Below are 50,997 nucleotides of genomic sequence, written 5' to 3' on the forward strand. Positions count from 1 at the left end.
TTGCTGCTGCTTCTTTTAGCAGGCGCTTTTGCCGGTTTAATGCACTACGCCGGCCAGCTCACAGGCGGTACAGCGCCGCACAGTCACCACTCCGTGTCTTTAAATCATTTAACTCGCTTCATTCTGATCGGCTCTTTGCTGCTGGTGGCCATTGGCGGGCTCTTCCTGCCGGATATGCTGGTCCAACTGCTGAATGACGCCACTTTGATTGCCCTGGGAGGTGCCCCTTATGCAAAGCCATGATGTATTGCCCGTAAATTGGCAGGCGCAAATCGCGCAGCTTCACGGACGCAATTATCAACTGTCCGCCTTATTCGCAAATGACGAGAGAGCGTTGCACGGCGTGTATGCCATTTATGCCGTGTTTTTCCAGGTCCAAGAGCAGGATTTGCAACTGCTGCGTCTGCCCCTCTCCGCCTCCTCGTCCTCTTTCCCCAGTATTACTGCTATCTTCCCCGGCGCCGCCTGGTATGAGCGGGAAATTCACGATTTATTCGGCCTGTCTCCGGCTGGTCATCCTGACTTGCGTCCACTGGTGCTGCATCATGCGCGCGGCGTCTTTCCGCTGCGTAAAGATGCGGGAGCCGCACTACCTCCAGAAGGAGAAGCCTTTCCAGTGCCTCGCGCCAGCGGCGACAGTCTTTTTGAAACGCCAGTCGGCCCCATTCACGCCGGCATTATTGAGCCGGGTCATTTTCGCTTCACCCAAGCCGGTGAAAACGTACTGCATTTAGAAGCGCGTCTTTTCTACACGCACCGCGGCGTAGAAAAAGCCATGGAAGGCCGCACCGTCAGCCAGGCTCTTCATGGCGTAGAACGCGTGTGCGGCGCTTGCAGCGTCACCCATGCCATGGCCTTCTGTCAGGCGGTTGAAACGCTTTGCCGCCAGGAAATTCCGCCTCGCGCCGCTATGCTGCGCCTTATCGCCTGCGAGCTGGAGCGCCTTTACAATCATTTGGGCGATATGGGAAATCTTTGCGCCGGCGTCGGTTTTCACGCAGGCGTCAGCATCGGCAGCCGCTTGAAAGAAGATTGCCAGCGTTGGAATGAACGCCTTACCGGGCACCGTTTCTTGCGCAGCTGGATCACGCCGGGCGGCGTATCCCGTGATATCAATGACAAAGACCAGCAAGAACTGCTGCAGTTTTTAGGACAGCTTGAAGAAAAGGTAAAAAACTTCATTGACCTTTTAGCCGGACATGACGCTTTAAGCCAACGCACGGAAACCACGGGCATTCTGCCCCATAAAGCCGCCTTGGATCTTGGCGTAGTCGGTCCTGCGGCGCGCGCTTCCGGCGTAAATATCGATTTACGCCGGGATCTTCCCTACGGCGCTTACCAATCCTTGCAGCCGCACATCCCGGTTCGTAAAGAAGGCGATGTCGCCGCCCGGCTTTTTTTGCGCGCCGACGAAGCCCAGGAAAGTCTGCTGCTTTTAGGCAAAGCGCTGCGCCAATTGCCGCCCGGCCCCATACAAACGCCGATTCCGCCCTTGCCGCCGCCAGGCAGCGCTTTAGGTTGGGCGGAATCTCCCCGCGGCGGCGAATTCATCTGGCTGCAAATTGACAGCAGCGGTCATCTGTCCCGTCTCTTCTTACGTTCTGCGTCCTACCCCAACTGGATGGCCGTACCGCTCACCGTACCGGGAAACATCATCCCTGACTTCCCTTTAATTAACAAAAGCTTCGAGCTGTGTTACGCTTGTCTCGACCGTTAGGAGTACGATCATGTGGAAATTGCTAAATACTATTTTGCAAACCGGTTGTGTCACTGAAAGCACAGCCGCTCCCGCGCCGCTCACACTGCGCGGTCGGCTGCAGCAAACAGAATGCTGCAGTCAATGCCACCATTGCGTAGCCGCCTGTCCGACAGGCGCCCTTACCACGCAGCCTGAGTGGCAATGGAATCCGGAACGCTGTACATTTTGCGGCCTTTGTCTGGAGTCTTGCGAACGCCATTTGCTGCAGCATGTCCCGGAAAGCTATCACGCTTTTCATACGACTTTAGGAAAAACGCTTGCTGAGGAAACGCATCGTATGTTCGGCCGTTCTCTGGCAGTCCGCCACCTCGACGCAGGCTCCTGCAATGCTTGCGATTTTGAAATGGCCGCCTTAGGAAATCCTTATTACGATTTGGCGCGTTATGGCATTTCATTTGTCGCCTCGCCCCGTCACGCCGACCTATTAATGGTCACTGGCGGTGTTACGCATCACCTAAAAGACGCTGTTTTGCGCACTTACGAAGCCATGCCGGAACCCAAGCTCGTTCTAACCGTGGGCACCTGCTCCTCCGGAGGCTGCGTTAACGGCGCTCCTTACGCGTTAGCCGGAAAAGTAGAAGATTTTATCCCGGTGCACATGAAGCTTCCCGGCTGTCCGCCTCGCCCGCAAGCCTTACTGTACGCTCTTTTGCTGCTCATTGGCCGCAAGCCTTAAAACACGTTAGAAGCAGAGAAGCGATCCGAGGAAGCAAATCACGAATTTATAAATTTCAGTGTCATAAAAAAGCGACTATGCCCCAGGGGCATAGTCGCTTTTACTATAGGTTTCACTCTACGGCAGAAGCCGATAATCTTCGCGGCTGTGCTGCAGCAGCGGCAATTCCGCGCGCACCTTTTCTTGCACCGCGCGATCTATTTCTACTTTCACCAGTTGCTCCGTTTCATCGGCTTGAAACAAAATTCGGCCCCAAGGATCCGCCACCAGTGAATGTCCATATGCTTCATAAACAGCCCCTTCGAGCTTCGCCGGCGCAGCCCCGACAACAAAAATCTGGTGATCTACCGCTCTGGCCCGCAACGTCAGTTCCCAGTGAGCCGGCCCAGTCGTCCAGCCAAAGGCAGCCGGATAAATCAACAAATCGGCCCCTCGCCGCACCAATTCCGCGGCCATAGCGCCGAAGCGCATGTCATAGCAGATTCCGACCCCCACCACGCCTACGGAAGTATCACACAAAGTCAACTCATTTCCAGCTGTTAATGTATCCGATTCCCGAAAACAAGTCCCCCCTGCAATTTCCACGTCAAACAGATGCATTTTTCGATGTCGCCCCAACAAAACTCCCTGTTCGTCAAAAACAAAGGACGTATTATAGACGCGCCCCGCTTCATCAATCTCTGGAATGGATCCGCCTACTAAAATGACACCGTTCTCCCTGGCCCAGTCGCTCATACGCCGTACGGTTTCTCCCGAAGCCGGTTCTGCATACTTCGGGAACAGCGCCGCCTGATAGGGACAACTGAACATTTCCGGCAAGACCACCACGCGACAGCCTTCGCGGGCCGCCTGTTGCACCATCTGCTCTGCCTGGCGCAGATTTTCCTCCTTAGCAACGCGTGTAGCCATCTGACAAAGTCCCAATAAAAAATTTTTAGCTGTTTTCATAACTTCCTCCTGCGAACACTCTTCTTGTTTTCTCTTGATTCTACTTGTTTACTCCAGTTCCTGCCCTTTTCCACCTTCTCCCGGAACAAATCAAAAGGGTGTCCCGTCGCAAAATATCTTTTTAACTAACATTCTCTTCAGAATAGACATGTATACCTTGCTGTTTCTTCCATTTTTTCCCCCATGCTTGTTTTTCTGTTTTTCGCAATGTATTTGTTTTATGGTATACTGAATTCATTGGTAGATTTCAAATTATTTGAAAAAGGGAGTTGAGTGAATGAATCGGAAAGTTCTTGTCACCTTAGCTGTCCTGGTAGTCTTCCTCTGCAGCTTGCAAGTAGCCTTTGCTGCAGAACCCAGTAACAATCATCTGCCCAACATCAAAATTCTTGCCACAGGCGGCACTATCGCCGGATCTGGAGCCACCAGCACTACCACTGTTGGCTACACCGCGGCTGTAGTTCCCGTGGACGCGCTCATCAACAACGTACCGGAACTTAAGAAAGTAGCCAATGTAAGCGGCGAGCAGATTGCGCAAATCGCCAGCGAAAATATGACCAACAAAGTTTGGTTGAAATTGGCTAAACGCATCAACGAACTGCTGGCTTCCGATGATGTGGATGGAATTGTCGTTACCCATGGTACCGACACCATCGAAGAAACGGCCTATTTCTTAAATCTAGTCGTTAAAAGTGAAAAACCGGTTGTCATCGTTGGCGCTATGCGTCCGCCGACAGCCATGAGCGCTGACGGCCCGATGAACCTGTACAATGCAGTCGTCATCGCCGGCACCAAAGAAGCTCACAATAAAGGCGTGCTGGTCTGCTTGAACGACGCCATTAACGGCGCTCGCGAAGTAACCAAAACCAACACTTCTCTCTTGGACACCTTCCGGGCTCCTGAGCTTGGCTACCTCGGCTATATGCAAGGCGGCAAAGCTTACTTCTATCGTGAATCCACCCGCAAACATACGACCCACAGCGAATTCGACATCACCGGCCTGACCGATCTGCCTCGCGTAGATATCGTCTATGGCTATGCTAACAATTCCCGCGATGGCCTGGACGCTTTTGTCGCTCATGGCGCTAAAGGGATTGTCCATGCCGGCGTTGGCGACGGCAGCCTCTTTACCGAAGTAAAACAAGGTTTGATTGACGCCCGCAAACAAGGCGTCGTTATTGTCCGCAGCTCTCGCGTAGGCAATGGCATTTTGGCCCGCAACGGCGAAGCTAATGATGATGAACTGGACTTTGTCGCTTCGGACACCCTCAATCCTCAAAAAGCGCGCATTTTATTAATGCTGGCTTTGACCAAAACCAAAGACACCAAAGAAATTCAACGTATGTTCTGGGAATACTAATTCCCATTGGCAAAAATCCTGTCCGGCCTAGCTGGGCAGGATTTTTGTATTTTTTCTTTTTCCCCATTTTACAAGCAGGTTTTCCTCTCCTAACGTCTAACCCTTTATTTAATATATATTATACCCCCAAGGAGGTCTCGAACATGGTTCTACACAGCCCATCCATTCTTATCAGTTTTCTCGACAGCCGAGACCCCGGACCGGAAAGCCCGTTGCAAGCCTTATGCCGTCAAATCGCTCCGCAAGTAGTATATTTGCTGCCCTGCGCGCCTACGGAAGCTCCCGGGTCCTCCCTGTCCCAAGAAGCGGCAGAAGCCATGCGTGAATGGCTGCATACCGCCTACAGTCCCTCCTTGCCTGTATATATTCGGCCCATAAGCACAGCCGATCCAACTAGCTTTACTGATATGCTCGCTGCCAGCAAGCATACTTTGCTGACCATTATCCAACATTGGCAGCAACACCCGCCGCAATTCCATCTTAATACTTCTTCCGGCACGGAAGCGATGAAGGGCGTTCTCCTTCTCTTATGCGAAGCCGGCCTTATTCCCAATGCCACCCTTTGGCAGGCGCAGCCGGTTGTCAATCACGCCTCCCACCTGAAGCTCTCTCGTCTGCAGCCTACCTTGCTGAGTGAAGAAATGAGCCTAGAGCAAATCCGGCCCTTAGCCGAAGAAATGCGGTTTGCTGAATTGGCTCGCGAATGCCAGCAAATTAAATCGGTAACCCTTTGCGCCGACTGCAGCCGCGCCGCTGGCTTGATGACGGAAATTTTTCAAGCCTATCACTATTGGGACGCCATGCAATACGCGGAAGCCTCCCGCCTATTGCGCAGCCTTTGCTATAAGCTATCCGACATTCCCGATGCGGAACTTCCTGCAGAAATACTATCCAAGCAATTTTTATTTCTTGTTCGCCTGCTTACTAACGAAGAAATGTACAATCTTGATTACTTGACAGAGCTGGCCTTTGGCTGCGAACGCTGTTTTCTGCGCGGCGATTATCAAGGAGTCTTCCTGCGTTTCCGCCGCTTTTACCAAGGTCTTTGCACCTATTTACTTCAACAGGCTCAACAAGAAATTCCAGCATCCCTTCACGAGCTGGAACAAGCGACGCTCGCCTTGACCGAAATGCCTGGACGCGACTTCTCGCTTTTTTGGAACGTCCACTTGGAATCTCGCCTTCTAGACGACCGAGTTCCCGCAGGTCATATTGTCGCCGCTCTCCACGAGCTATACCAGCGTTCTTTTTTGGGCCAAGGCATGCAGCCTCTCTTAGAGACGGAGAGCGCCGACGCCCTGCTGGTAGTACAAGAACTAGCTCGCTATTTTCTACCCGCTTCCGACTATCCCTTGCAACGCGATACACTTGATAAACTTCTCCCCTTCCTGCAACAACAGGGCGTCACCGCCGCCCTTAGCTTTTGAGGATTTAACTCATAAAACACTTTCGCGTCTTTCGTGTATTTCGCGGTTCGATGATAATTTCCGGCATAAAAAACGGTTCCAGGCTTCGTATCAGCCTGGAACCGTTTTTTATGCCAAAGGAATTTCTTTTTGAGGATGTTCCCGCAGCTCATCCACTAAAAGCCGCGCTTGAAAGATCTGTCGCTGCAGGACAACCCCGTATATCGGCGTTACGGCTGGACAACCGTCCGCCAGCCATTGTTCAGCCACACAGCCTACTGCATAGGTCACGCCGATACTGACGGGTATGCGCAAAGGAGGAAAGGGAATGCGCTCATTCAAGTCTGCTTGCAATATGCCTCCCGGCAGTTGCTGCAAGAATTGCTGCGCTTGCTCCGACGTCAACTTCCGGTCATAAATAGTAGCTAAGCTGCAAATCAAAGCTACCTCGTTTTCCAGGAGATTGTCGCCGTCGGAAACCGCCAGCCAACCTGCATGCGCTGCCGCCCAGCGGCGCAATTCCTCGGCTTTGCCAGCCACAGCCTGCTTTCCCATACCCTCTCCTCCTTTACGAACCTATCTTTTACTGACGATCTTCGCTGCCAGCTACTAAAATCCTGCCTAGATAGTTGGTGGTTCTTTAAATATAGGTTAAAGGTTTTTAGCCCATACACCTCACCTCCCTTTTATTGCTCCCGTTCCAGCAAGATAGTGGATGCGTAATAACAGTCCGGGCTGGTTCCTGTTGCAGCTATGCCCATGGGCGCCATGGTCACAACTCTCCAGCCGGTCGCAAGCAAGGAGTTTAATTTATCAAGATTGCTCTTATTCCCGTAGCCGTGTTCTAAAATAAAAACCATCTGCGCTTTATTCATAACCAGCTATCTCTCCTTCCACTCAAAATTCCAATAGCACTTCCAGCTCTTTTACTCTTCTTTTTCTAAAGAATATACCGCCGAAAAGTAAATGTACAAAATCGCCAACGTCGGCACAATAACCAGCATGCCAAAGACGCCGCTAATATGCCCCGCGAATAACACGCCAATCATAATAAACGCCGGATGCAGTTTTGTCGCCTTACCGACCAACGTCGGATAAATCAGGTTGTGATTCAATTTAAACATAATAACGTAAAATATCAGCAGCTTCGTGGCCATCAGCGGATCTTGTATCAAAACCGTCGTAATCGCCAACAGCGAAGCGACGATCGGCCCTACGACCGGAATCCACTCGCCCACGGCCGATAAGAAAGCAAACAGCACAATATGATTAACTCCCAACAGCCACCCCACCGCCAGCACCGACAGCCCTGAAATAAGAGATACCGCCATTTGTCCTTGAATATACTTGCCCAGCATAAATGTCGCTTGATCGCAAAATTGCTGGATAACATTACCCGCCTTAGGAAACAATTTTTTCACTCCATTGCGCCCCTTGCTGGCATCCTTCAAGAAATAGAACGTAATAATCGGGATCCCAATCATTTCCGCCAAATTGGAGCTGGTCTGCAAAATGGGTCCGATGGAAGCCTTGGCAAAGGAAACAGACCAAGCCGTTGCGGCCTGTAAAACCTGATTGGCCTGCTCCTGAACAAATTCAGCCGACCCAAGCCAAGGATGCTGCGCTGCCAACACCGTGGCAAAAGAGGCCATATTTTCGGCTATATTGGGCATATCTTTTACAAAATTGGTCAACGCCGGCAAAATACTCCCCGTAATAAAGGCCAAAATCAAAACAAATAAAAGAAAGAATCCCCCTAACGCCAAGGCGATCGCCAATGATTCCGGCAGCTTCTTGCGCAAAAACTGTACCAGCGGCTTCAACAGCACCGCCAGCAATGTAGCAACAAACAAAACAATAAACAGAGGCCGGGCCAATAACGAGATCGTTAAAATCAAAACAAGCAACAATACCCCAAATACAAGAAATTCTTTGGTTTTATTTAAAGAAAACATTTCCTCTCTCCTTCTGCCACGTTCCAAGTTCTACATAGTTATTTGTTCTAAATCAGTCTTTTTCCTGTCTCCTATGGATATTTTTTTGCGAGCTTCACTGCGGCGACTTTTTTGTTCTGTAAATTACACACCAAATGCCAATAAGGGCCTTGAGCTAAAGCCCAAGACCCTTATTGGCTGGCACAAACACGATGTTCTCCTCTATGAGATTTCCAAAACCCCAATTACCCTAAATTTTCAGTTTTTCTTCTTAGCGCCATGTGGGCAAACCGCCACACAGACGCCGCAAACCAGTCCGTCAAATTGCGGATAGTTTTTAATTTTCCAGGCATCGCATTTTTTTACATCGACCAAGCTTTCTCGCAAAACTCCTATAGACCAGGCATTACCCACAATGGCCTGGGCCGGACAAGCTTCTACGCATCGCCGGCAACTGCCGCAAAAATTAGTTTTGGAAAAATCCTGCACAGGCAAGGGCAAGTCGGTAACCACCGTGGAAATACGAACTCTAGGGCCGAACCTTCTAGTAATCAAAAGCGAGCTCCTTCCTAGCCAGCCCAGACCGCTTTTGACGGCAGCCGTTTTATGAGGAAAATCGCCAGCCACATTCACAAAATCCGTTCGTTCGGAAGAAGCAAATGCATGGGCACGATATCCCGTTTGCTCGATTGCCTGTTGAATTTGAAAAGTCAACGCATCTAGCCTCTCATTAACGCTACGATAGGCGTCATAATATACCTGGCCAGGTCCGTCCACAACTGGATCCATAATCGCATCGGAAAGGGGTATGCCGATGGAAACTGCGAAAGGCAGCTCCTGCAAATCCTTGGGCAAGTCCTCTCCGACGTCAGCAAATCTATATAGCAAATCCGGTATTCCTTCCAGCATCGCTATAACGCTTCGTTGTTTTTCCAGCTCTCCTTGCATGAAACCAGCCCCCCTTATTGCTTTATTTCTAAATTATAACCGGAAGGCCTTTCGCTTTTGAAATTCAAATTCCCCATAAGATCATAGAAATCTTTTATATCAAGACTATGGTTCCTGAAGCAATTGAAGCAGGGAGTTTACGAAAGAAGAAAGACGCTTATCCTGCCGAGTAATCGCCCAAAGAGTAATTTGAACCTCCGCCGCCTGCTTCAAAACAACTATTTCTCTTTCATCTTTGACAATAACGCGCGGCAATAAAGCGATTCCTAATCCCTCTGCCATGGCGCTCGTTACAGCGTCAAAATCGCTGTATTCAAACGCATAGGACAAGCCATGCTTTTGCAGCAAGCCGTCACAGAGCTTGCGAAACGTACAGCCCGGCCGAAAATTGATAATCGGATACTCCGTAAGCTTAGAACGCTCTCCTTGGGCTAAAATACTTTTATGACCGCACCAAACAAGCTCATCCGAACGAAGAGTTACAGTCTCAAGATTCTTTTCCTCAATATAGTCATGCACAAGGCCGATGTCGTATTGATTGCTCTTTAAGCCGTGCAACACCGCTTTAGAATTGGCGCAAATTACAACGCTTACGGTTCCCGCTGCCTTGGCTGCTTGCAACTTCAATAAAGCGGGCGATAGGATGTGGTTAATATAATTAGTGGATAAGGCAATGCGAGTAGGCGCCCCTGCGGCGATGCTACCAAGATAATGGAAGGTTTCACGATAAAGCGCCAGCATCTTTTCCGCCGGTTCTACTAAATAACTGCCCGCTTCGGTTATATAAAGTTTTTTCCCAATTCGTTCAAATAAGGGTACGCCAAAATGATCTTCCAGCGTCCGAATTTGCGCCGATACGGCGGGCTGTGTAAAATTGAGCTGCTCCGCTGCTTGCGTAATATTCCCCAGCCGAGCGACCAAGCAAAACGTTTTTAATAATTGAATATCCATATGCACCTCAAGGACGCTAAATTAAATACTCACTAGAACTTGCTTTGTCCTACTCTCTACACAATAACACGAACATACTCTGGAAGCAAAAGCTCTCTTTGCTAGGAAAGCCCCCCTTTGAGCGCTCCTTGGTTAAATGCAAAACATATATTTTCAGATATACAAAAAGAGCCTTGAGCCAAAGCCCAAGACCCTTATAATTACTGGTGCTCCCGAGACGATTCGAACGTCCGACCAACGGTTTAGGAAACCGCTGCTCTATCCCCTGAGCTACGGAAGCCAACACTACGTTACGTATTGTATCATTACGCAATTGCTAGTGTCAAATAAACGACGTCTTAGTGGCCGCCACAACCGCAGCTGCCGCCATGCGAGCCATGTCCGCCGCAAGCGTGGCGAGCGCCCTCTTGAAGCTTGAATTTTTCCATGCCGCCGCATTGCGGGCAAGCTAGCTCATACCCGTGTTTACCGCCCTCCGTGCATGGCGGTTCTTCCCAAACATGACCACAAGCTTTGCATTCGAATTGTCGATTTTTCATTTGATATGCTCCTCCTTCTACATGAACATGTTTTCCTCCAGCCAGCGCTTCTGCAACCTTTCGGCGCGCCTGGGCTAAGAGGCGTTGAAACGTTGGCCTAGAGAGCCCCATTTGGCTGGCGCAGGCTTCTTGATCTAACCCAACGGCGTCTTTCAGGCGGATGGCTTCTAGTTCATCCACCCCTAGTACCACCGTTTCCTCTCCGCCTTCCGCTCGGAAGCGTCGACAAAGAGGCTCTTCTTCTACCAAACCGCAACATCGTTGACGCGCCATAGGCCCTCCTTTTGAGCATATGCTCATTTGATTTCTATTATATTCGCTTTTGCACGCTTTGACAATAAAAAAATGGATAAGCAAATAGTTTGTGTTACTTTTGCTTACCCGCTTTAGGTTCGAAGAAATGTTTTCATCCGATAACTATACATTTCCAAGTTAAACGAAACGACTTTTCAAAACTTCATCACTTCGGCAACATTCACATGTGCCGAAATACAGTTATCGCGATAAATACAGCCATACCAATGCCAAATACCATCACAAAGCGAATTGTCTTTTCTTTCGCCGTTTGCGGTACGTTTTTATCTTTACTCACAGATCTCACCTTCTTTCTGATTATACAATTGCACTTTCATTGTTACACTGGGTCGCTTTATGCATCCCAATTCATTGTTTTGCCTTTTTGTAGTTTTTCCACTCGTCTCTAACCAGCAGAGAACCGAAGAGAAAAAATACGACGCCCATTCCGATCATTGCTTCAGAAACTCCGTTTTCCCCCAAATACTGATAGGCCCAACCGGTTTTTTCAATATCCGTCGGTTTCTGCCCATATACAAAAATGCCGTTTACAGCTGACCCCAATGAAACCATCATTAATAAAATCGCCCTCATCATAACATGTTCCTCTTCCCCGTGAGCTTCATTCCATTACTATATCACCACTATTAATTATAATTAAATAGAAAGAATGTCACCATTAAGTAAAAAAAAGGTCACTATCCCAAAAGTTGCAGGCTATGAACATAAAATGGGCTGACGGTAGACGCGCCAAACCAAGAGACTGTGTTAAAACAATTGTTTCAACACAGTCTCTTGCTTCATTCCTTTAAACCGACGAGCTGCTTTCCGCTGTTCTACGCACCGCCGTCCCTGCATGGGGTTGAATTAGGCGAACCAAGCGGGTTGCAAACCAGTAATCCAAACCCCAGTTAAAAAATACCGCCAGCCGATTGCGGGTTCCTTCCAGGCGCAACAAGTGAACCAACAGCCAAAACACCCAGGTCAAAAAGCCTTTGCTTTGCAGCGGTCCGATTTTCGCGACGGCAAAATGACGGCCAACTGTCGCCATAGCGCCTTTATCTTGATACGAAAAAGTCTGCAAGGGTTCCCCGCGAAGCAAGCGCATAATATTCTCGACAGCCAAGTTAGCCTGCTGCACGGCTACTGGCGCAACCATGGGCAGCAATACGCCCTCTTGTTGCAATCCGGCGGCATCGCCTATGCAAAAGACACCTTCTGCTCCCGGAACCTGCAAGGTCGGCGTTATCAGCACTCTATTCTGACGTCCTCGTTCCACCTGCAGCTGTTCCACTAGGGAAGAAGCTTTAACTCCAGAGGCCCAAATCATGGTATGCGCTGCCATCGCGCTGCCGTCGCGAAAAGTCAGGCAAGCGCCGTCATACCCGGCAACAGCCGTTTGCAAACGCACTTCTACGCCTTTGCGACTCAATGCTTGCCGCGCCGCTTCCGATAAGGCTTCCGGCACCATAGGCAGCAGCCGTTCTCCCGCTTCCACTAAGACCACTTTAATTTCGTCACGCAATAATGCCGGATAATCAGGCAACAGCGTCCGTTCGATCAATTCCGTCAAGGCGCCGGCGCACTCTACGCCGGTAGCGCCGCCGCCGCTGACGGCAAACGTCAGCAACGCCTTGCGACGCTGCACATGCGCTTCTTGTAACGCTTCTTCAAACTTCAACAAAATATGATTACGAATCGCAATCGCCTCGTCAATGTCTTTTAAGCCAAAGGCATGGGCTTGCACATCTTCCATGCCGAAGAAATTAGTTTCTCCGCCTACCGCTAAAATCAAGTAGTCATAGGTGACTTCGCCGCTGTTGGTTTTCACCGTCTTTTGGACAAAATCCACACCGGTAACCTCCGCCATGCGAAACTCCAAATTCTCCTGTTTTCGCAAAAGCGAGCGAGTGGAGCTTGCAATATCAGCCGGCGCCAATGAGGCGGTGGCTACTTGATACAGTAAGGGCTGAAACAGATGATAATGACGCCGATCAATCAACACCACGTCGACATCCTTATCCGCCAATTGACGAACCGCTTGTAATCCCCCAAAACCTCCTCCGACAACAACAACTTTAGGTCTTTGCTGCAATGCTTGCATAATTCCACCTCATCTTCTAGTTTATAACTAAAATAAATCCTTACCAAAATTCCAAAGGCTTTTTCATCTTTTTAGTGATTTTTTTCACTTTCTTGTGTAAAAAAATATATTTGTATACACAATACAGTACCCTTGTTTGTGATTATTTTACCATAGTCGTTTTTTACTGTAAATATATGCAGTGCTTTAATTAATATCTTTTATTCTTTAATAAATATCTCTTTTAAGCAGCCAACACTTTACTTTTTAATTACTATTTTTTGCATTATTCTGTTAACATTAGGGAGAATGTGTACATTTTTATCTTGACTTCATTTTTCCGTTATTGACTCTCTTTTTCTGCTTGTTATTTCCTCTGTATTGATATACAATTTGCTTCTGTCTGCATACAAGCGTATTCCTAAAATATAAGTCAAGCGCAAATCCATAAATTAGGACTATTTCGTCCCGAAAAACCCATTTAAGCAGGACTTCTTATTATTTCAGGCCAGGACGCCAATGCACAATATATAGTGCTAAACATTATTGACCAACACTATATATTCATGTAAAATTAAAATCGGCTTTAAAGAAACCATCTAATTTCACATCTACATAAGGAGGTGACTGGCGCAGCATTCTATGCTGCCGCCTTGCCCATGCTGACTACCATTGTTAAACGTGACGGACGCCAAGTTCCCTTTAATTTAGAAAAGATCGCCAACGCTATTGCTAAGTCTCTGCAGACTGCAGGCATTAACGACAACACAAAAGCTTTGCAACTGGCTACAGAAGTGGTCCATCAAGCTACCTTGATTTATACCAACCAAAACACGCCGCCCAGTGTAGAAGATATTCAAGATATTGTAGAAAAGGTACTAATCAACGCGGATCTAGCTCAAGCCGCAAAAGCTTATATTTTGTATCGCGCCGAGCGTACGAGAATGCGGGAAATGAACACCCGCTTGATGAAAACCTACGAGGAAATTACCCACAGCGCTTCTAAAGAAAGTAATTTAAAACGCGACAATGCCAATATTGACGGCGATTCTTCCATGGGCGCCATGCTGAAATACGGTTCGGAAGGCGCAAAAATCTTCAATGAAATGTATATTTTGAAGCCAGACCATGCCAAAGCGCACAAAGACGGAGACATCCATATTCACGATTTTGATTTTTACACCCTAACCACCACTTGCTGCCAGATTGATATTCAACGCTTGTTCCAGGGCGGTTTTTCTACCGGCCATGGACAATTGCGGGAACCCAATGACATTTCCAGCTACTCCGCGCTTGCTTGTATCGCCATTCAATCGAACCAAAACGACCAGCATGGCGGTCAGAGCATTCCTAATTTCGACTACGGTTTGGCCGAAGGAGTTCGCAAGACCTTTGTCAAGCGTTACCAAGACAATCTGAGCAAAGCCCTGTTTTTTGAAAGCGCCCAAGAAAATGTTAAGGATCTCGTCGTTGAAGCGGCTCAAACACTTTACGAGCAAGAGCAGTTGCAAATTACCTTAGCCAATGACTGCGGCTATCAAGAAAAAGAGTTTTCCTTGCTGAAAAACGCATTCAACACGGCTTTACTAACTAAAGCGCAGCAGTTCGCTTTTTCGCAGGCTGTCACTGAGACGGACAAAGCTACCTACCAGGCCATGGAAGCCCTGATTCACAACCTTAACACCATGCACAGCCGAGCCGGAGCGCAGGTCCCTTTTAGCTCTATTAACTACGGTACCGATACGTCTCTGGAAGGACGCATGGTAGTCAAAAACATTCTATTAGCTACAGAATCCGGTTTAGGCTGCGGCGAAACACCGATCTTCCCGATCCAGATTTTCAAGATCAAAGAAGGCGTCAGCTATAACCCGGAAGATCCTAATTACGACTTATTTAAATTAGCCTGCCGCGTCAGCGCTAAGCGCCTCTTCCCTAACTTCTCCTTTATCGACGCGCCTTTTAACTCTCAATATTATCAAGAAGGCCGTCCGGAAACAGAGATCGCTTATATGGGCTGCCGCACCCGCGTTATTGGCAACCCCGCCGTTCCTTCTCAGGAAATCGTTTACGGCCGCGGCAATCTCAGCTTTACTTCGATCAATCTGCCTCGTTTAGGCATTCTCAGCCATGGCGACAAAGATCAATTCTACAAACGCTTGGATGAACTCATTGATCTTTGTATCGACCAGCTTTTAGAGCGCTTTGAGATTCAATGCCGCAAAAAAGTGCGCAATTATCCTTTCCTTATGGGCAATGGCATCTGGCTGGATTCGGATAAGCTTTCCGCCGACGATGAAGTACGTGAAGTACTTAAACACGGCACGCTGACCGTAGGCTTTATCGGCCTAGCGGAATGCTTGAAAGCGCTCATCGGTCAGCACCACGGAGAAACGGATGCAGCGCAAGAGGCGGGGCTGCGCATTGTTAGGCATATGCGTCAGCGCATGGACGATGCTTCTAAAAAATATGGCCTGAATTTTTCTCTGATCGCTACGCCTGCCGAAGGACTTTCCGGCCGCTTTGTAGATATGGACCGCAAGCGCTTTGGCAGCGTTCCCGGGGTCACAGACCGCGCCTATTACACCAACTCTTTCCATGTACCGGTCTACTGCCCTATTGGCTCCTATAAAAAAGTTCAGTTGGAAGCGCCGTACCATGAGCTTACCAATGGCGGTCATATTACCTATGTGGAAGTGGACGGCGATCCCCTTAAAAACCTTGACGCCTTTGAATCCATTGTCCGCTGCATGAAAGAAAGCGGCATTGGCTATGGCGCCATCAACCACCCGGTGGATCACGATCCGCTTTGCGGCTATAACGGGATTATCGACGAAGTCTGCCCGCAGTGCGGCCGTTCCGAAGGCGAGTCCGGGTCTTTTGAGCGCATTCGCCGCATTACCGGTTACCTTGTTGGCACCCTGGACCGGTTCAATAACGCCAAACGCGCCGAAGAAAAAGATCGCTATAAGCACCTAGCCATTAGCGAGCAACGTTAACTTCAAGACAATATCTTCCGCCTCTCCGTTATAGGATAATGCCTATGACGGGGAGGCTTTTTTTATAAAAAGTTACCCATTTTCGACGAAAAAAAGGAAAACTTTAACAAGACGCTGAATTATAAAAAAGTTCGTTAAAATCAGACTTCACTTGCAGCAGTCAGCATACATGTTAGAACCTAAGGAGGAGTCCGTTTATGATGCAAAGCAATAGTACTTGCAAGCACGACAACTCTTGCTTCTTAAATAACATTGCCTACGAAGCGCTTCTTAATAAAATAAACGATATCGTTCTTCTCACCCGCCTGGACGGTTCCATCTATTATGCAAACCAAGCAGCCGCTGACGCTTATCAATATTCACCAGAGGAAATGCTAGAGCTGTCGTTGCAACAGCTTTGCGCATCAAACTCTGCTACCTATCTCCAGCATCATCTTGCCGAAGCGAAGGCTTCTGACAAAACGATCCATGTCACACATATACGCAGTGATCGTTCTTGTTTTCTTGCTGAAATTCAGACATCTTGTTTCCCGCTGTTGGAAAAACCCTATTACTTGCATATTGTTCAAGATCTTTCCCACGTTAAGGAACTTGATCAGTCCTTAACTTCCTTCACGATCGAAAATCAGGCCCTTCAGAATGACTTATCCGCCGCCTACGAAGAACTATTAGCTTCTGAGGAAGAATTACGTCAACAACTGGATGAGCTGCTCACACGCGACTATACCATCCAGCAGCAGCAATTTTTGCTGCAATCGCTGCAAAAAAGCATGTTCCAAGTACTGCACCATTTGCAGGAAGAAGACATTTTACAGTACATCCTGAAAGCGGCTGCCTCACTGGTGCAAACAAAGCATGGTTTTATACATAAAACAGATGCCGCAGCCCAAGTACATTTCCAGGCCCACGGCTTAGGCGTCCATGCTTGCTGTGTCGGTGTTTCATTTCCCTGGCAGGAAGGGTTAGCCGGGGAATTAATGCGCCAGAGATGCACCATTGTTGAAAATGACTATACCGCATATCAACTGCGTAATGAGCCGCCCACTGCACTGCGTGCGCGTTTCAATAAGCATCACCTCTCCTATCCTGACATGCATGCTGTGGTGCTAACCCCCTTATGGAACAAGGAAGAAATTATCGGGATCATCGGCCTAAGTCGCTACGAAAGCGAGGGGAGTTTCACGCCCGCCGAAGCGGAAGCGTTGGAACAATTTGCCAGCATGGCATCCCTGGCGCTAAATAATTCTAAACTAATTCACTCTTTAAAAAGAGAAAATTTAGTGCGCCGTCAAGCTGAACAACGCTTGCTGAAAAGCACCCATGAAAACCAAGCTCTTTTTGAAGCTATTCCAGACGCGATCTTCACCGTCGACAAAGACGGGCGGTTTTTACAATATAAAGCCAGCTCTATGGCTTTAGCTCTCCCCTCTGAAACATTTTTAGGAAAAACAGCCCATGAAATTCTCTCACCATCTTTGGCAAAAAAAGCAATGCGCTTTTTACAACAAGCTCTTGCCGTTAAGCGTCTCCAAACTTTTGATTTTGAATGGAATACACAGCATTATGAAGCTCGGCTTGTCCCCATGGAAGCAGATAAAGCGATCGCTATTGTCCGCAACATCACAGAACGCTACGAGTGGGAAAAAAAGCTTCGCCACCAAAGCTTACACGATAGTTTAACTGGGCTTTATAACCGTACTTCCTTTGAAGAAAAAATGCAGCAAATAAGTCAAATTCAGCAAACCGCCGGTTTGCTTGTCTGTGATGTAGACGGTCTAAAACTTTTAAACGATACCTTTGGCCACGCCACCGGCGATCAAGCCTTGCGCCAAGTAGCCGAACTATTGCAAGACGCCTTTCCTGCCGACTCCTTTCTCGCCCGCATTGGCGGCGATGAGTTTGCCGCCGTTTTCAACCAGCCTTCGCAAGATTTTTTCCCTACGGTTTGTACCAAAATCCGCAGCGCCTTAGAAAAACACAATCAGTCTCAGCACCGCTTTCCGGTCAGTCTTTCTTTGGGCTACGCCATCTCCTCCGAAAATCCCCCGGACATGTGCTCTCTCTTCAAGGAAGCGGATACCAATATGTACCGCGAAAAATTGCTCCAAAAGCAAAGCGCTAAAAACGCCATAGTCCAGACTCTGGAGCGCGCCTTAGAAGCAAGGGACTACTTAACTGAAGGCCATGGCAAACGTCTGCATGATTTGATGGAGCAGTTTATTGAGTTTCTAGGCTTGCCGGCTTCCCAACTAGCCGATTTGCGCCTGCTAGCCCATTTTCACGACATCGGCAAGGTAGGCATCCCCGATCATATTCTATTTAAACCCGGTCCTCTCACCGAAGAAGAATGGGCGATTATGAAGCAGCATACGGAAATAGGCTATCGCATGGCCAAGTCCATTCCCGATTTTGAACCGATCGCCGATTGGATCATCAGCCATCATGAGCGCTGGGACGGACACGGTTATCCGCAGGGACTCAAAAAGACAGCCATCCCGCTGCCTTGCCGCATTCTCGCGTTGGTTGACACCTATGACGCCATGACGCATGACCGACCTTATCGCAAGGCGGCTTCCGAGAAGGAAGCCGTGGAAGAACTGCTTCGCTGTTCCGGCAGCCAGTTCGATCCCGAACTGACCCTGCAATTTATTAAAATGCTTAAAAACGAGACGCCTTTTTAGTTCTATTCGCAACAAAAAATAAGGAATAGCAGTCATATAGTGGCTGCCATTCCTTATTTTTCATTTCTTGATGCGTTACGCTAGCCTTGCAATTTTTGCAACAGCCACGCCATATTTTCTCCCAGGTTAGTCATATTCGCTATGCCTTCTTGATCGTCCGCCACTTCCCCAGCCGCATTTCCATACCCCATATTCCAATAGGTCGAGCCCACTAAAAACATTTCCTTACTATGTAAAAAGTGATTCAACGTATCGAAAGCGCTTATAGCGCCACCGCGTCGCGCCGCCACAATGGCAGCGCCCGCTTTGTGCCGCAAAAGCCCCCGATTCGCGGCCAGCACGATACTGGCGCGGTCAATAAAGGCCTTCATTTGCGAGGTAACCCCTGCCGAATAAACTGGCGAGGCCAAAATCAATCCATCTGCCGCTATGATTTTCTCCAAACATGCATTAAATGCGTCATCCTCCATAATACACCGTTTGTTTTGACGCGCAATGCAAGCGCGACAAGCAATACAGCCTTTTACTGGATACTGCGCCAAAGAAATCGTTTCGGTTGCAATACCACGGCGGTTTAGTTCTTTATAGACCGTCTGCAAAAGCAGCTCCGTATTTCCTTGCAGCCGCGGACTGCCGTTTATGCCAATTACCTTCATCAAAGTACCTCCTCTTGCAAACTCATCGCTCTTTTATAGTTCATGAAAGGGTACATTCAGTAACGGATAGCTGCGCCACGATGCATAATCAAAATGCCACCATTCTTCCGGATATACCGTAAACCCTTCGCCTGCCATTAAGAGCCGCAAAAGTTCCCGACGTTCGCGCTGCACAGAGGTTCCTCCAGGATACCACGAATAAGCGCGCAGTGAAAACTCATCATAGCCGCTGCCCATAGCCACGCTCTGTCCGGTCTTTCTGGAATACAATCCAATATCGACAGCGCCGCCTCGATTATGCCTCGAGCCTTTTGCCGGATCCGCCACAAAGATTTTTTGCGCTTCCGGCGTTGCGTCCCAAAACATCTTCGTCACATACCACGGGCGATAGGCGTCATAAACAATCAGACCATAGCCGTATTTTTCAAGCGCCTGATTCACCCTTACCAACGCTTCTGCCGCCGGACGCTGCAGAAAGGCTCTTCCCTCTTCATATAAAGGCATCCCCATAAAATTATTGTCCGTAGCATAACGAATGTCTAATTGCAACGAAGCATCCAAATTTTTCAGTTCCACTAGATCAGGTTCTAAAAATACGCCCTCTTCTATAGGCATCTTCGCTTGCAACGCCTTCTGGCGCAGGCCTGCTAGCGGCAACTGAGGCTGAATCCGAAAGGTTTTTCCTTCGTCCTGCGCAAAACTCTGCTTAGCATATCGTTTCTCGCCTAGTATCACGCTCGCTACCCGCTGCTTATCATCATAAAGAAAGCTCACTTTTGTCTGCGTTTGTTGCTTGGGACTTATCATCAGCAATTCATAGCTTCCATCCGCTTCTTTCTTCAACGGATAGCTGCAATAGCTGGCAAATTCTTGGTCTTCTTGATTTTCCACCTTATACAACAGTTCCAATTCTCCACTCCGCTCGCGGATTAAAAGCTGATCCTTCTCTTGCCCGTAAACCCCTAGAAGATTTTCCTCCGCTGCTAAAGCACAGCTAGAGCCGACCAGCAAAAAAAGAAACAGGATGGCAGCGCAAGTCCGGTTAACAAATTTACTCATGCTGATCCTCCTTTCGTCTACATGATGGTCCGCCTTTATATCTCATTTTAGTTTTCATTCCTTCTTTCTTCGAAAAAACCTGCTTAACGTGCCCATCCTTCCTAATTTTCCAATAACAATTTTAGAAATAAACAATTGTAACTATTCTACAATAACAAGGACTTAGTTCTCTTCCTACAGAATATATAATAAAATTATATCCTCATTTCGGAAAACGGAAGGAGCTCTATCCTATGAAAAAAGCAAAAATCGCCGCCTTTGCTGCCATGCTCTGCTTAACGCTAGCTCTCCCACAGTTCGGCAGCGCCAGCCCGCAGACCGATTCCCCTGAAAAAACGCAACGCTTCGAGTTTTCCAATGCCCTCACAGGCATGGACTATATTCAGCAATATTTAAGCAGCTTCAAAAAACTGACAAAGCGAACTGTCGGTCAGCTTTCCGCGGAGGAGCAGCAGCAAATCGGTAATTTAGGCTGGGAAATGCAAAATCTCGGCTTCCGCAACTGGACCCAAACGGTAGAAGGCGCTTTGCGCAAACAAAATTATGAGATTCAACGATTAGAATATGAATTAGCTAAAGAACGCTTTCTGAATGAGAAAATAACGAAAAATGAGTTTTCCGCAAAAGAACGTCAATTCCTGCTCGCTCGTCAGGAATGGGATCAATTCATCAGCAATGCTCATATTGCCGACTAACCTAAAAAATGCCGTTCAGGAACGCTTCCTGAACGGCATTTTTGTATTTTATTACATAGACTCCGTACGCTTTATCGGCGCTGCTTCCGCCATAGGCACCACTCGCTTATGAATGCCAAAAGCGTAATAACATCCTGTCACTACTGCACAAAAGCCGGCGCCAACCATCAAGGACGCCTGCGTATCTTCATTAAACCACATACCTACCAATACAAGACAGAGAAAAACAATCATCACGTAATTGCTGACCGGGTACAAAGGAGACTTAAAGGGATGGCTCCCCATCTCTTTCTCCCAGCGCTTACGAAATTTAATCTGGCTAATCCCCAGTACAAACCAGGGTATCATTCCCGGCAAAATGCTAGCGCTGTAAATATATACAAACAATTTCGAGTTCGGATACAAGTAGTTAAGCAGCACGCCAAGCAGCAAGCAGGCAATTGTCACTTTAATGCTGTTGCTTGGCACGCCGCTAGCGGATACTTTGCCGAAATATTTAGGAGCTTGACCATTCTCCGCTAACGTATACAGCATGCGGCCAGCACTGTAAATACCGCTGTTGCAGCCGGACATAGCTGCAGTTAAGACAACAAAGTTGATAATGCCGGCAGCCGCCGCAATACCCACCTTAGCAAAGGTCATCACAAAAGGACTGCCAATGCTGCCGATTTGATTCCATGGATATACCGCAAGAATAACGAAAATAGCGCCAATATAGAAAATCAAGATACGCCAGATAATATTTTTCGTAGCTTTACGCAAGGTCTGCTGCGGATTTTCCGCTTCCCCCGCGGTAATGCCCACAAGTTCTACGCCTTGATATGCTGCCGTTACCAGGCAAAGAGCAAATAGAAATCCTTCTAAACCGCCCGTAAAGAAACCGCCATTGCTATATAGATTATCAATCCCAACCGGAATGCCATGATTACCAAAACCAAAGAAAATAATACCGACGCCGACTACCAGCATAGCTACAATGGTAGCTACTTTAATCAACGCAAACCAAAACTCAAATTCGCCATAATACTTAACCGCCGCCATATTAGCGGATGCCACCAACGCTACCCCCAGCAGCGCAGGCAGCCATTGCGGCAGATCTGGAAACCAATAATTCATATAAATACCGATCGCCGTTACCTCGGACATACCGACAGTCACCCATAAAAACCAATAGCACCAGGCCGTCAGATAGCCCGCCCAGGGGCTGATATACTTATGCGCATACGTCGCAAAAGAACCCGTCACCGGCTCTAAGTACAGCATTTCCCCCATGATGCGCATCACAAAAAACATAACGATCCCTGCTAACGCATATGCCAGCAAAACGGACGGTCCCGCCCACTTAATTGTGCTGGCCGAACCCATGAACAACCCTACGCCAATCGTCCCGCCCAACGCAATTAATTCAATATGCCGGGCTTTGAGACCACGAGTTAATTGTTTTTCTTCCATGGTTTGCCTCCCTTCTACTCTAGGAACCCGCTGATTCAACGAATATTAACGTGATATTGATGTTCTTCCATACGCTCCCGTATGTCTTGGATATGCTGATCATCCGCCGTCTCTAATTCCAGCTCCACCGTAACTGCGCCTAATTCGACATCCGGTGTTTCTCGTTTGTGCGTTACCGCCAATACATTAGCCCCAGTATCCGCCGTTAGCTGCAACAGCTTCCACAGCGAACCAGGACGATCCGGTATGACCGTATCAAAGACAACTTTTCTGCCCGATTTGGCCATGCCTTTGTTGATAATGCGCGACATCATATTCACGTCAATGTTGCCGCCGCTGACTACCGCTGCAATATTGCAATTCTTATATTCCGGCAGTCGATTCATCACAGCCGCCACGGCGGCGGCGCCAGCGCCTTCGGATACGGTTTTAATCCGCTCCAGCATCAACAAAATAGCATTGGCAATCTCTTCATCGTCCACTGTCACAATTTCATCCACATACTGACTTACCAAGCCAAAGGTCACATCTCCGGGGGTTTTCACCGCAATACCATCAGCAATCGTTGGGCGACCGGCGCAGGTGCATACACAGCGTTTCGCAACCGCTTCCGCCATAGATGGCATATTTTTCGTCTGTACGCCAATTACTTTCACATTGGGTTTCAGGCTTTTTACTGCTACGGCAATCCCCGCGATCAAACCACCTCCTCCAATTGGTACCACTATGGCATCCACTTCCGGCAGGTCTTCCAAAATTTCCAGCCCAATAGTTCCCTGCCCGGCAATGACCAAGGGATCATTAAAAGGATGCACAAATGTTAAGCCTTGTTCCTCCTGCAACCGTACCGCTTCCGCATAGGCTTCGTCATAAACGCTGCCATGAAGCACGACGGTAGCCCCGTAAGAGCGCGTTGCCTTCACTTTCGACAACGGCGCGTTTTTGGGCATCACAATGGTTGACGGCGCCTGATACAGCGTGGCTGCCAACGCCGTTCCCTGCGCATGATTTCCTGCGGAAGAAGCAATAATGCCTCGCTGACGTTCTTCATTCGACAAGTTTGCTACCTTGTTATAGGCTCCGCGAAGCTTGAAAGAACCGGTCCGCTGTTGGTTCTCCAGCTTCAGATACACTTTGTTTCCTGTAAGATCGCTCAAAGTATTAGTATAGGCCAGCTCGGTCCTACATACAACTCCCGTTAAAGTTTTCCTAGCGTGTTCTATATCTTCCAGAGAAAGACATTTCATGAAAATCTCCCCTTTTCTCAATTGTTGCTATTTTGAAACGCCACTAGCTCAATTTCCACCAAAGCGCCTTTAGGAAGCTCCGCCACCGCCACGCAAGAACGCGCCGGCAGATTCGTGTGAAAATAGCGTCCATACACTTCATTAACAGCTGCAAAATGTTCCATAGAAGTTAAAAATACGGTTGTTTTCACCACATCGTCAAAGCCCATATTCGCAGCCAACAGCACTTGCTTTAAATTTTCCAAAACTTGCGTGGCCTGCTCTTGAATCGAGCCGGAAACAAAATTCCCTGTTTTAGGATCTAATGGAATTTGCCCGGATGTAAATAGAAAACCCCCTGCTTTTTGGGCCTGCGAATAAGGCCCAATCGCTGCCGGCGCTTCTTTTGTTGCAATTACTTTGTTCATGATAATTCCTCCTCATTTCTCTATCATGCAAGCGAAACAAATTTACTCCCCCGCACCAAGCAGGTTCTGCTAAGCTTCGCAAACACTCTATGTTACATTTTTAGCGAAGGTCAATCATTTCTTGATCTTTTTAGTAAAATTATTATCACGATAATAATTTTTTACTAGTCAGTCTCAAAAAAGATTGCAACAACCTGAGCTGCTGCAATATACTTCTTCTACTTTGCTGATAAATACCGATAAATCGTACTTTCTGAAGTCTGCAACGCTGCCGCCACCTTAGAAATAGCGCCTTTTATCTTGAAAATTCCATTGGCGTTTAACTGTTGTACAATCGAAATTTTTTCTTCGCTGGACATTCTCTCCACCGGCAATTCGTACCCTGCTACAATTTTATCGATAGCCGCATCCACAACTTTTTCGACGGATGTGCTCAGCGATTCCACGACTTCTTCGCTTTCACACACCGGAACAACTGCTGCCGGAGCATGCGCCTGCAATACCTGCATTAACTGGTCTGTCAAATTCTTCATCATGGCCGTCTCCGGAGCATGCACTAAGTTGACGCACAGCATACCAATAAGTTCGCCTGCCATATCCTTAATAAAGAAAGTTGAAGAGCGAACTTTTTCGCCGCTGGCGGTACATCCTAAATAATTAATCACCGCACTGCGTTCGCGATATACTTTACGTTCCAAGAATTCCAGCCCCAAATCCGTTAAGGGACAGCCGATCTGCCGCCCGCTGATATAGCCATTACGAATGGCCACTACCGAATTTTCCACATCCTGTACATCATGTAAAATAACCTCACAATGAGGCCCCACAATATCCGCCATAAAATCCACTAACGGAATAAAAACCTTTAGTAATTGATTCTGCCCCATGAACGCCTCCAGAAAATTTTCTTTATTCCGTCTATATTATTCTTGCTCATTTGCTAATTTCCTTCTCATCGTGATAATTTTTTATTAAATTTGAAAAATTTTTATTATAGCTGCATGGGTGCCGCTGCCTAATACTCTCTCCCTCAAAGAAAGAGAACCCCCAGCGCCTGCACTGAAGGTTCTCTTTCCTAATCGCTCATTTCATCCAACTTAGTTAACAAGCTCACTTATAAATCGAATAAATAAAGTAAAATGCCCTTCGGAAACCATTTCCGAAGGGCATTTTACTTTATTTACCGCATATCCTTTACCTTACCATTACGGCCTCCGCCCTAATGGCAAATTCTTTTGACTGCCTATGCCTCAAAAAACTCAACAAATTGTACCGCCAATATGGGCTTCATCTTCTTTTGTCGTCACCGCCACTTCTACGATGCGCCGCAAACCCTTTGTCACGATTTCCAGAGACATGCTGGGCTGTCCTGGCAGTTTGGCCGCTTGCGCCGGCAAATAGGGAATGTGAATGAAACCGCCCCGGCGAATATTTCCTTCCTGCTGTAAATAATGCATTAAGCCGTAAAAAACATGATTGCACACAAAGGTCCCTGCTGTATTGGACACACTGGCGGGAATGCCGTCTTCTCGCAAAACAGCTACTATTTTCTTGATTGGCAAGGTAGACCAATACGCCGCCGGCCCGTCGGCAACAACCGCTTCATCTACCGCCTGGTTGCCGTCGTTGTCCGGAATTCGGAAGTCATCCACATTAATCGCTATGCGTTCCGGCGTAATATCCGTACGCCCTCCAGCCTGACCTACAGCAATCACAACATCTGGCTGCACTTCCCGGATCGCCTTCACAATCGCTTCGAGCGCTTTGACGCGCACCGTAGGTATCTCTCGCGTCACCACGTGCGCTTCGGCAATAACAACTCCGTCCAGCATTTTAACCGCTTCCAACGCTGGGTTGACCGTTTCACCGCCAAACGGATCAAAACCTGTTAACAAGATCTTCATCTGCTAATCCCCCCTATTTTTCTGCTTTCTTTAGCCGGCGCCACATACATAACCGCCGCCATGACAACCAGCGTCAATAAAATCCCTGTCGATTGCGCGTTCAAAATCCAAATTCCTTTACCAGCATTGCCGAATTGCAGCGCCACCGTAGAAACGATCCCAATGCCAGCCGATAAAAAAGCCGCCAGCGTACTGGGCCTCCTTGAAAACAGGCCAAACAACAAAGGCGCCGTCAGAGACACCGACATGAGCGAATAAAAAATAGACAAGGCTGAAATAACATTGGGCAGCAAAATTGCTAAGCCCACGCCTACCGTTCCCGCCGCCAGCGTAACCAAGCGACTGCGTCGCAACAGCTCCTCATCTGCGATGTCCGGATTAATAAATGTTTTATACAGATCTTTAGTAAAAGAAGACGTAATCATATACAGTACCGCATCTGCCGCGCTCACTTCCGCCGAAAAAATCGCCGCTAACGCCAAAGCGGAAGCCCAAAAAGGCATACATTCCTTCATCACAATAGGCAAAGCCAAGTCCCGTTCCACAAGGCCTGGCGCTACAACGGAAGCCGCCATGCCCAAAATGGCAGGAATCAGCGCAAAGCCTAACATCACCAGACCGCAAAATGCCGTACTTTTGCGAACTGTACTTTCATCTCTGGCTCCGTAAATTTTCCCAATCAGTCCTGGAGAAATGAAAAAAGACGGCGTCAACATCAGAAAAAAGCCCACAATCGTAGTTACCCCTGCGCCGTCTAAGTTAAAATACGCAGCAACCAAATCAGGGTCACCTAGTCTTTGCATCACTTGCGCTTCCAGACCGTTCCACCCGCCAATAAAGTTCATAACTAAAGGTACGGCAACAAAAAAGCCAACTAATTTTACCGTTGCTTCCAATGCATTAACATATGCCGCTGAAACCAAGCCCCCAGCGCCAAAATAAAGCACAACCACGGCGGCGCCAATCAAAATACCTGTCGTCTTGCTCACATCTGCGACAACCGATAAAATCCAGGCTATGCCCATCAGCTGCCCTGCAAAAATAGCAATGGTCCCCACCGCCATCAGCAACGAAATTAAGCCGCGAAAATTCCGATGATACCGAAACTCCAGATAATCCCCCAGTGTGTAAAATTGATGTTCTTTGGCCAGACGCCAAATAGCGGGTCCCACCCAAAAGGCTAAAATGAACGTCCCCAATGCCGAAGCCACAATCCACCACATAGCAGAAATCCCGAACTTGTAACCTAGTCCGGCGACGCCAACGGTAGAACCGGCGCCAATATTGGGCGCAATTAAGGTAATAAAAAGAAGCAGCGTCCCAAAATTGCGACCTCCAACAAAAAAATCGGCTGAACCTTTTACTCTTCTGGTCATAAAAAAACCAATAGCAATCAACAACAGTGAATATAGCGCAATAACCCAAACGTACCCATTCATGTGGCGCCTCCTTCAAGTATTTGCAAAAAAAGGATTTGCTGCGTCAGCAAATCCCCTTACTGAATTTCCTTTATTATAGCATTTGAAAGGCGAGGATTGAATAAATCCCCTGACAAAATGCGCTTCTGAACCCAAGACAACCTTCACCAATAATTCACTTGAGCAAAAGTTCGCTTGATCCCCCGCAAGTATTGCACCTGAGGATACCCAAAGATGACCATCAGTCCGTCCTTGCGATTAGGTAAAATGCCATATTTTTTCTGCAGCGCCGGTGCATGGCGCAGCATAGGAGCCACTGTGCCAATCATACAGGTTCCCAGACCTAAAGCTTCACCGGCCAACATAGCGTACGTTGCGGCAACGGAAGCATCCGCCGGATCGGAGTAGGCAGAGTTCTGAAACAACATCGCCAATGGCGCGCCATATAGAATAGCATCCTGCCCTTGCTCTTTGGCAGTTATTGCCTGCGCAAGGAGCGGCTGCATAAAATCCTCCATCATTTCCGCCGTCTCCTTGCTTATGAACGGACGCAGCAACCAGGAAATCGGCGGCGCAAACAGCCAACGGCGCTTTTCCATGAACTCAACAAAATCAAAAGCAAATTCCCTGACTTTTTCTCTGCCGCGCAGAATCAGCACACTCACATCCGAAGGAGGCAATCCCATAGGAGCGGCAGATGCCGCTGCCAAAATCTTTTCTACAGTCTCTTCGACTACCTCGCGCTCCAAAAACAACCGTGTACTACGCCGTCGCAAAAACAAAGATTGTAATTCTTCAAAACTACTCTGAGGAACCAGTTTGTCAAAAGAAATCCGGTCCTCTACTCGCAAAGTCCGCCCATACAAAGAAATGCAGTCTTGAGGACATACCGCCAAACACTGACCGCAGCCAATGCATCCAAAACCTTGATCAGGCTGTATTGCCACCTTGCCGTTTTCCATCCGCAAGGTCATACCGCAAACTTTGACACAGAGACCGCACGCAATACAGCATTGTTCAGCAATAGATACTGACGCTTCTTCCGAGGTCCGGCTAGTGCGAACGGCCATGCAGACACCTCCTTCATCGTTTTTGTTCTGCATTGATTTCTATTTTTTCATGATTTCGCCGTTTTTACAAAGTATCCTTCTAATTCCCTTCTTCACATCGGCTTAACTCGTCCCCGCCCTTGGCCCGCGAATAAAGGATTTTCTGCACCGCCCGCGAATTTCTATTTTCAAAGACGTAAAATAGGAGGCCTGCTATGGATCTGAAAATCATTGGCTCTTCTCCATCCTTACAGTACATGGAGCTGCTCAAAATATCCTGGAAATTACTGCGCGAGCATTTTTCCTCCATTACAATTCTTGCCGCTGTAGGCGCCCTACCGGGAATCTATCTTATCCAAACCATGCCGGAAACAGCTTTGGAAAGCCCTCCTTTCCTTCTCATTTTGGCAGGCGCCCTAATCAGCATGTTATCTTATATGAGTATTATTATTTTCATAGACGACGTCGTAGCTGATCGAGAGATTTCTTTGGCGCATATTTTCGAAAGAGCTTCCGCTCGCTTGCCCTTAGCCATCACCACCGGTCTTCTTTGTCTACTGCGCCTTTTCGGTTGGTTTTTACTGCTTTTCATCCCAGGGATCATCAAATCAGTACGCTATTCTTTCTCACTTCAAGCTGTCGTCTTGCGGGAGAAAGCGCATGGCGAAGCCATTGATTACAGTATTAACCTAGTCCGCGGTTACTGGTGGAGCGTCGTCATTGCCGGCATTTGCATTTCCTTGCCACAGTTTATTTTAAGTTTGCCTTTCGCCGCTTCACATCCAGCAAGCGGCTCTATAACATCACTTTTGCTAGGCATTATCCAAATCCTCACCACGGCTTTTTGGTACGTTGGAGAAACGGTTCTCTTTCTAGCCTTAGAGCAGTTAAAACAACCGTCGGCGACAATACCGGCAATGCCACCGCCTCCTCCTACTACAACCGTGGACTAACCACTTCCCTTTTACTTATATTTTTCAATATACCGAACAAAGCCTAAAAAACGGCAACCTTCGCTTGCAGTTTTTTAGGCTTTGTTTTTTTAACAATTTGTATGTTTTTCACCCGTAATATTACAACCATGTAATGTTTCCGTCACAATTCCGACACATTTTAGGAGTAAAATGAATTCATTGCATAAAGAATACAGCATTGGAAGGAAGTCTTAGCAAATGCAATATCAAATTACAGAAACCAATTCTCAAACAACAATTGATTTGTCCGGCAAGCTATATATTCAAGATATTGAACAGCTCCGTTGCGACCTTGTACAATATCTCGAAAAAGGCTCCAAATGGTTAACAGTCAACCTTGCAGAGGTTACCTATATAGATAGTTCAGGCTTAAGTCTTTTCGTGATGCTTCACAAATGCGTCGAGCAGCTCCATGGAGGACTAACTCTGCTTGGCGCTCACGGCATGGTCAAAGAGATTTTTACGCGCACCCGTTTAGACAAGTTGCTAAAAGTTAGCTAATCTCTTCAGGATATGAAAACTCGTTTTTCAAAGCTGGCGACTAATAGCCCGTGAGGAAAACTAGATATAAAGAGCTTCTGCCAACACTCTATTGCGTACATCCTCGTTAAAAGAAACTGCGAAAAACTTGTAACCAAGTTTTTCGCAGTTTCTTTTGCTTTCAACGTCCTTTTCGCAAAACCCGCCCAGGCAGCGCTTCTTCCTGCCAGTCCTTGCTTACAGCCAAAACACCGTTAACCAAAACATGATCTATCCCTTCTGGATATTGCGAAGGATTTACATAATCTCCTTTGTCCTTAATAGTAGCTGGATCAAAGACGACAATATCGGCATAATAGCCTTCGCATAAAAGGCCGCGCTGCTTTAATCCAAACACTTCCGCCGGTTTCGCAGTCATTTTGCGAATAGCCGCCTCTAACGAAAGCACGTTTTCTTCTCGCACGTACTTTCCCAACACCCGCGGAAACGCACCAAACACGCGAGGATGCGGTTTCCCGCTGAGCAATCCGTCTGTGCAAACATTCTGCTCTGGCCGATTTAAAAACGTCTTCACATGCTCTTCTGTACCATAAAAATCAACCATACCGACAGCGTTTTCCTCTTGCAACAGCAAGTCAAATACCGCCTCATAGGGATCTTTTCCGTGCATGCGACCGATTTCCACAAGATTTTTGCCAATCACGTTTTCATTCTTTTGGGTTTTTACACTGGTCACAAAAATCTGATCTAAACCGGCAAAATCAATAAAATTATCCCATCCCGGCAGCCCATGCTCCATATCGCGCACCATAATCTTGCGCAGCGCCGGCTCGGCCAAACGTTTCAGAAGTCTATCCGTCCCTCCGTCATGCGCCCAAGGCGGCAAAATCACCCCCAGCATCGTACTTCCCGCTACATAAGGATACTGGTCAAACGAAACGTGCAGCCCTTCTGCTTTCGCCTCATCCAAGAGAGCCAACACCGCTTCTATCGTACCCCAATTCTTTTTTCCACAGACCTTAAAGTGCGAAAAATGAATCCGAACTCCAGAAGCCCGCCCAATAGCAAGCACCTCTTGCATAGATTCCAAAATGGCATCGGCTTCGCTGCGTTGATGCACCACAAAAACACCGTCTTTTTTCGCCACCGTTCTACAAAGAGCAATAAGTTCTTCTGTTTGAGCGTAAGCGCAGGGAGTATAAATCAAGCCAGTGGACAACCCGTATGCGCCTGACTCCATTTCGCGGCTAACAATATCGCACATGCATTGCAGTTCCTGCGATGTCGGCGGCCGATTATCCAACCCCATGGCCTCCATACGAACATTGCCGTGCGGCACCAAATAGCATTCATTCAGCCCCACACCGCTGTTTTCCAATAACTGCAAATAACCTTCCGTTGTCTCATACTTCCAGTCAATCTCCTCGCTGTCCCCTTCTAAGCCAGCCAAATTTTTGCGCCATGAACTAATATTGCGCAGAGGCAACGGCGCCATGGAGATACCGTCCTGTCCCAGCACCTCCGTGGTAACGCCCTGCCGGACCTTAGGCGGCACATGCGGTTCTAAAAGGACTTGCAGGTCCGAATGACTATGCGTATCAATAAAGCCTGGCGCAACTACTCGGTTTTGCGCATTAATGCATTGATCATAGTTGCCTTCATAGCTTCCCCCGACGTGAATAATACGGTCCTGCTCCACCAGCACATCGCCAACAACTGCCGGAGCACCGGTTCCGTCCACAAGCAGACCGCCTTTGATAAGGATGCGCATAGCCAGCCCTCCGTTATTTCAAAACTGATTTGATAATCCCATAGTAACCTTCTGCCGCCTTCCGCAGCTGCTCAATTTCAATATGTTCATCAATAGTATGAGCTAAATTTTCCCTTGAAGGACCAAATCCGACAGTAGGAATCTTAGCTTCTCCTGCATAATGACTGCCGTTGGTACAAAACGAATAATGCGTTAATTGCGGCTCCAGTCCGGCTTCCCGCAAGCCTTGATAGGCAGCCTGTACGTATGCATCCTGCTCCGCCTCCAACCAGCCCGGAAAAAAGCGTTCCCCTTCAATACGGTTTCCCGTATAGCACGCTTCGCTCCCTTGCGCATAAAATGCGTTGGCCGTAAGCTGCGGGTCTTCCTGCCCCATCTCGGCAAGCAACTGCTGAATTGGCCGCAGTACGTCTTCCTTGCTTTCACCCACAAGCACTCTTCGATCATACGTAGCTCGGCAATAATCAGGAACCACCGACGCTCCCGGATAGGGCGAGGATTTTATATCAGTCAGTTCTAAAATACCGTTACCTAGTACGTCATGGGTTGTCAGAGGCAATTGCCGGATGCGCTGAATCACTTCCGTCATTTTATATACGGCATTGAGCCCCTGCTGAGGATTGGCCGAATGGGCTGGCTTGCCAAAGGTTTCGACTACAATTTCCGCTCGCCCCCGCTGGCCGATTTTCAAATTCAATTCCGAGGCTTCCCCAATCACCACATAATTCGGGCACACTTTCTCGCTGATCTTCCTTGCAGCCACGCCTTCAAAACATTCTTCGTGCACTACACCAGCTACAAAAATATCACCGGCAAACTCGCGCTGCGTGTCAGCGGCAAAGTAGGCTGCCGCCGCCACCATGGCGCTAAGAGCCCCCTTCATGTCGCTGGCGCCGCGCCCATAAATTTTCCCATCAATCCGTTCACCGCCGAAAGGTTGCTGCTGCCAGCTTCCAGCATCCGGCACCGGCACAGTATCAATATGCGCATCCAGTAAAATTCGTTTTCCTGGCTGGTTGCCGCGAATACAGCCAATGACATTTCCATAGCTATCCGTAAAAACCTCGTCATACCCTAAATCAGAGAAAACCTGTTTCAGCAATGCCGCCACTTCTTCTTCTTCACCAGAATAGCTTGACTGCCGAATCAGATTCTGGCACAAACCTATCAGTTGCTCCAGGCGTTCATCCGTAAGCATACGTATTTCACCTGCCTCATTTTTCATAACTTGGATATTCTCCATCCCAAACAATACGTCGATACTGCTCTGGATCGGTATCTCCTTCCGTGCTGAACAGCAGCACGTGCGATTGTTCATTAAGACCCAAAGCGGCTTTTGCCGCCGCCAAATCGGTTGCTTGCATTAATGTCGCCAGCAAGCCCAGAGGCGCCGCCCCAGACTCGCCGGAAATGATTCGTTTATCCTCCGCCAACGGGTTTCCCAGCGTCCTCATTCCCTTAGCAGCCACCCAATCCGGACACGAAAAAAAGAAATCGCTATAATCCCGTAGCATCTCCCATGCGCCTATATTGGGCTCGCCACAGGCCAATCCTGCCATAATCGTATTCATAGCGCCACCTACTGCATGCGGCTTTCCGTCTCCGAGTCGAACTGAACGATACAAACAAGCCGCTTGCGAAGCTTCAACCACTACAGTCCGCGGCAGACATTCCGGCAAAGTCGCTGCCAAATATCCTTGTACCGCTCCCGCCACAGACCCAACGCCTGCCTGCATAAAAACATGCGTAGGCGCTGACACATGCAAGTCATGCAATTGTTCCAACGCCTCCGCCGCCATCGTTCCATAACCTTGCATAATCCAGCCGGGAATTTCTTCATAACCTTCCCAAGCCGTATCCTGCACTACAATCCACCCATTTTGTTTTGCTTTATCCGCTGTCATCCGAACAGCCTCATCATAGTTCAATTCTGTAATATAAGCAGTTGCCCCTTCGGCGCGAATGTTTTCCAAACGCTGCGCCGAAGAACCTTTCGGCATATAGACAACGGCTTTTTGCTGCAACATTTTTGCCGTCCAAGCCACGCCTCGGCCATGATTGCCATCAGTTGTCGTTGCAAAGGTAAGATCGCCCAGTTTCTCCCGCATGTCCCGTGAAATCAGCTGCGCAAACGTCATCGCTTCTAGACGCTTCCCCACTTTCCGGGTCAAATACTGGGCCATGGCATAAGATCCTCCCAGCACCTTAAACGCGTTAAGACCAAAACGATACGATTCATCTTTGACATAGATTCCGCCCAGGCCTAAGGCTGCCGCTAAATGCCGCAAGGAGCGCAGCGGAGTTGGCGTATACGATGGAATGCTAGCGTGAAATTGACGCACTTTGGCAATTTCCTGCGCTGCAAACACCGCAGTTGAACTTTTCTCTCCCGGCCATTTTTTCATCTCATTCGCGGCCCATTGAATCGCACTTTCCATTAACCAATCCTCTTTTCCAGAGAGCCAGCACTCTCCATTTATACGACTAGGTTGTAAAACCTTTATTTGCTTATTTTTGATTTTACTTTTTTCGCTCTGCCAAATACAGCTTCTTTAAAAAACAGGCGGCGTAATGGCGGAAATAAAAATCAATTCTTCATCGCCTTCATTCCAAATTTTGTGCGGAAGCGTAGAAAGATAGTAAATACTGTCCCCTTCCTGCAAGTCGAAAAATTCTTCACCAATTTGTATTTTCATTCTCCCCTGGGCCACAAGCAAGTTTTCCTCGCCATAATGTCCCAGCGGTTCTTCACAAGTAACCGCGCCAGGCTTAACTCGCCCTATCATCATTTCGATCGTTTTGTTCAAATTGGGCGAAAGCAGTTCAAAGGAAACCTCGCCTCGTCCCACTCGTACTATTTTGCGTTCTTCCTTGCGAACAATTAAATTCTCTTTTTGCTCATCCATTAGAAAGTAGAAAATCGGCACATCCAACATATGTGATAACTTGCGCAGCGAAGTAATGGACGGTTCTGCCAGTCCTCGTTCTACCTGACTTAAAAAGCCTTGTGTCAAAGAGGCTCCTTCCGCGAGTTCGCGAATGGTCAGTCCTTTTTCTTGCCGTTTAGCACGAATACGTTCTCCCAGCACAGCAGCCCCTCCTTTGGGTTAATGGCGAATGCGGCGCAAAAAGGACTGGGTACGCTCCTGTTGAGGCGACTCAAAAATATCTTGAGGCGTTCCTTCTTCCACGATAATTCCCTGGTCCATAAACAAAACTCGATCCGCCACTTGCCTAGCAAAGTCCATTTCATGGGTCACTACAACCATCGTCATACCCGCCACCGCCAGCTCTTTCATTACCTCTAATACTTCTCCTACTAATTCAGGATCCAGCGCTGATGTCGGTTCGTCAAACAACATAATTTGCGGTTGCATCGCCAGCGCGCGCGCAATGGCTACGCGCTGCTGCTGTCCACCGGAAAGTTCTCTGGGAAAGCGGTCGCATTTATCTCCTAACCCTACTTTTTCCAGCAACGATGCCGCCAGCTCCCTTGCAGCATCTCGCTTTTCCTTTTTGACGATTAGCGGCGCCTCCATCACATTTTCCAAAGCCGTCTTATGGGGAAAGAGATTAAACCGTTGAAACACCATGCCGATTTGCGTCCGCAAACTGCATAAATCGTATTTTTCCGTTACCTCTTGGCCGGCAAATTTAATAACGCCCTGCTGAATGGGCTCTAGTCGATTTAAACAACGGAGAATTGTGCTTTTACCAGAACCGCTGGGGCCGATAATAACCACCTTTTCGCCCTCATGCAAACGCAAGGTAATCCCCCTCAGAACCTGAACCTCGCCAAAGGACTTACAGATGTTTTCCATTTCCACAATATAAGGCTTCATAGCTTTGCCATCCTTTTTTCCAGATTGTCAGCCACCAGCATGAATACGGAATTCATAATCAAATACAACAACGCAATCACCGTATACACCTCAAAACTGCGGAAAGTTGTGTAAATTAACTGTTCACCAGTCCGCAAAAGCTCGGTAATCGTAACCAGCGAAGCAATCGACGAGTTTTTCAAAGTGATAATGAATTGGTTCACCATCGGCGGCATGCATACTTTGATAGCCTGCGGTCCAATAATGCGCACCAATGCCTGCCGATAGTTCATGCCCAGCGACAAGGCCGCTTCCAGTTGCCCCTTATCGACAGCTTGAATGCCGGCCCGGAATATTTCGGTTACATATGCGCCTGTATTAATAGCCAAACCAACAATGCCGGCTGTCATACTGTCCATCTTCAGGCCCAATTGGGGCAGACCGAAGTACAAAATAAACAGCTGTACCAACAAAGGGGTTCCACGAATCACCCAAACATAGAAGGAAGAAATCGCATTTAAATAGCGATTAGAGGAAATTCGGCACAGCGCCCCCGCTATGCCGAACCCCATTCCTAACAAGAGCGAAATCAGGGAAATTTGCAATGTAACCAGACAACCTTGGAGCAAAATGGGAAGCTTTCCTAATACAATCGAGTAATCTAAGTTCATAACTTATCTCCCCTTCGCTTTTGTGATCATTTTTCTCCAGTCAACCATTTTTTATAAAGCTTGTCCGCTTCTCCATTTTGTTTCATATCTTTTAGCACAGCATTAACTACATCCGCCAACTCTTTATCGCCTTTTTTCACCGCAATGCCCAAAGATGCTTTTGTGAAAGGATCACCAACAATACGCACATCCGGATGCGTTTTGTTGTATTCCAATTGATTCAACAGGTCATTAATCGATGCATCCAAGCGACCATTTTCCATATCCAACAGATAGTCGACGGTTTCCTTATAGCTCTTGATTTCAAAATCAATGCCTTTGGCCTTAATGTCCTGCGCTACTTTTTCACTGGTAGCGCCAGTTTTAACCCCTACTACTTTGCCCGCCAAATCATTCACGCTGTTAATGGCGGTCTTATTTTTCATTGTAACCAGCACCATGCCAGTATCCATATAAGGCTCGGCAAAATCAACTACTTCGCGGCGTTGATCAGTAATGTACATAGCTGCAATAACCAAATCGGCCTGGCCGTTCTGTAGCGTTGGAATCAAACTGGTAAACTGCATTTCCTGTACTTCCAACGGCACGCCGATTTTCTTAGCCACGGCTTCCGCCACATCAATATCATAACCAATAATTTTGTTTGTTTTCTCATCATGGTATTCAAAAGGACGGTAGTTGCCGGTAGCCAGAATTAATTTCCCTTTTTGCTTAATTTCGTCAATACGGCTCTTTTGCGCCGTCGGTTTGTCGGAGCCGCAACCAGCAAGAACTCCCAGCGCCAACATCATCAGCAAGAGGACCCCTATCATTTTTCCGTATTTTCTCATGTTTCATCCCTCTTTCTTTGTAAGTTGCAATTGGAAACCTTATAATTAGGCGGCCGCCAAATTATCTTGACTCACTGTTCTATAAAAAAACAGAGCCCGCGCACGCTAGCGCAGGCTCCATCGCCAAATACACAGAAAAGCTCCGAATCAACGATTCGAAGCTTCATTGCTGACAAGTATTTTGTTAGTCCTTAGTATAACAGCCTGATGCAGACTATGCAAGAAAATATTTTATCCTATTAATAAAATATTACTCAGGATAATTTTTCTTTTACAGGCAACGCATTTTCACCTTCTGAAATTCTTCTTCCCCAATATGGCAATACCCGTGAGGATTTTTATCCAAATACTTTTGATGGTACTCTTCTGCCGGATAGAAATTTTGGAGCGGCGCCGCCTCAATAGCAAGAGGCTTCTCATAGCGCTGCTGCAAGGTTTGCAGCGATTGCAAAACTACTTCCCGGTCCTCTTCCTGCACATAGTAAACACCGCTTCGGTACTGCACGCCTACATCAAAGCCCTGGCGATTGACCGATACAGGATCAATCACCTCATAAAAAAGCTCTAAAATTTTGTTCAAAGATACTTCGTCTGCCTGATAAACAACTCGGACGGCTTCAGCATGACCACTGCCGTTGCACACCTCCTCATAACTGGGCTGCGCTGTTGGTCCGTTGGCATAGCCAACTTCCGTTTCGACTACACCCTTGATTAAGGATAAGTATTTTTCCGTTCCCCAAAAGCAACCTCCAGCTAGATAAATTTCTTTCTCATCCGCTTTCATTCGCTGTTCCATCCATCTCGCCTCCTCGTTGCAGCCAGCAAAATAAAACCTTCCAAGCAACGGCCTCTTGTTTGTTACCGCGTTTCTACCGCTTACAGGGTCATTTCCGTTTTGAAAACAATAACCGCTTCGCCGCCAATACGAACTTGCACCGGTTCTTCTTTCTCCACTTTTACGTAAACATCGACAATCCCGCTGCGTCCAATGACGTTTCCTTGCTCGCCTCTAAAACAGAACTGAGCGCCTTCAAAGACCGCTAACTTGTGCTTCACAAGATAAGCGCCTAATGGACCATTAGCATTCCCCGTCACCGGGTCTTCCGCAATGCCAATAGCCGGCGCAAACATACGTCCATGTGACAATACGCCCTCCATTTGCGAGTCAAGAGTAAACACAAAATATCCGTTACAGTTGATTTCGGCGCTTAATGCTTTTAAAGCAGCCAAATTGGGATTTAACGAATCCAGCTTACTTCGTTTTTGAATTCCGATCATAACTTTGGAATGTCCCGTAGACGCCACTTCCACGGGGCAACGTTCATCCAAGTCCTCTTCCATCAGCCCCAACGCCTGTAAAAGACGCTGCCGCTTTTCCTCATTAAACGGGTTGTCAAAGGAAATAGCGCCTTGGGTCATAATGATAGAGCAGCTTCCGTTGTGACGCACAATCTCTACCGGCAACGTTCCTACGCCAATTTTATGCATAATAACGGCGGAATCCATTTGCCCCTCTACGGCACGCACATAATGAGCCGCAATGGTCGCATGACCGCAAACAGGCACCTCGGTCAACGGCGTAAAATAGCGAATGCGCACCTCATGATCCGGCGCGTCCGGCGAAAATAAAAACGCTGTTTCGGAATTATTAAGCTCTCTGGCAATCGCCAGCATCTCTGCTTCGTTCAACCCGTCCGCATTCATAACAACGCCAGCCGGATTCCCTTTGAAAAGCTCCGTTGTAAAGGAGTCTACCTGATAAACCTTGTATGTACGCATAAGCCCGCCTCCTAGATGTCTAGAAAATACAATGGTTTCACTTCCATTTCTTTTCGTCATCCAAAGGCTTCTTGCCTGCTTTTCAAGCTAATTCTCGCATCATTTCTACAAAAGAATCCACCATATCCGGATCAAATTGAGAGCCTGCGCAACGAATAATTTCAGCAATCGCTTCCGCATCTGACAAAGCCTGGCGATAAGGCCGGTCATTTGTAATCGCGTCAAAGGTATCGACAATCGAAATAATTCGACAAGACAGCGGAATCGAAGAACCCGCTATTCCTTGCGGATATCCTTGCCCGTCCCAGCGTTCATGATGCTGCAGAATCAAATTGGCAACTCCCACTAATTCGGGAATGGACTGGGCGATCTTATGGCCAATTTCCGGATGCATTTTCATTTCCTGCCATTCTTCTTCTGTAAGCGAACCCGGCTTCAACAAAATACGGTCAGGGATGCCCACTTTACCCAGGTCATGAAATTGCGCCAGGAGACTGAGCATCGCCAGTTCATACTGCGTCATGCCAACTCGCTCTCCCAATTTTACAGCCAACTCCTTTAGGCGCTCCGCATGATCTTCGGTTTCAATATGCCTCGCTCCCAACGTGTTCATTACAGCCTGAACCATTTTGCTTTTTGCGCTTTGTCCTTGTGTCAGCTTGAGGCGGTACAGCTTTTTATCCGCTATTTTGAATAAGTCGTCCAACGTTTCTTCCGGCTTGCGGCTTAACGCAATGCCTACGGACAAGCTTAAAGGAACGCCGGAATGACGCCGATTATACGCATCTACTTCCACCCGCACCTGTTCTTCAATGCTTTTTATACAATCGTCATCGGTTTGCAGCAAAATGGCCGCAAACTCATCCCCGCCTGTGCGCGCTACAATCCCCTTGCCTGCAGAAATATTGCTCATAATTTTAGCGGCAGCAAGAATCGCTTGATCTCCAGCCTTAAGTCCCATTGTATCATTAACAAATTTCAGTCCGTCAATATCCGCACTCAACGTTGCAACCGGATAAATAGGCGAGCGTTGCATACGCTGCATTTCCGCTTCAAAAAACGTACGATTATATAACCCTGTCAGTACGTCATGAAAGCGATTATATTGCAGCTCTTCTTCTTTTCGTTTGCGTTCTTGTATTTCTTGCCGCAACTGTGCTTGCAACCGAATATCTCGTCCTACAAAAATAAAACCAGCTGGTTCTCCTACCTGATCCGCTACAGCAGAAACACGAAACTCGATAGGCAGCGGCTCTCCTTGCTTAGTCTGCATCTCCAACTCCGCCACCGCTTCCAGGGCAACAAGCAATTGACCTTCTTCACTTAGCAAACCTGAAATAAACTGCGGCAGTGCGTTATACATAGCTTCTTCCTCCGCATACCCTGTCGCGGCTACAAAACCGGAATTCACCTGCAAAATTTTAAAGTTTAAATCGGTCACCGCAATAATACCAGTAACATGCTCTAAAAGCATATTGGGACTAATCATCGATGCTACATTAAACAGCTTATACCGATGATACGCATACCAAAAGCCCAAAAAATAAAGAAAGACAAAAAGATGCAGCGGATCCGCCCGGCCTTCTCCTTCAATAATAACTGGATAATAGGCCTCAAGAAAGTAGGCGGTTCCTACGGCGCAAGCATTGCTCAAAAAAGCCAAGGCTGCCTGAATCCGTTTTCGCTTAGCCTTGTTTTTCCACCCCCAGCGAGCCAGTATAACCGATACCAGCAGGCCGTAGAAAACATAAAATAGGTTAAACGCTAAATAGAATGCATCTACTGCTAGACGTCCAACGCCGACACCCAGAAAAAAAACTTCCCAAACAATCAATACTGCTGCAGGTAAATACAGCAAGGCAACTTTCCATTTTTTATTAACAACCGCTTCGTTTTCTGTCAGAAGCAGATTAATATGAAGAAATACAGCCACAAAAGGAATCCAGCCAAATGCCGAAAGCTTATCCGCCAACCAATAGCTTTCTATATCCTGCATTTGATATACATACAATAAACCAATCGACCATATAGTAATGCTTTGAAATAAAAGGAAAAACAAACGGTGAATCAACTGCGTTCGCTCAGAGACATATACGCGCCAACCGACAAAACCACTTAAGACAGCAGTAATAAGAGACATAATTGATAGTAAATCAAAAATATCCACGTGTTCCTCCTTAGCAAGATTCTTTTTTGCAACAGCTTACAAAAAAAGTGCCGGGCTCCATGCCGGCACAAAATACGATCTCAAGGTTGAGTCGGCAACTTGGCGACCATAAACAAAACAACGTTGTCCGTAGGCCCATAGCTTTGCGTCCTTGCTTTTCAACAAGTTTGCCCATATAAAGTTCATTGTGACAGTTTTATGTTTATAATACTACATAAAACTCATCATTTTGTACTTTACAAGATTTTCCTACTAATTTCCACATGACTTTTTTCCTATTTTTGATCTTTTTTTACATTCATTACACCTAATTTTTAACATAAGCGCGCAATTTGTCCCATGACTTTTTCATTTAAATTACGTAAACAGAAACTATCCTTGTCTCCGTTTCAATTCAAATATCGCTAAAATGACTTTGGAGCGCCCTCCGCAAAGCGGCGCAAAACAATCCTTTCTGGAAATACATTTTTCTCCAATCAGAAAACACCCCTTGGCCGTGTGAGGAAAATAACCATTTTCTAATTTTTTTTGCCCTAAACACCCCCTTTTTCTCTTTACTTTCTCGCCTTCTAATGTTACATTGTAAATTGTCTGTGTCTTTATAATGGACTATTTTGTCGTTATGTTTTCTTTGCTAGTACACAGTCACTCTCAAAAGAACGAAAAGGGGATTTAAATGGATATTTTTCGCACTAAAAGCATTGAAGCCTTCCGAGAAGGCGCCAAAGAAAAAAAGCTCAAAAAGACCTTGGGCGCCTTCGATCTTATCTTACTAGGTGTCGGCGTAATTATGGGCACCGGAATTTTCGTATTTACCGGCGTTGTAGCCGCCAAATACGCGGGACCAGCTATTGTTGTGTCCTTGGTTCTTTCCGCTATCGCCTGCGCCTTCGCCGCCTTAGCCTATGCGGAGCTTGCCTCGATTGTTCCCATCTCCGGCAGTTCCTATACGTATTCCTATGCGGTATTAGGTGAAATTGTCGCTTGGATGGTTGGCTGGAGTCTGATTTTAGAATACTCTTTAGGTGCGAGCGCAGTAGCTGCCGGCTGGTCGGCTTACGCCACCGGCTTGTTTAAATCAGCAGGCTTTGCCGTGCCTCAAGCCTTAACCGCCGTCCCGGCTGACGGCGGTATCATTAATCTGCCGGCGGTCATCATCTCGCTTTTTTTAAGCTTTTTGCTCGTGCGTGGTACAAAGGAAAGCACCACTCTCAATCGTATTTTAGTAGCAGTAAAGCTGGTAGCCGTATTCATCTTTCTCTTTCTTGCCGGCCCAAAGGTCGACCCCGCCAACTGGACGCCCTTCATGCCCTTTGGCATCTCAGGCGTTGTTACGGGCGCAGCTACTATCTTTTTAGCCTATATTGGCTTTGACATTGTTTCCACCGCTGCGGAAGAGTGCAAAAATCCCAATCGTGACTTGCCCATTGGAATTATTGGCTCTTTAATTGTCTGCGCCATTTTATACGTATCCGTAGCAGCCGTCTTAACCGGCGTCGTCCCCTATACCGAGCTCAACACCGGCGAGCCAGTCGCTTTTGCCCTGCGCTCCATTGGTTACAACATGGGTTCCGCTTTAGTAGGAACCGGCGCGATTGCCGGCATAACAACCGTTCTCCTTGTTGTCATGTACGGCCAGACTCGCGTATTTTACGCCATGTCTCGTGATGGCATGCTGCCTGCAGGCATCTGCAAAATCCATCCTAAATACCAAACGCCTCATATTATTACCATTCTATCCGGCATTGTCGTCGCCATTGTATCCGGGTTGACGCCTATCAGCGTTATTGCCGAGCTAACTAATATCGGCACCTTGTTTGCCTTTGTTATTACCGCCGTAGGCGTATTAGTCCTGCGCCGCACCAAACCAGATATTCATCGTCCTTTCCGCTGCCCGGCGGTCACCTTTGTTTCTCTGGGCGCCATTATCTCCTGCGGGTATCTGATGTACAGCCTCCCCGGCGATACCTGGTTCCGCTACGGCATTTGGAGCGCCCTCGGCCTCGTCGCCTATTTCGCCTATGGCTATCGCAAAAGCCTGCTTCATCCTCGCAATCAAGAGAAGAACCAAGCTGCTTAATAGGGAACGAACACAGAGTAAGCATAAAAAGATCCATCATAAGAAAAAAGGGTCTGACTTTTTAAAAGTCAGACCCTTTTTTTCTTATCTGCCTAAGAGCTTACTTTCCGAAATAACGCTCTAAAAGACCTTTGAAAGCTGCGCCATGGCGCGCTTCGTCTTTGCACATTTCATGCACGGTATCATGAATAGCATCTAGGCCAAGAGCTTTAGCCTTTTTCGCAATACCCAGCTTGCCTTCGCACGCGCCGTACTCCGCTTCTACGCGAAGTTCAAGGTTCTTCTTCGTGCACGGAAAAACTACTTCGCCCAGCAGTTCGGCAAATTTAGCCGCATGCTCCGCTTCTTCAAAGGCAATCCGCTTGTATGCTTCCGCCACTTCCGGGAAGCCTTCCCGATCCGCTTGACGGCTCATAGCTAAGTACATGCCCACTTCGGTGCATTCGCCTGCAAAATTCATTTTCAGGCCTTCAATAATTTCCGGATCAACTCCAGCCGCTACGCCAATACGATGCTCATCCGCCCAATTCATAGCCTCAGCCGACCGTTCAATAAATTTCGCGGCCGGCGCTTTACAGGTCGGACAAATTTCCGGAGCCGCATCTCCCTCGTGAACATAGCCGCAGATGGTGCAAACAAATTTTTTCATTTTTAGTTCCTCCTTATATTTAAATAATAATTATCCGTTGACATTAACTATATTATCACTATGTTTTCTTTTTGACAAGAGCCTTTTTCTTTTTTTCTTTTCTCTTTTTTAATTGTTCGCTTAGTTTATCGGGAATTGTTTTCAAATTATTTCCAATTTATCGTTTTCCAAAAGGAGGAAATGATCAGTCCCGCGTATAAACTATGTTGCAAATCCCGTTCTATAAAGAACACCGCTTTTAAGAGAAGCTGCAAGCACAGAAAAAGGAGGTACTTTATGGCTAAGGGAGATCAGCTTGACATTATTTTATGCGACCCGAATTTAACCTGGGATGATTGGGAAACTCTGGGCAGCATCTTTGAACTCACCAATATCAACCAAGCTTCAAAACAAGAAAAACGCGAAATTCTAAACCGCGAAATCCGCCACGCTTATGGTAATAGCGCACTTAATCTTTTTCGCAATAACTATGAGCCGGATTATGAAGAGATAGTACGTAAAACGGCAGCAGTATTAAATTTAACTGAAAAAGCCCCGCTAAAAGCAGCTACAGTAGCGCAAATTGAAGAATTCATCGTACTTGAGGTATTAAGCCGCCTCAAAGCGCAGATTATTAAAGAAAGCGGCATCCACGCCTGGCATGCGATTGAAGACTCCGTAGACTTCGAAATACAAAAATACCTCATTGCCGGGAAATGCCCTTCTTGCATAGTCAGCCGTTTCAAAGCCCTGCGCGGCTCTGCTTTACTAACCGCACTACTAGCCGGGCGCATGGCGGGACTCCCTCAATACGTAGCAGCCAGCGAACTGATCTTAGTTTTAGCCCGTCGCTTTGGCTTTCCTGACTTGCCTCCTATGGCCGGCTCTCTTCTTGAGCGTGCAATTGCCGCTCTTTTTGGTCCGCTTGGCTGGACTGCTTCATTTTTCTGGCTTGGCTTAGATATGGGAGATACAAACTGGAAACGAGTCATCCCTGCGGTGTTTGTAATTGCCGCCTTGCGCAAACGACTTCGCCACCATCTTAATCCGGCTATATTCCAAGAGCATTATCAAGCTCCGGAATAACGACTATAATTGAAAAACACTCCGTCTCTCACTTTTGCCGATACAGGGCATATCTGGCTCAAAGACATTCCCCTTCGCATGGTGAACACGCCCATTCATATCAACGAAGAAATGGAAAACCTGCTTTCCTTAGCCATTATGCAAAACTTTATTCCTGTAATCGATGATAACGATGTCTTTTGCGGCATTATTCGTCGCCGAGAAATCATTGAGTATTTCGCCCGCCAGCCCAGAGCTTCTCTCTAAGATTTCCGTTTACTCGTCGATAGGTATTGGATGCGTTTGATTCCAGATTGTCCATTTCAGAGAATATTGATCATCATTAGCTTGGCAATACTGATAAAACCTCTTTATGAATCTCTTACGTTCCTGATCTTTCTCCATTCGCCAGCCCCGATCTTCTTCAGATGACAAAAGATCAATACCTCCAATATCCCGCTGTCTCGTTATAATAGCGGCACAAGAATCGTTTTTTGCGTTTTTCATCATATCATACATAGTTAAAAACGTAGTAGTTCTACCATGCCCGGCTTCACAGTGCATATGAAGCCAGGAGCCTGGAGGCAACATCCGAACAAACTCTACAAAACGCTCCACGCTCTCATCATCAGGACGACAATGATCTGTTATAGCTAGGCGAAAATACCCCATCTCGTTCTGCCTTGCTAGTTGCTCCTCCGAACTTACGACTTCAATCGGCACTGCCATCGATACTGCCGAAACGAGGCCGCCGCTGCTCTTATCTTTTTTAAGCTTACTATACACAATAGCTTGCTGTGCTGCAGCCAGCTCGGATAGTTCTTTTTGCTCAAGCTGTAATACCTCTTCTACGCTTTTGCCGGCATTGGCCCAATTCTTTTCTCCATACCAGCTTATAGGAAGTCCATTAATAAAGCCATGACTCTCTTGGCGTAGATCGACCAAAACTATTTTTACTTCACTTATATTTTTCTTAACTTCCAGCAATTCCTTTTCCGAAAACTGTGCGCTTCCAGAGGCTCTCAGCCATTCTACACGCCGAAAACTCTCTGGCAACGCCGCTTTATCCTCAGCATCTTGCCGCAATACTGTTTGTGTTTCGGACAAAATAGATTCGTGCGCTTCCAAAGGATTAGATATAGCAAATAAAATAAGCGCACAAAGGTTGCATATAAGCACTACCCAAAAGCCATGCCTTTTCATAGCTTTATCTCCTCGCCTTGCCTGTGCACTGTTCTATACAAATCTTAAACACCGTTGTCGCAGAGCCCGCCTTTTCGATATAAGCCAGCCCTTTTTCCTTAAAGTCGCTTGCATATTTTTCAACAAACGCTTCCAAGGCTGCTTTTTTCTCCTCGGCCGTCACTTCGATCGCTTTCCCTAAGGCAATAACGCTCTCATAATTCGTCGTAAATTGTTCCGGCAGCACCTCTGTATCTCCTACTATGCAAAAAGATGCGCGCGAATTCTGTCGCAGCAAATCAAGCTTCAGCCCCTCTGTAGCGCTGTGAAAATACAAGGCGTCCCGAAAATAAACAAAACTTAACGGCACCCCATACGCTTGGTTGTTTGCATCCACCAGCGATAACACGCCATAGGCGGCTTTATGCAAAAGCTCCTTTATCTCCGTCTCTCCCAACTGCCTGTCTTTTCTCCGCATTTCTCTAGCCATCCGCCATCCTCCTCACAAGCTTACCTTCTTCGTTACGGCTTTTTTCCATTCAGTCGTTCAATAACCCCTGCATAGGCCGGATATTCCCGCATTAATTCTTCATACGAGCAAAGACGAAAATCTCGATAGTCAAAACCAGGCGACACCATGCAACTGACCAAACCGAAGGAGCCTTTTTCCGCGACCTCCGCCCCAAAAATCGTTTGCGCCGGTACCAAAACCTGCGGCTGCTCTCCCCGGTTCACATCCAATCCCAAACGCACGCTGGTCAGCATTCCATTCGGACTGATCATGTGCAAAATCAAGGGAGAACCATCATGGTAAAACCAAATTTCATCGGACAGAAGCTGATGAAACTGCGAAACACCGCCAGACTTCAAAAGGTAGTAGATCGTAGATGCCAAGGGACGCTCGCCTGTATAAACATCCGGCAGTATCGCAGCTCCCGCTTTCCGTTGATTCTTGTACAGCTCTTTAAAGTAACCGCCTTCCACATGCCCAACGAGTTGCAATGCTGCTATATACTCGTCCGCCGTCCGCTTCTCTTTTGCTTCTGCTGCTACAATGCTAAAATACCAACTGCAGCAAACCAGAAGCACTATCAGTCCTGCTCTTCGCAATGTCATGCCCCCTATCAAGTTTCATTTCTTTGGTACATTTCGCGGCTAACGAATAAAAACCTGCTTCTTTCAGATTTCAAAAGAAGCAGGTTTTTATTCGTTAGTTACAAGAATTCATTTTTTAAGCCTGACAGGCTTCCAACGCACGTTCTCCTAAAAAAGCTCGAATCATGGCAATAGCCGCCTCAATCGTTCTGCCGTCTTTATCCAACAACGGGTTAAGCTCCACAAACTCGGCCGAAGTAACGACTTTATGGGACGCCAAGCACCGCATCGCTTCCAAATGCTGCGCCAACGGCAGGCCTCCCGCCACCGGAGTACCTACGCCGCTGGCTTCTTTCGGGTCGAGCACATCCAAGTCGCAGCTCAAGTGAATGCCATCGCAGCGTGAGGATAGATATGCCACCGCTTCCTCCATAACCGCCACACTGCCTCTACGATACATGTCCTCAGAAGTATAGACTTTTATATTTTTTTCTCGCAAAAACTTTTTTTCCCCTGCATCTAGATCTCGAACTCCGACTAATACGACATGGTCCTGGCGAATCTTATGCTTATAACCGCCTACCGCAATAAGTTCCGGGTGTCCTGCGCCCAAACTTGCCGCCACAGGCATGCCCTGTATATAACCGCTTGGCGATGTTTCCGGCGTATTGCTGTCTCCATGCGCATCGTACCAAAGAAGTCCCAAGGCACGATAATGCCTAGCAATACCTGCAAGAGAGCCAATAGCTACACTATGATCCCCGCCCAAAACTAAGGGTATTCGCCCACTGCAAACAATCTCGGAAACCTTGATAGCTACCAGTTCCAGACTGTCGCGCACCGCTCGCAGATTGCACACGCTGCCGGTACCGCAGGAAGTGATCGCTTGATTTTTGATGTTCAGATTTCCGGCATCAATAACATCCAGTCCCGTCGAACGCAGCATTCGTACCAAACCGGCAGCACGCATTGCGTCCGGCCCCAGTTGCGTCCCAAACATCTCCTGCCCCAACCAGGTAGGCACCCCTAACACAGTAATTCCTTTTTTATTCTTTCCCTGTAAACGCATGCTGCTTTCTGCCTTCCTTTGCCTTCATACACTGAAACAAAATGAATTTTTTTGACCTTCTTTGGTTATTCTTTGACTTCTTGATTTACAGTAAATATCCTGCCTGAATACACAGAAAAGAAATTTTATTCACTACTATTAATAAAAGAACCAGTGTTTAATTAAAAACACTGGTTCTTTGTGACATGTTTAGTTAAAATTTGTAATCCACCAGGGGTAGCATCTTATGTTCCCACTCTACCTGCAAATGCCGCCCTGAAAGATAGTAGCGTTTTCCTCCGAGAGCTGCTTTTCCATCGTTAGCAGTCTCCTTTTCTTTGGCCCGTTCTTGTTCTTCCTTCTCGATAAGCTGCTTCAAAATATCCATTAAAGGCGATATTCGCCCAACCGCTTTACCTTCCAACCATACGGAAACGCTTTTCGTATCGCTTTCTGCGGCAGAGACTACATACACCTTGGCTGCATCTTTGGACACAATCGACTCAGCTGTTGTCACCTGCACCCTAGTATCTTGCGACGCAAAGACAACCGCCGCTTCTCGTGCCCCAGCAACAGCCGCTGCACTAGACCCATTCACTACTGAAAGCGAGCTGCTGACAGCTGAACCTCCCACATCCAATTTGACCTCCGCCAAAGACTGCAGCGGTACCGGAATAAGACGAGGCGTATTATTATTCGTAATCGCAAGGCCATTCTCCGTTTGCTGTACGCTCACATGCGCTGTTTCCCCTTCATAATTCACTTGGGACTGCTTGGTGGTATAACGGCCATCCTGGCCGTTCGAGACAGGAGGCGAAGCAACCTGTGCATTCCCCTCGCTCGTTGCCAAGTCAAGGCGCTGCACCGTACCGACTTCGCCTGAATCCCGCAAGAACAAGCCGCTTTGTCGTACTTGACCCTGCAGTTCATTGCGGCTATCCTTTAGAGAAAATTCCGTAGCTACGCTGCCCAAATAAATAGCGCCTACATCTGCTTCCTTTAAAGACAGTAATTGATCCTTCCCTTGATCGTCTTTGGCCCAAATACGCAGTTTGCCGTAAACATCGTCATTTTCATCAATCCAGCCATTGCCGTCTGCATCAAATTTGGCCAAGTCTCCAAAAGCGTCACCGCTTTTAGCGCCAAAAAGCTCGCTGCCGTCATTGATTTTACCGTCTCCATTCTGATCTAATGCTAAAAAGCCAGCGCCGGGTTTAACAAAGGACATACTGTCTTTTTGACCGTCCGCATCCAAATCAAAAGCGTATTTTTCTTCGGTCAGACCCACTGCGGCAGAACCTTTACCATACTGAATGACCAAGGGGTCCTCCAGGGTAGCCGTACTTTGCGTCTGAACCATTTCCGCCGAGCGCAGCATCAACGAGGTCTGATCGATTTGCACCGTCCTTCCGTCTTCTGTAGTCACCCGCCCCTGCGCTGACCACGCTGTATATTCCGCTTCACTCACGGTATGCGTTCTAGTCTCCACCTCTCCAATCCGCAAACCCGTTGCCGCTCCGTTGGCATTAGTCGTCGCCACAAACACCGTTGACTCTCCTACCGCGGTACTGGTTCCTTGCAACTGGGCGTTTTCCTGACGCGTCACCGTCTCACCTTGACTTTGCCCTACAACAACCGCGCCTTGGCCCACCGTCATCTGCTGCGACGCTTCCCTAATAACGCCAACTTGCCGCCAGTTGCCACTGCTTTGCGGCGGCTTTCCGATCGTAGCGTTGCTGCTATTTTGATCCACCACAAGTTTTGTGTGGCTTTCGGCTGAAACTTCTTCCTGAATTACGTCGCTATCTACTCCCATAAAGGCCGTTACATTTTTAAGCTCATCTCGCTCTTTCTGGGAAAGCTTAGAAAAGTCAACGTCTTTATTCACCGCCGCTGCAGTTGCCCGCAAGGCCCCTTCGCTCAATTGCAGCTCGTAAGCCCGATCCGTCTGAATTTCCGTATGGCTGCTCTCTTGCTCTAAGGTTGTCGCCGCTGCCGTACTGGAAGCATATACGCTTTCTCTTTCTTTCGTGCCTAAAAAATGGTTGCTGCTAAACTCTACAGTACTAGAATCAATTTTCACCAACCTCAGCTCCTATATTTTTTTGCTTCACCTCACCGGTAAAGCTCCTTATTTATAATATCGTACGCATTGTGAAACTTTTTACATGTTTTTTCGTTTTTTTGCGATATTTTTTGAACTCGCTTGAAAATTAACAACTTTCCCTTTCATTTCTACCCAATGAAGTTAAAACATGGTATGCTATATCTATAGTGTTTTAAACAAGGAGGGTTCTTTCGTGAAGCAGATTCTTTTCATTTGCGTCTTATCTCTTGTTTCAATACTCTATAACCCGGAAAACGCCTTAGCCAGCCCTCAAGAATTCATTATCATCAACAATACAGGCCACAATATTTGCGCACTGTATATCTCTCCTTCCAATACGAATGATTGGCAAGACAACTTGCTTGAACAACCTATATTGGGAATTGCCGATCAGGCGACGCTTCCGTTTCATCGTAATGAACCCGCTGCTTATTGGGATGTTCGGGTAGTATATGATAATGGGTTCAGTGATAATTGGAAGCATTGCCAATTGCGCAAGCAGCTTTTTATAACGCTCAAGGCCGAAACAAACACTTAAACTGTATTTTCTTCATTCAAGTCATGACCGCCCGTTAAACGGGCGGCATGCACCAGCCCTATAAGGGCTGATTACTAGCGGCACCTAAAAGTGCTGCTTTTCACTTCGTTCAAGCCATCTTTGCACTTGGTACTAGCTACCCCTGAAGGGGTCTTCTAACTCTTTTACACTAATTTTATCCATCATTTGATCTGCTTTCTCTTGTTCTCTTATATACTTTTTTATTGTAGCTTCATTAAGGCCAACTGTACTCACATAATATCCAATTGACCAGAAATGTCGATTCCCAAATTTGTATT

49 protein-coding genes, 1 tRNA gene and 1 riboswitch (1 of these 51 running past the window's edge) are annotated in these 50,997 nt (G+C 47.4%); of the genes, 14 read left to right on the forward strand and 36 right to left on the reverse strand.

Annotated elements, in window-relative coordinates:
* The 3 genes in view from C508_RS0105905 to C508_RS0105915 are tightly spaced (at most 10 nt apart) and all read left to right on the forward strand, a layout consistent with a single transcriptional unit that may run on beyond the window.
* Positions 1–243, forward strand: the 3' portion of a protein-coding gene (locus tag C508_RS0105905) for a proton-conducting transporter transmembrane domain-containing protein (RefSeq protein WP_018702623.1). It extends 1,242 nt beyond the left edge of the window; only the last 243 of its 1,485 coding nucleotides appear in the window; the start codon falls outside the window, past its left edge; the stop codon is at positions 241–243.
* Positions 230–1,717: a hydrogenase large subunit gene (locus C508_RS0105910; protein ID WP_018702624.1), complete on the forward strand. Its 1,488-nt coding sequence runs from the start codon at positions 230–232 to the stop codon at positions 1,715–1,717. Before C508_RS0105905 ends, C508_RS0105910 begins: the two co-directional genes overlap by 14 nt.
* Before the next feature lie 10 nt (positions 1,718–1,727).
* Positions 1,728–2,435 (forward strand): NADH-quinone oxidoreductase subunit B family protein, encoded by a 708-nt coding sequence (locus tag C508_RS0105915; RefSeq protein WP_018702625.1) that lies wholly within the window; start codon positions 1,728–1,730, stop codon positions 2,433–2,435.
* Between the two features lie 117 nt (positions 2,436–2,552).
* Here the strand turns inward: C508_RS0105915 and C508_RS0105920 are convergent, their stop codons facing one another.
* Positions 2,553–3,383 (reverse strand): carbon-nitrogen hydrolase family protein, encoded by an 831-nt coding sequence (locus tag C508_RS0105920; protein ID WP_018702626.1) that lies wholly within the window; start codon positions 3,381–3,383, stop codon positions 2,553–2,555.
* 277 nt (positions 3,384–3,660) lie between these two features.
* Between C508_RS0105920 and C508_RS0105925 the strand changes: the two genes are divergently transcribed.
* Positions 3,661–4,743 (forward strand): type II asparaginase, encoded by a 1,083-nt coding sequence (locus tag C508_RS0105925; RefSeq protein WP_018702627.1) that lies wholly within the window; start codon positions 3,661–3,663, stop codon positions 4,741–4,743.
* Between the two features lie 143 nt (positions 4,744–4,886).
* Positions 4,887–6,170, forward strand: coding sequence for a hypothetical protein (locus tag C508_RS0105930; RefSeq protein ID WP_018702628.1), 1,284 nt, complete (start codon positions 4,887–4,889; stop codon positions 6,168–6,170).
* A gap of 108 nt (positions 6,171–6,278) precedes the next feature.
* On the opposite strand, the gene C508_RS17920 is transcribed toward C508_RS0105930, so the two are convergent.
* The 9 genes from C508_RS17920 to C508_RS0105980 form a co-directional block, all read right to left on the reverse strand.
* Complete coding sequence (locus C508_RS17920; protein WP_018702629.1) at positions 6,279–6,704, reverse strand: hypothetical protein; 426 nt, start codon at positions 6,702–6,704, stop codon at positions 6,279–6,281.
* Positions 6,705–6,835: 131 nt separating this feature from the next.
* Positions 6,836–7,024, reverse strand: a complete 189-nt coding sequence (locus C508_RS0105940) for a hypothetical protein (protein ID WP_018702630.1) — start codon at positions 7,022–7,024, stop codon at positions 6,836–6,838.
* A gap of 51 nt (positions 7,025–7,075) precedes the next feature.
* A complete protein-coding gene (locus tag C508_RS0105945) occupies positions 7,076–8,104 on the reverse strand; it encodes an AI-2E family transporter (protein WP_018702631.1) in 1,029 nt (342 codons plus the stop codon).
* Between the two features lie 237 nt (positions 8,105–8,341).
* Positions 8,342–9,031 carry a 4Fe-4S double cluster binding domain-containing protein gene (locus C508_RS0105950; protein WP_018702632.1) on the reverse strand — a complete coding sequence of 230 codons (690 nt, stop codon included), beginning with the start codon at positions 9,029–9,031 and terminating at the stop codon, positions 8,342–8,344.
* 105 nt (positions 9,032–9,136) lie between these two features.
* The gene (locus C508_RS0105955; protein ID WP_018702633.1) at positions 9,137–9,982 is read right to left on the reverse strand and encodes a LysR family transcriptional regulator; all 846 of its coding nucleotides are present in this window, start codon (positions 9,980–9,982) and stop codon (positions 9,137–9,139) included.
* Positions 9,983–10,186: 204 nt separating this feature from the next.
* Positions 10,187–10,262 (reverse strand) — tRNA-Arg (locus tag C508_RS0105960).
* A 58-nt stretch (positions 10,263–10,320) separates the two neighbouring features.
* Positions 10,321–10,794 (reverse strand): DUF134 domain-containing protein, encoded by a 474-nt coding sequence (locus C508_RS0105965; protein WP_018702634.1) that lies wholly within the window; start codon positions 10,792–10,794, stop codon positions 10,321–10,323.
* Between the two features lie 390 nt (positions 10,795–11,184).
* Positions 11,185–11,412 (reverse strand): hypothetical protein, encoded by a 228-nt coding sequence (locus tag C508_RS0105975; protein WP_018702636.1) that lies wholly within the window; start codon positions 11,410–11,412, stop codon positions 11,185–11,187.
* Positions 11,413–11,623: 211 nt separating this feature from the next.
* Positions 11,624–12,919 (reverse strand): NAD(P)/FAD-dependent oxidoreductase, encoded by a 1,296-nt coding sequence (locus C508_RS0105980; protein WP_018702637.1) that lies wholly within the window; start codon positions 12,917–12,919, stop codon positions 11,624–11,626.
* A gap of 638 nt (positions 12,920–13,557) precedes the next feature.
* Between C508_RS0105980 and C508_RS0105985 the strand changes: the two genes are divergently transcribed.
* Both C508_RS0105985 and C508_RS19380 read left to right on the forward strand, forming a co-directional pair.
* Complete coding sequence (locus C508_RS0105985) at positions 13,558–15,894, forward strand: anaerobic ribonucleoside triphosphate reductase (protein WP_026319391.1); 2,337 nt, start codon at positions 13,558–13,560, stop codon at positions 15,892–15,894.
* Positions 15,895–16,091: 197 nt separating this feature from the next.
* The gene (locus tag C508_RS19380; protein ID WP_018702639.1) at positions 16,092–18,575 is read left to right on the forward strand and encodes an HD domain-containing phosphohydrolase; all 2,484 of its coding nucleotides are present in this window, start codon (positions 16,092–16,094) and stop codon (positions 18,573–18,575) included.
* A gap of 80 nt (positions 18,576–18,655) precedes the next feature.
* On the opposite strand, the gene C508_RS0105995 is transcribed toward C508_RS19380, so the two are convergent.
* Both C508_RS0105995 and C508_RS0106000 read right to left on the reverse strand, forming a co-directional pair.
* Positions 18,656–19,231, reverse strand: coding sequence for a flavodoxin family protein (locus C508_RS0105995; protein WP_018702640.1), 576 nt, complete (start codon positions 19,229–19,231; stop codon positions 18,656–18,658).
* A 33-nt stretch (positions 19,232–19,264) separates the two neighbouring features.
* Positions 19,265–20,290, reverse strand: a complete 1,026-nt coding sequence (locus C508_RS0106000) for a M15 family metallopeptidase (protein ID WP_018702641.1) — start codon at positions 20,288–20,290, stop codon at positions 19,265–19,267.
* A 233-nt stretch (positions 20,291–20,523) separates the two neighbouring features.
* Here C508_RS0106000 and C508_RS19385 point away from each other — a divergent pair, with 233 nt between their 5' ends.
* Positions 20,524–20,985, forward strand: a complete 462-nt coding sequence (locus C508_RS19385; RefSeq protein ID WP_018702642.1) for a hypothetical protein — start codon at positions 20,524–20,526, stop codon at positions 20,983–20,985.
* Positions 20,986–21,036: 51 nt separating this feature from the next.
* Here the strand turns inward: C508_RS19385 and C508_RS0106010 are convergent, their stop codons facing one another.
* From C508_RS0106010 to C508_RS0106040, 7 genes are all read right to left on the reverse strand, one after another.
* Positions 21,037–22,437 carry an amino acid permease gene (locus C508_RS0106010; protein ID WP_018702643.1) on the reverse strand — a complete coding sequence of 467 codons (1,401 nt, stop codon included), beginning with the start codon at positions 22,435–22,437 and terminating at the stop codon, positions 21,037–21,039.
* 35 nt (positions 22,438–22,472) lie between these two features.
* Positions 22,473–23,684 (reverse strand): threonine ammonia-lyase, encoded by a 1,212-nt coding sequence (gene ilvA, locus C508_RS0106015; protein ID WP_018702644.1) that lies wholly within the window; start codon positions 23,682–23,684, stop codon positions 22,473–22,475.
* A gap of 17 nt (positions 23,685–23,701) precedes the next feature.
* The gene (locus tag C508_RS0106020) at positions 23,702–24,091 is read right to left on the reverse strand and encodes a RidA family protein (RefSeq protein ID WP_018702645.1); all 390 of its coding nucleotides are present in this window, start codon (positions 24,089–24,091) and stop codon (positions 23,702–23,704) included.
* A 218-nt stretch (positions 24,092–24,309) separates the two neighbouring features.
* The gene (locus tag C508_RS0106025) at positions 24,310–24,978 is read right to left on the reverse strand and encodes a helix-turn-helix transcriptional regulator (RefSeq protein WP_018702646.1); all 669 of its coding nucleotides are present in this window, start codon (positions 24,976–24,978) and stop codon (positions 24,310–24,312) included.
* Between the two features lie 372 nt (positions 24,979–25,350).
* Positions 25,351–25,995 carry a pyroglutamyl-peptidase I gene (gene pcp, locus C508_RS0106030; RefSeq protein ID WP_018702647.1) on the reverse strand — a complete coding sequence of 215 codons (645 nt, stop codon included), beginning with the start codon at positions 25,993–25,995 and terminating at the stop codon, positions 25,351–25,353.
* Positions 25,992–27,434 (reverse strand): sodium:solute symporter family protein, encoded by a 1,443-nt coding sequence (locus C508_RS0106035; RefSeq protein WP_018702648.1) that lies wholly within the window; start codon positions 27,432–27,434, stop codon positions 25,992–25,994. The genes pcp and C508_RS0106035 overlap by 4 nt, the downstream gene beginning before the upstream one ends.
* Positions 27,435–27,577: 143 nt before the next feature.
* The gene (locus tag C508_RS0106040; RefSeq protein WP_018702649.1) at positions 27,578–28,483 is read right to left on the reverse strand and encodes a nitroreductase family protein; all 906 of its coding nucleotides are present in this window, start codon (positions 28,481–28,483) and stop codon (positions 27,578–27,580) included.
* A 194-nt stretch (positions 28,484–28,677) separates the two neighbouring features.
* Between C508_RS0106040 and C508_RS0106045 the strand changes: the two genes are divergently transcribed.
* The gene (locus C508_RS0106045) at positions 28,678–29,415 is read left to right on the forward strand and encodes a DUF7847 domain-containing protein (protein WP_018702650.1); all 738 of its coding nucleotides are present in this window, start codon (positions 28,678–28,680) and stop codon (positions 29,413–29,415) included.
* 219 nt (positions 29,416–29,634) lie between these two features.
* Positions 29,635–29,937 (forward strand): STAS domain-containing protein, encoded by a 303-nt coding sequence (locus C508_RS0106050; protein WP_018702651.1) that lies wholly within the window; start codon positions 29,635–29,637, stop codon positions 29,935–29,937.
* Positions 29,938–30,097: 160 nt separating this feature from the next.
* Here C508_RS0106050 and C508_RS0106055 read toward each other — a convergent pair whose 3' ends face one another.
* From C508_RS0106055 to C508_RS19390, 10 genes are all read right to left on the reverse strand, one after another.
* Positions 30,098–31,687 carry an N-acyl-D-amino-acid deacylase family protein gene (locus C508_RS0106055; RefSeq protein ID WP_018702652.1) on the reverse strand — a complete coding sequence of 530 codons (1,590 nt, stop codon included), beginning with the start codon at positions 31,685–31,687 and terminating at the stop codon, positions 30,098–30,100.
* Between the two features lie 13 nt (positions 31,688–31,700).
* Entirely contained in the window at positions 31,701–32,885 is a 1,185-nt protein-coding gene (locus C508_RS0106060) for a YgeY family selenium metabolism-linked hydrolase (RefSeq protein WP_026319393.1), read from the reverse strand.
* Positions 32,886–32,901: 16 nt separating this feature from the next.
* On the reverse strand, positions 32,902–34,125 hold the full coding sequence (gene dpaL / locus C508_RS0106065; protein WP_018702654.1) for a diaminopropionate ammonia-lyase: 1,224 nt from the start codon (positions 34,123–34,125) through the stop codon (positions 32,902–32,904).
* A 114-nt stretch (positions 34,126–34,239) separates the two neighbouring features.
* A complete protein-coding gene (locus C508_RS0106070) occupies positions 34,240–34,776 on the reverse strand; it encodes a helix-turn-helix domain-containing protein (RefSeq protein ID WP_018702655.1) in 537 nt (178 codons plus the stop codon).
* Positions 34,777–34,794: 18 nt separating this feature from the next.
* The gene (locus C508_RS0106075; protein ID WP_018702656.1) at positions 34,795–35,529 is read right to left on the reverse strand and encodes an amino acid ABC transporter ATP-binding protein; all 735 of its coding nucleotides are present in this window, start codon (positions 35,527–35,529) and stop codon (positions 34,795–34,797) included.
* Complete coding sequence (locus tag C508_RS0106080; protein ID WP_018702657.1) at positions 35,526–36,179, reverse strand: amino acid ABC transporter permease; 654 nt, start codon at positions 36,177–36,179, stop codon at positions 35,526–35,528. Before C508_RS0106080 ends, C508_RS0106075 begins: the two co-directional genes overlap by 4 nt.
* Before the next feature lie 26 nt (positions 36,180–36,205).
* Complete coding sequence (locus tag C508_RS0106085) at positions 36,206–37,009, reverse strand: transporter substrate-binding domain-containing protein (protein WP_018702658.1); 804 nt, start codon at positions 37,007–37,009, stop codon at positions 36,206–36,208.
* Positions 37,010–37,280: 271 nt separating this feature from the next.
* The gene (gene msrA / locus C508_RS0106090) at positions 37,281–37,805 is read right to left on the reverse strand and encodes a peptide-methionine (S)-S-oxide reductase MsrA (protein ID WP_018702659.1); all 525 of its coding nucleotides are present in this window, start codon (positions 37,803–37,805) and stop codon (positions 37,281–37,283) included.
* Positions 37,806–37,885: 80 nt separating this feature from the next.
* Entirely contained in the window at positions 37,886–38,788 is a 903-nt protein-coding gene (locus tag C508_RS0106095; RefSeq protein ID WP_018702660.1) for a PhzF family isomerase, read from the reverse strand.
* Positions 38,789–38,870: 82 nt separating this feature from the next.
* Positions 38,871–40,955, reverse strand: a complete 2,085-nt coding sequence (locus tag C508_RS19390; RefSeq protein ID WP_018702661.1) for a histidine kinase N-terminal 7TM domain-containing diguanylate cyclase/phosphohydrolase — start codon at positions 40,953–40,955, stop codon at positions 38,871–38,873.
* Between the two features lie 90 nt (positions 40,956–41,045).
* Positions 41,046–41,137: riboswitch (cyclic di-GMP riboswitch) on the reverse strand.
* A 494-nt stretch (positions 41,138–41,631) separates the two neighbouring features.
* On the opposite strand from C508_RS19390, the gene C508_RS0106105 reads away from it, so the two are divergent.
* A complete protein-coding gene (locus tag C508_RS0106105) occupies positions 41,632–43,035 on the forward strand; it encodes an amino acid permease (RefSeq protein WP_018702662.1) in 1,404 nt (467 codons plus the stop codon).
* Between the two features lie 100 nt (positions 43,036–43,135).
* Here C508_RS0106105 and C508_RS0106110 read toward each other — a convergent pair whose 3' ends face one another.
* Complete coding sequence (locus C508_RS0106110; RefSeq protein WP_018702663.1) at positions 43,136–43,684, reverse strand: NADH peroxidase; 549 nt, start codon at positions 43,682–43,684, stop codon at positions 43,136–43,138.
* Positions 43,685–43,960: 276 nt separating this feature from the next.
* On the opposite strand from C508_RS0106110, the gene C508_RS0106115 reads away from it, so the two are divergent.
* Both C508_RS0106115 and C508_RS17940 read left to right on the forward strand, forming a co-directional pair.
* Positions 43,961–44,749 carry a YaaW family protein gene (locus C508_RS0106115; RefSeq protein WP_018702664.1) on the forward strand — a complete coding sequence of 263 codons (789 nt, stop codon included), beginning with the start codon at positions 43,961–43,963 and terminating at the stop codon, positions 44,747–44,749.
* 9 nt (positions 44,750–44,758) lie between these two features.
* The gene (locus C508_RS17940; protein WP_018702665.1) at positions 44,759–44,995 is read left to right on the forward strand and encodes a CBS domain-containing protein; all 237 of its coding nucleotides are present in this window, start codon (positions 44,759–44,761) and stop codon (positions 44,993–44,995) included.
* 9 nt (positions 44,996–45,004) lie between these two features.
* Here the strand turns inward: C508_RS17940 and C508_RS17945 are convergent, their stop codons facing one another.
* The 5 genes from C508_RS17945 to C508_RS19395 form a co-directional block, all read right to left on the reverse strand.
* A complete protein-coding gene (locus C508_RS17945; RefSeq protein WP_018702666.1) occupies positions 45,005–45,931 on the reverse strand; it encodes a phosphatase domain-containing putative toxin in 927 nt (308 codons plus the stop codon).
* Between the two features lie 4 nt (positions 45,932–45,935).
* The gene (locus C508_RS0106130) at positions 45,936–46,400 is read right to left on the reverse strand and encodes a pyridoxamine 5'-phosphate oxidase family protein (protein WP_018702667.1); all 465 of its coding nucleotides are present in this window, start codon (positions 46,398–46,400) and stop codon (positions 45,936–45,938) included.
* 32 nt (positions 46,401–46,432) lie between these two features.
* Positions 46,433–47,026 (reverse strand): cupin domain-containing protein, encoded by a 594-nt coding sequence (locus C508_RS0106135; protein WP_083928041.1) that lies wholly within the window; start codon positions 47,024–47,026, stop codon positions 46,433–46,435.
* Positions 47,027–47,141: 115 nt separating this feature from the next.
* Positions 47,142–48,074 (reverse strand): arginase, encoded by a 933-nt coding sequence (gene rocF, locus C508_RS0106140; protein WP_018702669.1) that lies wholly within the window; start codon positions 48,072–48,074, stop codon positions 47,142–47,144.
* 193 nt (positions 48,075–48,267) lie between these two features.
* Positions 48,268–50,136: an SPM autocatalytic domain-containing protein gene (locus C508_RS19395; RefSeq protein ID WP_018702670.1), complete on the reverse strand. Its 1,869-nt coding sequence runs from the start codon at positions 50,134–50,136 to the stop codon at positions 48,268–48,270.
* A 217-nt stretch (positions 50,137–50,353) separates the two neighbouring features.
* Here C508_RS19395 and C508_RS0106150 point away from each other — a divergent pair, with 217 nt between their 5' ends.
* Complete coding sequence (locus C508_RS0106150; protein ID WP_018702671.1) at positions 50,354–50,698, forward strand: hypothetical protein; 345 nt, start codon at positions 50,354–50,356, stop codon at positions 50,696–50,698.
* A gap of 132 nt (positions 50,699–50,830) precedes the next feature.
* On the opposite strand, the gene C508_RS17955 is transcribed toward C508_RS0106150, so the two are convergent.
* On the reverse strand, positions 50,831–50,997 hold a 167-nt coding region (locus C508_RS17955), incomplete at its 5' end, for a transposase (protein ID WP_018702672.1).

Source organism: Anaeromusa acidaminophila DSM 3853, from assembly GCF_000374545.1.
Lineage (GTDB): Bacteria > Bacillota > Negativicutes > Anaeromusales > Anaeromusaceae > Anaeromusa > Anaeromusa acidaminophila.

What these genes read in the sequence shown, in the direction of transcription:
- C508_RS0105910 (WP_018702624.1), top strand. Translation starts at nt 230, where the DNA reads ATGCAAAGCCATGATGTATTGCCCGTAAATTGGCAGGCGCAAATCGCG.
- C508_RS0105915 (WP_018702625.1), top strand. Translation starts at nt 1,728, where the DNA reads ATGTGGAAATTGCTAAATACTATTTTGCAAACCGGTTGTGTCACTGAA.
- C508_RS0105920 (WP_018702626.1), bottom strand. Translation starts at nt 3,383, where the DNA reads ATGAAAACAGCTAAAAATTTTTTATTGGGACTTTGTCAGATGGCTACA.
- C508_RS0105925 (WP_018702627.1), top strand. Translation starts at nt 3,661, where the DNA reads ATGAATCGGAAAGTTCTTGTCACCTTAGCTGTCCTGGTAGTCTTCCTC.
- C508_RS0105930 (WP_018702628.1), top strand. Translation starts at nt 4,887, where the DNA reads ATGGTTCTACACAGCCCATCCATTCTTATCAGTTTTCTCGACAGCCGA.
- C508_RS17920 (WP_018702629.1), bottom strand. Translation starts at nt 6,704, where the DNA reads ATGGGAAAGCAGGCTGTGGCTGGCAAAGCCGAGGAATTGCGCCGCTGG.
- C508_RS0105940 (WP_018702630.1), bottom strand. Translation starts at nt 7,024, where the DNA reads ATGAATAAAGCGCAGATGGTTTTTATTTTAGAACACGGCTACGGGAAT.
- C508_RS0105945 (WP_018702631.1), bottom strand. Translation starts at nt 8,104, where the DNA reads ATGTTTTCTTTAAATAAAACCAAAGAATTTCTTGTATTTGGGGTATTG.
- C508_RS0105950 (WP_018702632.1), bottom strand. Translation starts at nt 9,031, where the DNA reads ATGCAAGGAGAGCTGGAAAAACAACGAAGCGTTATAGCGATGCTGGAA.
- C508_RS0105955 (WP_018702633.1), bottom strand. Translation starts at nt 9,982, where the DNA reads ATGGATATTCAATTATTAAAAACGTTTTGCTTGGTCGCTCGGCTGGGG.
- C508_RS0105965 (WP_018702634.1), bottom strand. Translation starts at nt 10,794, where the DNA reads ATGGCGCGTCAACGATGTTGCGGTTTGGTAGAAGAAGAGCCTCTTTGT.
- C508_RS0105975 (WP_018702636.1), bottom strand. Translation starts at nt 11,412, where the DNA reads ATGATGAGGGCGATTTTATTAATGATGGTTTCATTGGGGTCAGCTGTA.
- C508_RS0105980 (WP_018702637.1), bottom strand. Translation starts at nt 12,919, where the DNA reads ATGCAAGCATTGCAGCAAAGACCTAAAGTTGTTGTTGTCGGAGGAGGT.
- C508_RS0105985 (WP_026319391.1), top strand. Translation starts at nt 13,558, where the DNA reads ATGCTGACTACCATTGTTAAACGTGACGGACGCCAAGTTCCCTTTAAT.
- C508_RS19380 (WP_018702639.1), top strand. Translation starts at nt 16,092, where the DNA reads ATGATGCAAAGCAATAGTACTTGCAAGCACGACAACTCTTGCTTCTTA.
- C508_RS0105995 (WP_018702640.1), bottom strand. Translation starts at nt 19,231, where the DNA reads ATGAAGGTAATTGGCATAAACGGCAGTCCGCGGCTGCAAGGAAATACG.
- C508_RS0106000 (WP_018702641.1), bottom strand. Translation starts at nt 20,290, where the DNA reads ATGAGTAAATTTGTTAACCGGACTTGCGCTGCCATCCTGTTTCTTTTT.
- C508_RS19385 (WP_018702642.1), top strand. Translation starts at nt 20,524, where the DNA reads ATGAAAAAAGCAAAAATCGCCGCCTTTGCTGCCATGCTCTGCTTAACG.
- C508_RS0106010 (WP_018702643.1), bottom strand. Translation starts at nt 22,437, where the DNA reads ATGGAAGAAAAACAATTAACTCGTGGTCTCAAAGCCCGGCATATTGAA.
- ilvA (WP_018702644.1), bottom strand. Translation starts at nt 23,684, where the DNA reads ATGAAATGTCTTTCTCTGGAAGATATAGAACACGCTAGGAAAACTTTA.
- C508_RS0106020 (WP_018702645.1), bottom strand. Translation starts at nt 24,091, where the DNA reads ATGAACAAAGTAATTGCAACAAAAGAAGCGCCGGCAGCGATTGGGCCT.
- C508_RS0106025 (WP_018702646.1), bottom strand. Translation starts at nt 24,978, where the DNA reads ATGGGGCAGAATCAATTACTAAAGGTTTTTATTCCGTTAGTGGATTTT.
- pcp (WP_018702647.1), bottom strand. Translation starts at nt 25,995, where the DNA reads ATGAAGATCTTGTTAACAGGTTTTGATCCGTTTGGCGGTGAAACGGTC.
- C508_RS0106035 (WP_018702648.1), bottom strand. Translation starts at nt 27,434, where the DNA reads ATGAATGGGTACGTTTGGGTTATTGCGCTATATTCACTGTTGTTGATT.
- C508_RS0106040 (WP_018702649.1), bottom strand. Translation starts at nt 28,483, where the DNA reads ATGGCCGTTCGCACTAGCCGGACCTCGGAAGAAGCGTCAGTATCTATT.
- C508_RS0106045 (WP_018702650.1), top strand. Translation starts at nt 28,678, where the DNA reads ATGGATCTGAAAATCATTGGCTCTTCTCCATCCTTACAGTACATGGAG.
- C508_RS0106050 (WP_018702651.1), top strand. Translation starts at nt 29,635, where the DNA reads ATGCAATATCAAATTACAGAAACCAATTCTCAAACAACAATTGATTTG.
- C508_RS0106055 (WP_018702652.1), bottom strand. Translation starts at nt 31,687, where the DNA reads ATGCGCATCCTTATCAAAGGCGGTCTGCTTGTGGACGGAACCGGTGCT.
- C508_RS0106060 (WP_026319393.1), bottom strand. Translation starts at nt 32,885, where the DNA reads ATGCTTACGGATGAACGCCTGGAGCAACTGATAGGTTTGTGCCAGAAT.
- dpaL (WP_018702654.1), bottom strand. Translation starts at nt 34,125, where the DNA reads ATGGAAAGTGCGATTCAATGGGCCGCGAATGAGATGAAAAAATGGCCG.
- C508_RS0106075 (WP_018702656.1), bottom strand. Translation starts at nt 35,529, where the DNA reads ATGAAGCCTTATATTGTGGAAATGGAAAACATCTGTAAGTCCTTTGGC.
- C508_RS0106080 (WP_018702657.1), bottom strand. Translation starts at nt 36,179, where the DNA reads ATGAACTTAGATTACTCGATTGTATTAGGAAAGCTTCCCATTTTGCTC.
- C508_RS0106085 (WP_018702658.1), bottom strand. Translation starts at nt 37,009, where the DNA reads ATGAGAAAATACGGAAAAATGATAGGGGTCCTCTTGCTGATGATGTTG.
- msrA (WP_018702659.1), bottom strand. Translation starts at nt 37,805, where the DNA reads ATGGAACAGCGAATGAAAGCGGATGAGAAAGAAATTTATCTAGCTGGA.
- C508_RS0106095 (WP_018702660.1), bottom strand. Translation starts at nt 38,788, where the DNA reads ATGCGTACATACAAGGTTTATCAGGTAGACTCCTTTACAACGGAGCTT.
- C508_RS0106105 (WP_018702662.1), top strand. Translation starts at nt 41,632, where the DNA reads ATGGATATTTTTCGCACTAAAAGCATTGAAGCCTTCCGAGAAGGCGCC.
- C508_RS0106110 (WP_018702663.1), bottom strand. Translation starts at nt 43,684, where the DNA reads ATGAAAAAATTTGTTTGCACCATCTGCGGCTATGTTCACGAGGGAGAT.
- C508_RS0106115 (WP_018702664.1), top strand. Translation starts at nt 43,961, where the DNA reads ATGGCTAAGGGAGATCAGCTTGACATTATTTTATGCGACCCGAATTTA.
- C508_RS17945 (WP_018702666.1), bottom strand. Translation starts at nt 45,931, where the DNA reads ATGAAAAGGCATGGCTTTTGGGTAGTGCTTATATGCAACCTTTGTGCG.
- C508_RS0106130 (WP_018702667.1), bottom strand. Translation starts at nt 46,400, where the DNA reads ATGGCTAGAGAAATGCGGAGAAAAGACAGGCAGTTGGGAGAGACGGAG.
- C508_RS0106135 (WP_083928041.1), bottom strand. Translation starts at nt 47,026, where the DNA reads ATGACATTGCGAAGAGCAGGACTGATAGTGCTTCTGGTTTGCTGCAGT.
- rocF (WP_018702669.1), bottom strand. Translation starts at nt 48,074, where the DNA reads ATGCGTTTACAGGGAAAGAATAAAAAAGGAATTACTGTGTTAGGGGTG.